Consider the following 49800-nt stretch of genomic DNA (forward strand, 5'->3'; position numbering starts at 1 on the left):
ATTGTAACGCTATTTCAGGACAAGACAATATTTATAAAAAACCCCTCTGCAGACCTTATCTGTAGAGGGGTTTTTATAAATTTTACTTATCAATAAAAGATTAGAACTTATTCTTATTAAGTTCTTCATAGATATTAATTGGTAAGAAGTTATAACGTTGTTCATTATTTGTACCATTAGAGGCAGCATATAATTCCTTAAAAAAGCGCACAGCACCAACCGAATAATTAATTTTATCTATCCATTGATAAAAATACTTTTCTTTCGCATCAGTGTCAGCATATTCGAATACTTTACCCTTAAGCTTTTCTAAGTCCGCATCTGTAAAAATAGGACGTGACGGAAATATTTTAAAATCACCTTCCGAGATTTCTAAGTAGGACTCTATCCATTGTACATCTTTTTGATATTGATCAACTAATTTGTTTTCAAGAGAAAGATGAATCTCTTCTTCTAACAAAATTCGTAACGTACTTCTTTTGGCAATCAAATCATCAATTTTAAAGGTTAGTGTACTATTACTTCCTAAGTGAAACTGACCATCTCCATTACTTTCTTCCATGACCACCGTAAAAGGAATCCCATTAACACTTCGAACATTGAATTCTTCACTATTAGCAGGTTCTATAATGATTTGATCATTTTTTTGCGCTTGTATATGTAGTACAAAGCATAAAGCCAAAACCATTGGTAGTAGCTTTTTTACATTCCATTTTTTAATTATGTACATGATACTAAGATATTTTTATAAGGTTAAATTTATAATTTTGTATGTTTTTAAAATTCGTTTTTAGCGAAAATCATCTGCATTTTAAATTTTGTTCAAAAAGCAAACAAAAAGCTATTCGTCGGCAAAAATAGTATTTAATCGGGATTTTTAGTAATAAATATCATATTTTCTGATTTTTTTTTGGCCTAATTAATCAATTCTATGTTCCGAAAATGAATATTAACAGTAAAAAGAGATAAAATTAAAGACGATACAAATTTTATATCATACAGTTTTTTAAAGTATATGGTATTATAAATAACAAATCTTATGCCGAAATTCTAAGTTATAACATAATTAGATATCTTTTTAATAATTCACTTTGTTTTTTGTTACTGTCTATATTTCAGGTAAATAATGGGTTGAAAGAGGGGCGAATGCCCCCTTTTTATGTGCTAAGAGATCAATACATTTATGTGTCAAATAATAGTTGTACCAATTTTATGCAATAGAACTTCGTAATAAGGCTTGAAAACGCATTAAAGATTTGTGTTTTCTATTGTGTAAAATGAGTTGAATAGTAGGATCACTTTTTTAAATCATAATTACATGAAAAATAAATCAAGTATAGGTATAATACTCCTATCCTTATATCTAATGCTATTAGGATGTGAGTCAGAAATAAAAAATGAGACACGTTGTGGGTTTGATGAGTATGTCGAAAATAAGCTTACCACAAACGAAGATTTTAGAAATAATGTTGCAAAAGTAGAAGAATTAATCCAGCAATATCAGAGTACAATTCTTCAGGGAGCAGATGGATTACGCGGAGGAAGAATTGTTATTCCGGTTGTAGTACATGTTCTTCATAATGGAGAAGATGTAGGGGTTGGGACAAATATTAGTGATGCTCAAATACAGAGTCAGATTGATGTTATGAACCGGGATTTTAGGAAACTTAATGTAGATATTAGTGGTGTTCCTTCGGATTTTTCGGGTATAACAGCCGATTCAAGGATAGAATTTCAATTGGCAAGAAGAGATCCTGATTGTAATCCTACAAACGGAATTACACGCCAGAGAGCAGGGAGAACCTCTTTTTCTTTTGTTGATGATGATGCCAAAACTACCTCAACAGGAGGTCGAGATTCATGGGACACAGAAAAATACCTTAATATGTGGACCGTAGGTTCACTACGTGTTGAGTTGGGTATAGATCCAATAGGATATTCATCTTTTCCTAATGCTCCAGAATTTGTAGATGCAGGTCTGGGAGTAGATGATGATTTACAGGGATTTGTTTGTGAGTCAAATACGTTTGGTAATATAGGATCTGTCCCTTCGACCTCTCCATTTAATGATGGTAGAACCGGTGTACATGAATTTGGACATTTTTTTGGTTTATGGCATATTTGGAGACAGCCAGGTTGTAGTAATTCTGATGAGGTAGATGATACACCCAATCAAGATAATTCTTATAGTGGGACCCCAACACATCCGCAAAACTCTTGTGATAGTGATGATATGTTTATGAATTATATGGACTATGTAAATGATAGTGCTATGCTTGCTTTTACAAAAGATCAAGTAGATAGAATGGTTGGTAGTTTATATACAACAAGAGCAACACTAATAGGGTCTGATGGGCTTTTACCACCTCCTGATGATAGTGCAGGAGCTGATATTTTTATACAAGATACACCAGAAGATGTTGGGAATGAGCCTAATAATGAGTCAGATAAGTTTTATGTTAGTGAAGATATTTGGATACGAAATTCGAGCGGAATTATAAATCAGGAGCACGAAAACCCACTATATTCTAGTACAGGCACATGGTATGTATATGTAAGGGTACGTAACAAAGGTTGTGCTTCTTCGACAGATACCAATGTAGAGTTGTATTGGGCAAAAGCCTCATCAGGGCTTAGCTGGACTAGCCCTTGGGATGGTAGTGTAAGTATTGATGGTGCAGCTATGGGAGGTCAGATAGGAACACAACCAACAGGAGTAATTCAGGGTGGAGGATATACAATATTAGAATACGAATGGACCAATATCCCGAATCCTGATGATTATGTTAGTTTCGGAGCAGATAAAACACATTTTTGCTTATTGGCTCGTGCAGAATCAGGAATCACTTTTCCTGAAACAACTAGTTTGGGAGAAAATGTAAAAAACAATAATAACATAGCCTGGAAAAATATAGATATTGCTGTTCCTGGAGACGGAGGTAGAGAATCTACCATTATGGTTGGTAATTATGAGAGAGATCGTGAGTATGAAATGACCTTGGTTTTTGAAGATGCAAATGAGATTGAAGCATCGGTATTTGAGTATGGGGAAGTTTTTATAGCATTGCATCCAGAATTATTAAAAAAATGGACAGATGGTGGAGAAAAAGGGACTGGAGTTCTCAAAATCAGTGATAGTATTATCAAAATTGATCAACCCGGAGCGCGTCTAGAAGGTATATTACTCGACCCTCTCGATATTTATGCTTGTACCATTATGTTTAAAGAAACGCAACCCATGCCAGGCCCCAAAGTATATTTTATGGATGTAGAACAGTATGAAGGTTCAACTTCTGTCAATAAAAAAATAGGAGGACAGAGAATTTTGGTAAAGGTCTGGAACCAAAAGTAAAGAAATAAGATTACCACATTGTCAACACTTTTAGAAGCCTCTACGCAGTAGTAGGCTTCTTTATTTTATACCCTTAGGTTTTGTTGTTGATTCATATAAGGTGTTCTAAGTACCTTTATAATGCCAGAGAAAACAACAAATCTGAATAAAATCTTCACTTTTTTTGTAACATTTTTCCCTTTCGAGACATACACTAGTATCATAATGTTTACTATCAATTATTATTTTATGAAAAAAAAATGTTTACTAAGTATTTTTACAGCACTCATGTTTATATCTACTCAGGCACAATCAGGAACAGATGAATATATTGACGTATCTATCGGTTTGGGAATAAGTACGCCTTTTGACGATGTCGACATTTATGGAGCTGGTTTCTATATACAAGGAGAATATGTGTTTGGTATATCAAACTGGGTTGATTTGCGGCCATATGCTGGGTTAATGTTAGCAAAAACAGTTGTAAAAGATAACCAAGAAACACTACTAGAATATAAGGCAGATGCTAATGCCTTTTTATTCGGAGGCAAAGCTCGTATTATCGCCCCAATTCCTTGGGTTGCACCATATATGGAAATAGGAATTGGAGGATCTATCGGTACATTCGAAACGTTTACACCCTTTACAGACATAAAAAAGAATGGATTGCTATTGCATATTCCGTTCTCTATTGGAGTAGCATTAGGACGTGATCACAATTTTAATCTTGAGCTTACCTATTACATTCACCCATCTGTTAGACAGCTTTCGGGGGCAACAGCCATTGGCTTATCTATTCCGTTGCGTACTAATAAATAAAACCTATTTTTTAAAGCTGTTCAGAATCATTTAATTTCAAGTTCACAAAGACTAATATTTGTTTAATAATAGAAAAACATGAAGGATACCTACGCAATCTTACCAGACCGAATAAAAGCAGTGATTATCGATGGTATAGTCTTAGTGGCTGCCATGTTTGCAATTACCGAAATATTTTCTTTTTTTGATGAGGTTCCCGATATGATTCGCAGGTAGAGTCCTTTAATTTTTGCACTCTATTCAAATACTAATTGTCATTAAATCAATATCAAAAAGTATTGAATAAGTACAATTAAGATTAAAATATGGAAACATAAAAAACAAAAAAGCTTCATAGGATCTAATCTTATGAAACTTTTTTTATTAAGTGGAGAAGAGCGGATTCGAACCGCCGACCTCTTGACTGCCAGTCAAGCGCTCTAGCCAACTGAGCTACATCCCCAAAATATATTGGACGTCAAAAATACTCTTTTTTCTTAAAGTTTATTTAAAAACATAACAGAATAGTTGTTATCCTGAGTAACTGCCATATAAAGTTAGTACTTTTGGTGTTCTCAAAAACAAATATGATCCGCAAAGCAGTATTCTCTGATCTTGATACGATTCATAAACTAACCAAAGCTTGTGCAAAAGCGATGATCACTAATGGGATTTATCAATGGAATGAGCACTACCCTACCAGAGAGCGATTGTATCTTGATATAGAATTGCAGGAGTTATATGTGTTCGCAGAACACCACCAAATCAGAGGTATGATCGTTTTAACACCTATGATGGATGAAGAGTATATACCTATTCAATGGATAACTCCTAGTGGTAACAACCTTTATGTACATCGGTTAGCAGTACATCCAGAATTTTGGGGACAGGGATATGCTCAGCAACTCATGAGTTTTGCAGAAGAGTGTGGTAGAAAAAGAGCGTTTAATTCATTGAGGTTAGACACATTTAGTCAGAATTCCCGAAATCAAAAATTTTATGAAACCAGAGGATATCAACGTTTGGGAAACATATTTTTTCCAAAACAAAGCGAGCACCCCTTTTATTGTTATGAACTCGCGTTATGAGTAACATAATAGGTTTTAGAAATATAAATCGTCTTGCTGTACCAGCTATTATTGCAGGTATTGCAGAACCTTTATTGTCGATTACAGACACAGCAATTGTTGGTAATATTCCAGAATATGGCACAGAGTCTTTGGCCGCTGTGGGTATTGTGGGCTCCTTTTTATCTGCTTTGATTTGGATTCTTGGTCAAACTCGAAGTGCAATATCAGCTATTATTTCACAATATTTGGGAGCAGGCAAAATAGAAGAAGTAAAAACACTACCAGCACAAGCTATATTTTTTAATGTATGTCTAAGCATCCTCGTATTATTATCTACTGTTTTTTTCGTGGAAGAAATTTTTAAACTCTATAATGCTTCTGGATTAATATTAAAGTATTGTGTCGCGTATTATGATATTAGGGTTTGGGGATTTCCGTTAACCTTATTTACGTTTGCAGTTTTTGGTATTTTTAGGGGACTCCAGAATACCTTTTGGCCTATGATCGTGGCATTGATTGGTGCAGTAAGTAATATTATTTTAGACATTATTCTTGTGTATGGTATTGATGAGTTGATAGATCCGATGGGAATTATCGGAGCGGCATGGGCGAGTTTGATTTCGCAGTTTCTGATGGCAATTATTGTTTTTATACTCCTAATTTCTAAGACAGAGGTTAGTCTCAGACTACGATTTCCGCTAAATAAAGAATTAGGAAGGTTAATTACCATGAGTCTTAATCTTTTTGTACGCTCAATAGCATTAAATACTACCTTGTATTTTGCAACATCATATGCTACAGATTATGGTGATAAGTATATTGCTGCCTATACTATAGCTATGAATATCTGGATGTTTACCGCATTTTTTATTGATGGATATGGAGCGGCAGGTAATATCTTAAGTGGAAAACTTCTGGGAGCCAAGGACTATATCAAGTTATGGACGCTGGGAAAACGTGTAAGTCTGTATGGTATCGGAGTAAGTATTATTCTAGCAATTATAGGATTTGTTTTTTACCAACCCATAGGAACTATATTTACCAGTGAAGAGTTGGTGTTAGAGACTTTCTATAGCACTTTTTTTATCGTCTTATTGGTACAACCGATAAATGGTTTGGCTTTTGTATTTGACGGAATTTTTAAAGGGTTAGGTAAAATGGGGTACTTAAGAAATGTATTATTGGGTGCAACATTTATAGGGTTTCTACCTACACTATATCTTTGCAATTATTTTGATTTGAAATTATACGGAATCTGGATTGGGTTTACCGTTTGGGCATTATTTAGAGGTGTAGCTCTAATAATAAAGTTTAGAAACACTTTTTTGCCTTTGATTCGGGAGTAATAAATAATACCATGTAAACTTTGAGCGTAACTGTAATAAAACACTCTTTTTCATGGTTGCTCAATAGTAAAAGGTGTAGTTGTATTGACTTACAATTTTTCTACTTCAGATACAAAAAAACAACTGACTTTCTTTTTCTGTAAATGCAAGATCAATAGATGTAACTTAGATTATGTGTTGTAGGATAATGATAAGAGAATACTTGTAATATTAGTTTTATCTCGTAACCTAAGATATTCTAAAAAGTAGCCGTCTAAAAAGAGATCCATTTTCGATGCTTTTTAGACGACCTAATTAGTAAGTGCGACGTATTTAATACATGTACTGTAGTGCAATTATATCGTAATTACTAAATTCACCATCTTCATTACCTTCAAAACAGGAAATCATTACAGAATCGTAGTCGAGGCCACTAGCACCATATTGATTAACCGAGGGCGTCCCAGGAACGTATACGGCTCCATATGAAGTAGTTCCTTCATTAGAACCGTCGCATTTTCTGTATGCATAGTCTGTATGTCTAAACCCAAGACAGTGTCCAATCTCATGAGTCATTAAATGTTCATTGATTTGATTATCGTAGTTATTCATACCACCATAAACAGCAACCGTATACCCTGGGTTACCATTGCTAGGAAATTCTGCAACAGCTCCAGCATCAGTACCTCCTGCATTATAGATAATAATATCACCATTAGTAGACGCGGCAAATGTTAGGTTAAACGTTAAGGAAGTGTTTATGTTATTGTAATTATTAATAGCATATTGTAACCCCTGTTGCATAACGGTAGTTAGCGCATATCCATTACCGGTATACCCAATTACATTTATAGTTGTATTTTGATCTACAAGATTTGTGGTTCGGTACTGTTTGGTCCCATCAGGGCTAGATTCGAGGGCATATTCTTCTAGTCGATCCAAACGTAAAAATATATCTGAAGATAGAATTCCTTTTGAGGATGATCCATCTAAATGATTTAGAAGAGTATATTTTGCATTTGTTGTATTAACTCCTGCTTTGATAAGGGCTTCTTTATGTTTGTCAGAAATTTCTGGGGCATCAGTTTCAGTTTGTATTTCTGTAGTTATTTCTTCTTTTTGGCAAGATATTACTGCACTCGCAGTAAGCACACATAGTGCGATTAATTGAATTTTCTTCATTTGTATAAGAGTTGAGTTTGTGTTAATTCGTATTGTGAAACAAAAATGTATAGGCCTTACATAAGTTTGATGCACAATAATCAGTAAAAGCTTAAGCTAATTTGAAATTTCAAATAGAGTTCGAAGATATGGTAATTTTTTACACAAAATGCCATTTGATTGATTTATACTCATTAAATCAGTAAAAACACTGTATTAAATTCAATAAAAATGATAAATTGTTAAATTTATTTGATAATAATTTGGGTAAAAAATTAGTGATTTGTAAAAGAATAAGAAGTGAAAATAGTACCACCTAAAAAAAGAAGTCTTTTTCTTACAAAAAAGGAGGTGGTAATTCCTTGAAGTTAAATAAAAGTTAATCCTATTATTGGCTACTGTATTTATCCGTTTTCGAGATAATTCTACACAACATAAGTTTAGTTACATCTTTCTACTATACTTTTTCAAAGCACAAAAGATGTATTAATAAGTTAAAAGAAAAAAACATACAGTAGTAAAGGTGTATAGATAAGGACTAAAAGAATCCCTAATCTCACTCTGTTTTCCTCAAAAAATCGTTCTATCCTCATACCACATTTCTTTTTGTATTAATATTCTATTTTTTTGATCGAGTTGTATTAGGTATACTATGAATATGCATACACCCGTAATCAATAATAAATTAGCAAAGACAATGCCAGAAGTAGTTCAATACTTCAATTAATTTATAGTTTGTTTTCTTATTTATTGTAGAAATTAATGTCGGATAATATCTTAAGATGTAATTCTTAATACGTTACCCGACATTCCAATTACAATTAACACAATCAATTTTTTCCCATCGAGTTTTGTTCTTTACACAAAAACTATGCATGCATAACGTTAGAATAGTAATTTAATTTTATAAAGGCTATATTTTTATTTAGTGGATCAAGTAAATTTAGGTTGACGATAAATTAAAATACCAGTTCTAATATGAGAAATGGCATTAAACCAAAAGATTATCTATTTTTACTTAAAAAGTAACATTTTATGACAACTACACGATCCAATGGTAGTCTATATACACACATAGAAAATAATATTGCCACAATCGAGTTTGGCCATCCAGCCAGTAATTCATTTCCCTCAGAGTTATTGTCGCGATTGACTAAGGCTTTTGATCAATTATCAAAAGATAAATCGACTCATGTAATTATTCTTAAATCAGAAGGAGATCGCGCCTTTTGTGCAGGAGCATCATTTGATGAGTTAAAATCAATACAAAATTTAGATCAAGGTAAACAGTTTTTTATGGGCTTTGCCAATGTGATCAATGCCATGCGTAAATGTAAGAAACCTATTATTGGTAGGATACATGGTAAAACTGTTGGGGGTGGCGTAGGCTTGGCAGCTGCTTGTGATTATTGTATGGCTTTAGAAGGTGCATCTATTAAATTAAGTGAATTAACTATTGGTATTGGTCCTTTTGTAATTGAGCCATCTGTAACTCGAAAAATCGGTTTGGCAGCTTTCGAATCATTGACATGGGATGCTACACAATGGAAAAATGCATATTGGGCAAAAGACAGGGGTTTATATGCAAAAGTTGTCGAAACAATCGCAGAATTAGATAAAGAAATACAGATTTTTGCAGAAAAATTGGCGAATTATAACCCCGAAGCAACACAGCGAATGAAAGAAATAAATTGGCAGGGAACCGAGCACTGGGAAGAGTTACTTGCCCAAAGAGCAAACATATCTGGTCAATTGGTGTTGTCAGAACATACTAAAAAAGCATTATCTAAGTTTACAAAATAAAAAAACATGGAAATAGTAAACTTTTTGAGCGGTAATGGATTATTCTTGATCCTTGGAATTGTATTGGTTGTTGTTTACTTTATAAATAAACGTAAGAGAAGGTAATCTTCCTTAACTTTGCATAAAATTATATAAAGTACAGGATGAGTAACATTCGGATCACCAAACAATTTTCTTTTGAAACAGGACACGCCTTATACGGATATGATGGCAAATGCAGAAATGTACACGGACATAGCTATAAACTTAGTGTAACCGTAATAGGTACTCCTATAACTGATACTTCTCATGTGAAATTGGGAATGGTAATCGATTTTGGAGATTTAAAAAAAATTGTAAAAGAGGATATTGAAGATGTGTTCGATCATGCAACAGTATTTAATAAAAATACACCTCATATAGAACTCGCCAAAGAATTGAAAGATAGAGGTCACAATGTTATTTTGGTAGATTACCAACCAACTAGTGAAAATATGGTGATTGATTTTGCCAAAAAGATAAAAGGGCGGTTACCAAAAAATATAAAATTACATTCTCTTAAACTGCAAGAGACAGATACATCATTTGCAGAGTGGTATGCCTCTGATAACTTGTAGACAGTATATTTGATATAACACATTTCTTATCTTTACTTTCTAAATTAATACTATGAATCTTCCTGAGGGGAAAAAAATATACTTTGCAAGTGATAATCATTTGGGAGCTCCAACATCAGAAAAGAGTTTTCCCAGAGAACAGAAATTTATAAAATGGCTAGATGAGGTAAAAAAAGATGCCGCAGCTATTTTTTTGTTAGGTGATTTATTTGATTTTTGGTTCGAATATAAGACAGTAGTACCCAAAGGATTTACAAGAACATTAGGAAAATTAGCAGAAATAACTGATGCAGGTATACCAGTGTATTATTTTGTAGGAAATCATGATTTATGGATGAATGGGTATTTTGAAGATGAACTTAATATTCCTGTATATCATAAACCACAAGAATTTACATTTAATAACACTAGTTTTTTTATTGGTCATGGTGATGGTTTGGGACCAGGAGATAAAGGATATAAGCGCATGAAAAAATTGTTTACCAATCCTGTGGCTAAATGGTTTTTTAGGTGGTTGCATCCCGATCTGGGAGTGCAATTAGCACAATATCTTTCTGTTAAAAATAAATTGATTTCTGGAGATGATGATGTTACTTTTTTGGGGGAAGATAATGAGTGGTTAGTGCAGTATTGTAAAAGAAAATTAGAATCAAAACATCGGGATCATTTTATTTTTGGGCATCGACATCTTCCCATGGAAATCCAATTAACTAAAGATTCAAAATATACAAATCTAGGAGACTGGGTGAGTCATTATACCTATGCTGTTTTTGAAGGTAAAGAATTGTCATTAAAGAAGTATTGAAATTTATAGGGACATCTTTTCCCAAATTTTGTAATCGACTCTTCAATAATTAATATATGATATAGATGTACACAACGGTATAAAATCTCTTTTTTTTATAAGATTTAGTATCTTCTAAGATTAAATTAGTGTAAGATATAGTTTTAGAAAAGGTGTAAAAAAAAATATCGAGAGAATGATTCCCTCGATATTTCTGGTGTTGGTTGTAGTGAAAATATATATCAAAAATCAATACATCATTGTATCTATTTTTTGATAAGTTTTAGAGTAGAGATTTTTCCGTCAAGACCTGTAGATTTTGCAAAATACATTCCTTGTGATAATCCACTTACGTCAATAGACTGTAGATCATTTGTTATATTCATTGTCATTACTTTTTTGCCAATACTATTAAAAACTTGTAAAGAATTATCTTTTGCATTTTCGATAGTTATTGTGTTACCAAATGGTACTGGTGTTATTTTTATAGCAGCCAGTTTGTCTAAAAGTGTACTACTTTTGGATGTGCTAGAGAACTGCAACCAGTTGATGTTAAATAAATAACCATTACCTCCTGTATAAACTAAGTACACATCATGTGTTCCTGTTACAGATGTAATGTTGGTGCTGTTGGTTTGCCATGCTTGATTTCCTCCAGTGTTAGAAATAGAAATTGTACCTAATAAGGGTCCAGTCACACTGTCAATTCTAACTTCGATAGTTCCTCCTGTATAGTTACAAGCTATTCTTGTATCGATACTCAGAGCTCCTGTTAGGTCAATGTTGTCATATCGGGTCCAATCTCCATTATTGATCCAACCTACATTATCCGTACCTTCTGTAGATGCTTCAGTTTGTATACCAGACATGCCATCATATTCTTCGGCTTCAATTCTAGAGAACGAAGTACTAGGAGTATCTGTCGATGTACTTATAGTGATATTAGAAATACTATATGTTTCATCACCATAGCTTGTTTTTGCATTAATAATGATTTCTATAGTATCGCCAGTAATACCAGAAACCGAAACTGTTTTTGATGAAAATGCGTTGGTGTTTTCTGAAATTACTTGTTGAGAACCGCCATCTACTTTATAATAGACATTAAGGTAATCAGCAGTTTCCATTGGTCCAACTCCTTCTATGTCCATAGATACAGTAAGGCTGCTTGAAGCGCAAGAAATATCTACAGAATCAGAGCTATAAGTTACCGTCTCTTGAGAAACTGTAAAATCATTATCACTCCAAGGTAGAGAACATGTATTCGTGGTTTCTGATGAGAATGTAAACCAGTTAATATTTAGTAAAGCATTACTGCCACCAGTAAAAACAAGATAAATGTCATTTGTTCCTGTTGTATTTGTTATTGAAGATGTTTCAGTAACCCAATCTTGCCAATCTCCTGTATTACTTACAGCAACTGTTCCTAATAAAGTTCCAGAAGTACTTCCGCTTCTAATTTCTATAGTTCCTCCAGATGTATTACTTGCAACGCGAGCCGAAAATTTATTGGCTCCGCTACCAAATGCAACATCATCAAACTTGATCCAATCACCATTATGAACCCAGCCAACATTTGTACCTTCAGAACCTGTTTGTGTTTGTATTCCAGATTGATCACAGAAATCTTCTGCTTCTATAGTAGAAAATGCCGAAACACTATCACAGGTTGGGGTAACATTACCGAATCTGGTTTCTAACCACTCCCAATCCCATTTAGGGCCAATGACGTTACAACCATCAGGGCCTATATCTGTACGACCTGGGCAACCAGTTTCATCATCTGCATCGTTTGCAGGTCCGTTACCACATTGAATATCATTATAAGGAGCATCACCATTTACATAGGCTCTATAGCTTGGGTGCTTTTCTAATTCTTCACAAAGTGTTTTTATGTTTACCTCAACACCATTAACTGTAACTGATTTATCTATAAGTCCATGATCGTAATTTGTAGAATTACACCAGCAAAAGCCATTAGCCTCAAAGCTATCGGTCCATGAAGGGTGTGAAGGGTTCCAATCTTGAGCAATGGTTTTTTCCGTTGGAAGACAAAAAATAAAAAGGAGTAAGAGTAAAAGTCGAGATTTCATAGTTTAGGGTTTTGGATTTGGAATGTGTTTGTTTTACGAAAAGTATTTGTTTACGTTGTAAATACTTGAGTGTCATTAAGACACAAAGCATACAAAGGTAGTTTTAAGAATATCACGTATGACCTTAAAACTAGTATTCGATAGTGTTCAATTAGTATTAGTTCACTATTTGTACAAAACAGATTTTTTTACTTATCGATCAGAAGGATTATTGGCTAGTAATCTGAAGTCTTGATACTAGTAATTCTTGTGAAACCTCAATACCTATTTCTTCATTTTCTGAAAAAGAATGCATGTTTTCAATAAAAATTATACCATTAGCAAATACAGATTCAATAAGAAAATGACTTCCCTGAAAATAGGATTTTTTTACCCTAGCTCGCACAGTTGAATTTTTGTTGATACGTAATTCGTGAGGATATATAAGTACAGATTCTCCGTTGTTGTATTCTGGAAAAAAGGTTTGCAGTCTTATTTTGTTGACTTCACCAAAAAGTGAGGCAATATAAAAATTGGTGGGGTTTTTATAGAGTTTTAGTGTCTTTTCCTGCGTCAATATAGCGCCTTGTTGGATAACAATCGTTTCATCTGCAAAAGAAAGGATGTCGGTTTTGTCATGCGTGGCGGTGATACTAGTGATTTTATTTCTTTTAAGATACCTAAAAAGGTTTCTGCGAAGTGAGCTACGTCTAAAATTGTCAATATTACCGAATGGCTCATCAAGTAATAGCAGGTCAGGTTTTTTTGCCAATGCTTTTGCTAATGCAACTCTTTGTTTCTGACCTCCACTTAAATGTTCTACTTTAATAGAGGCAAAATCGGTCATTTCTACAATCTCGAGAAGTTCTTTTACTCGGCCTTCTTTTAGTTCGGGATCGAAATTAGAAAGATACTCACCAATATTTTCTGTGACCGTTCTGAAGGATTGAAGCTCAAATTCTTGAGATAGGTATTTCATATTCTCTTCACCTGGAACAAGATTGAAGAGCGGTCCAAGTAATTTTTTTCCATTAAATGATAGGACTCCTTCCTGAGGATGCAGGAGGCCATATATAATTTTTAGCAGGGTACTTTTACCACAGCCACTGGCTCCAACCAGAGCAACATGTTGTCCTTTTTGGATAGTAAAACTTACATTTTTTAGAACCAGAAGTTCATCATAAGCAAAAGATACATTTTTAACGTCAAGCATATTTCAAATATATTGAACTTTGATGAAGTTTTTAACTAAAAATTAGACCTCTTTTTAAGAAAAGAGTTTTTTAATATGGATGAAAATACTGTATTCTTAAGATAATAATAGTTGCCTCTACTCATTAGATGAGTTTTATGTTGCAATTGATTGCTACGTTTCGGGGATGGTACTCTTTTTAAAAAAAAGAGGAATAACATTTTGCATATACAAATAGTTATCCTTTTACCTGGGTATTTACTTTTTCTGGTAATATTTCGAAGCCCATATTATATAACGTAAAGCCATAGATATCTGCAAATTGATCAATTACTTTATTTATAGGTGTTCCTGCTCCATGACCAGCGTTTGTTTCGATTCGTATTAAAGTTGGATGATCACCAGCTTGTTTTGATTGTAATTCTGCTGCAAATTTAAAAGAATGTGCAGGTACTACTCTATCGTCGTGATCCCCTGTAGTAATTAGCGTAGCAGGGTAATTTACTCCTTCTTTAATATTATGTAAGGGAGAATATGCTTTTAGATATTCAAACATTTCTTTATTTTCTTCTGAGGTTCCATAATCATATGCCCAGCCTGCTCCTGCGGTAAAGGTATGATAGCGTAGCATATCCAGAACTCCCACGGCGGGCAATGCTACCTTAATTAAGTCGGGACGCTGCGTCATAGTCGCACCAACAAGTAGTCCTCCATTAGAACCTCCTCGTATTGCAAGATAGTCACTAGAAGTATAGTTATTACTTATTAGATATTCTGCGGCAGCAATGAAGTCATTAAATACATTTTGCTTTTTTAGTTTTGTTCCTGCAATATGCCATTTTTTGCCATATTCGCCCCCACCTCTAAGATTAGGCACTGCATAGATACCACCTTGCTCCATCCATACTACATTCGCAACACTAAATGAAGGAGTAAGGCTAATATTAAAACCGCCATATCCATATAATATAGTAGGATTTTTACCAGTAAGAGCGAGCCCTTTTTTATGAGTAATAATCATTGGGACTTTAGTCCCATCTTTAGAAGTGTAAAATACTTGATTGCTTACATAATCCTCTGGGTCAAAATTAATTTTTGGTTTGCGATATACCTCTGATACTCCTTTAGAAATGGTATATTTATAGATAGTGCTAGGGGTTTTGTAATTAGTAAATGAAAAATAGACGATATCTTCTTTCTTTTTAGCATTAAATCCACTTGTGCTACCGATACCAGGTAATGATATTTCTTTAATAAGATTTCCTTGATAATCATATTGTAGTACTTTAGAAACGGCATCAACCATATATTCTGCAAAGAAATAGCCTCCTCCTTTACTAGGAATAAGCACATTATCTGTCTCAGGAATAACATCTTTCCAATTTTCTGGTACAGGGTTCGAAGCATCAACAGTAACTATTTTTTTGTTTGGAGCTTCTAGATTGGTTACTAGATAGAGCGTAGTTCCTTCGTTATCTATAATGTATGTGTCACTTTTGGTGTCATCGAGAATGGTAGTAAAGGGACTATTAGGATGGGTTAGATCTTTAATAAACAGTTTGTTTCCTGATGTAGAGGTGCTTGCGGTAATAATAAGGTATCGATCGTCCTGTGTAACTCTGGCACCTGTGTATCGATATTTTTGGTCACTTGATCCTCCAAAAATTAAAACATCTTCTTTTTGAGAAGTTCCCAAACGATGATAATATACTTTATGCTGATCAGTTTTTGCCGAAAGCTCACTTCCTTTGGGTTTATCGTAGCTAGAGTAATAAAAACCTTCGTTTCCTTTCCAGGAAGTTCCAGAAAATTTTACATCTACTAGCGTATCTTCTATTACTTCATTAGATTCTATGTTTCTGACAATAATTTTTCGCCAATCACTACCTCCTTCAGAAATTGAATAGGCCACTAGCTTTCCGTTTTTAGAAAACTCGATACCTCCCAAAGAGGTTGTACCGTCTTTACTAAAGGTATTTGGATCCAAAAATACCTCAGGAATATCTCCTTCATTTTTGACACGATACAAAACGTATTGATTTTGTAGTCCGTTATTTTTATAGAAATAGGTGTACTCACCCTCTTTAAAAGGGGCAGTCTCTTTTTCATAGTTCCACAGATCCGATAGGCGTTTTTTTAAATCTTTTCTAAAAGGAATATTGTCAAGATAATCAAATGTTGTTCTATTTTGAGTAGTCACCCAATCCTTGGTCTCTTCACTTTGATCATCCTCAAGCCAACGATAAGGATCTTCTATTTGTGTATCAAAATATGTATCTATAGTTGTGACTTTTTTTGTTTCGGGATAGTTCAAAGCAGCAATATTTTTGGTATTTTTTCTTTTCACTTCATTTATACAAACTATTATGATTGCAATAACAATAATACTAGAGAGTATGAAGATTATTTTTTTCATGATATAATTCATTTGATAATTCGTCAAATCTATCAAAAGAAGTTGGTAAAAATGCTAAATAAAATATAAAAAAGACTGCCCTCAACGCAGGTCGAAGAATGTATGGGGTTTCTTCAATATTGCTTTGGGGTATAGCAATATGTAGGACAAATACGCAAGAGCAGTCAGAATTTTCTGTAAGAAACGATTTTTTTATATGTTTCAAAAATTTTGAAAGCATATAGTGTTCCCACAAAAGTAAAAACCCTTACCATCATAAAATGGTAAGGGTTTGTTAATATTTTAGAAAGATCTAAAAGACTTGTTTGTTAGCCAATTAATTTATTAGCGGCAAGGTATTCTCCTATTTGCACGGCATTGGTAGCGGCTCCTTTTCTCAGGTTGTCTGCTACGATCCACATATTAAGTGCGTTTTCTCTTGAGTGATCTCTTCGAATTCTTCCTACAAAAACATCATTTTTTCCTTCTGCATATATAGGCATAGGATAGGTGTTTGTTTCTGGGTTATCTTGTACTGTAACGCCCGGAGTATCATTAAGAATTTTTCGAACTTCACTTTCATCAAACTCATTTTCGAATTCGAGATTAACACTTTCACTATGTCCACCAACTACAGGGATTCTAATTGCTGTGGCCGTAACGGCAATACTGCGATCATCAAGGATCTTCTGCGTTTCGTTTACTAATTTCATTTCCTCTTTAGTATATCCATTTTCCTGAAAAACATCGCAATGTGGTATTGCATTTCTATGAATTGGATATGGATATGCCATTTCTCCTTTTTCACCAGCATATTCATTCTCTAGCTGTTGTACTGCTTTTACACCCGTTCCTGTAATTGATTGATAGGTAGAGATAATAGCGCGTTTAATTTTGTATTTGTCTTGCAAAGGTGCCAAGGCCATAACTAATTGTATGGTCGAGCAGTTGGGATTTGCTATTATTTTATCATTAGCAGTTAGATCCTTTGCGTTAATTTCTGGAACGACCAATTTTTTTGTGGGATCCATTCTCCAAGCAGATGAATTATCAATAACAGTAATTCCTGCTTCTGCAAATTTTGGCGCCCATTCTAATGATGTGCTACCTCCTGCAGAAAATAAAGCAACATCTGGTTTCATCTCTACTGCACTGGCTAGACCAACTACAGAAAATTCTTGACCTTTATATGAAATTTTCTTACCAATAGATCGTTCTGATGCAACAGGAATTAACTCAGTTATAGGAAAATTCCTTTCTTCTAATACTTTTAACATAACGGTTCCTACCAGTCCGGTAGCGCCGACAACAGCTACTTTCATAAAAATTAAATTTTGTTATTTCGGGTCGTAATGAACAAATCGTTTTTTATGGTTGAATTATTTTTGCTATTAAAAAAACGATACATAACCTTACTACTTTGGCAAAGTTGGGGAATATTTCCTAGATGACAAGTGTTTCCACAAAAAATATAGAAATTCATATATTTTGTTAAATATATAACAAATAATAAAGAAAAACCACCCAATTGGGTGGTTTAGATTAGAATATGTAGTATAGCGGTCGCTATAGATAAATCATGTTCTTATTATTTTTTAAGAAGATCTCTGATTTCTGCAAGTAATTCTTCTTGTGTTGGACCCGCTGGAGCCGGAGCTGCAGCTTCTTCTTTCTTTTTAGAGTTTTCATACGCTTTAAGTACTATAAATATAAAAAGCCCCACAATTATAAAATTGATAATTGCCTGAATCAAGTTACCGTATGTCATAACCGCAGCTCCTGCTTCTTGAGCAGCTGCCAGGCTTGCATATTCTGCTCCATCCAGTGCAATAAACTTTTGAGTAAAATCTGTACCGCCTGTAATAACACCTACGATTGGCATGATAATATCCGCTACAGCAGAACCTACAATTTTATTAAAAGCTCCTCCTATCACAACTGCAGTAGCTAGTGAAACGATATCTCCTTTTAAAAGGAAAGATTTGAAATCTTTAAAAAATCCCATAATTTATTATGTTTAGATGATTAGTATGTGTCGAAATTAACAAAAAATTAATGGACAAATTAGTATAAATACCTTAATAAGCATAATAATCGACAAAAATCAATATTTACCGATAACTTGACGCTTTACTCTCGGAGCTATAGCAGTAAGCAGTTCATATGAGATAGTTCCTGTATATTCAGCTACTTGTGCTGCACTATAATTACCATCAAAAATTATAACTTCATCTCCTTCCTGACAATCAATATCAGTAACATCTACCATTATCATATCCATGCAAACATTTCCTATTATATAGGCTCTTTTATTTTGTATAGTAACAAATCCATTTTTATTACCATATTGTCTGCTGATCCCATCTGCATGGCCAATCGGAATAGTAGCTGTTTTTGTATGTTTAGAGGCAATAAATGCTCTATTATATCCCAAAGAATCTCCCGATGCTAATTCATGAATTTGTGAGATTATTGATTTGAGACTCGCTACTGGTTTTAGGAATTGGTCATAAGAAGTATCGTTGCCATATCCATAGAGTCCTATTCCTGTGCGAACCATATCAAAATGTGCCTCGGGATAGTTAAATATTGCTGAAGTATTCGACTGATGTCGAATGGGCATATATCCTATTTTATCTGCAAGTGTATCTGTGATTTTTTTAAATAGATCAATTTGCTGAACCGTAAATTCTCGTTCTGCGTGATCTTCACTTGCTGCCAAATGAGAAAGAACAGAAGCGACCTTTACCGATTTTGTATGGTTAAGATCATCAGATATTTTTTCTAGATCACTTTTTTCGAAGCCAATTCGATGAAGTCCGGTGTTAAATTTAAGGTGAACAGGATAGTTTGTTTGATTTGTAGAGGTGGCGATATCTATAAAAAGTCTAAGGACTCTAAAACTATAGATGCTAGGCTCTAATGTATATTTTATTAATTCTTGAAAATTGACGGGTTGAGGGTGTAATACCAAAATCGGAATGGTTATTCCTGATTTGCGTAGCGCAATTCCTTCTGAAGCATAAGCCACCGCAAAATAGTCAACACCTATTTTTTGCAGTTGGTTTGCTATAACACTAGCATCACTACCATAACCCGAAGCTTTAACTACGGCCAATAATTTGACTGTAGAACCAATCTTACCTTTTAGATATTTAAAATTATGAGTAAGATGATCAAGGTTAATCTCTAAGACAGTTTCTGCAACATTACTCATCTGTTTTGTTGTCTTTTTTAGAGATTTCATTTGGGTCATTCACCTTTATGTTTTTGACTTTTTCTTTTAGCATTGCTTTATAATATGCTGCACGGCTCAAAGGTTCGTATTCTTCGGTTTCTCCCAATAAGACTAAGTCATTTTTTGTAGATTTTCGATAGCTAAACTGAGCCAGATTTCCGGTTCGAGTGCAAACTGCGTGTACTTTGGTTACATATTCTGCAGTTGCCATAAGTGCAGGCATTGGGCCAAATGGGTTTCCTTTAAAATCCATATCCAGTCCCGCTACGATAACACGAATTCCTTTATTGGCCAAATCATTACAAACAGCTACGATTTCATCATCAAAAAATTGTGCTTCGTCAATTCCTACTACATCACAGGTATCTGCCAGAATTCGAATATTTGCTGCAGCAGGCACAGGGGTAGACCTAATTTCGTTTGCATCATGAGAAACCACCATCTCATCATCATAACGAACATCAATAGCAGGTTTAAAAATTTCTACTTTTTGCTTAGCAAATTGTGCTCGTTTTAGCCTGCGAATCAATTCTTCGGTTTTACCCGAAAACATAGAACCACAAATTACTTCGATCCATCCAAATTGCTCTTTATAATTTACTGTATTTTCGAGAAACATTTTGTATTTTCAACATCAATTAAAGAAATCCCTTCACCTTGATACCAAACAAATTTTATATGAATGATTATAAATACTAATTATCCTTTTTTATCTTAATTTGGTAGTACTCTAAAGATGAGGTAAATTTATTAAAAAACAAAAAGCAGTATTAAAAACACATAAGAAAGTTATGAAGAAGAAATTGGAGGCAGAACTGATAAGTATCGCACATAGAATTTTGCAATTAAAAGATACCACTACCTTGTCTCAATTGCAGGAAGAATCTAGGTTGCTTTATGAGAAGTTAACGATTCTTAATTTCTCAGAATCTCATTTTGCTGGCCCCCAACCAACTATTGGGCAAATAAAAGCTGTTCTGGATACTGCAGAACTTAATACTGTAGAACAAGAAATAGAGAATGAAGTAGCTCCTTTGGCCCCAGAAGTTGTAGAAAATAATATTGAGGGTCCTGCTCCAATTGTAGAGACACAAGAACCTACTCATGTAAAAGAACCTGAGGTGCCAGAAGAGAGATCAGAAATATCAGAAGCACCTATTGTAGAAAATAAACCAGAATTGATTATCGAAGAAATCAATGCTCGAGTAAGTGAAGATCTTTTTATCAGGGCACAACCTCAGGATAATGAAGATCATTCTTTTTCTGAACCAGATACGCTAACACCAGTATCTGATGAAGATGACACAATGGACATACAGGAAGATACTCAAGATGTTTTTGAGCAAGATGAGGTAATGTTAGATCAAAAAAATGAGGAAAAACCAAAATCCTTGAATGACCAACTCAAAAAAGAAATTCATATTGGTCTAAATGATCGATTAGCGTTTATTAAATATCTTTTTGAAGGAAATGCATTGGACTATAATCGTGTTTTATCTCAATTAAATACACTTACTACCAAAAGTGAAGCACAAACATTAATTACAACCATGATTAAACCTGATTATCATAATTGGGAAGGTAAAGAAGAATATGAGGAACGTTTTATGAATGCCATTTTTAGTAAATATGATCAATAAGTATTACCTCCTCTTTTTAGTTTCGTAAGAAAGCGATCGTATATTCAGTTTGCAACAGATTAAGCCCTTTAGGGCATGTTTAAGTCAAGAATGATATAAAAAAAGAAGTGATGTCTACAAAAAACTTTTTTAGCTAAAATCAAATAAATGGTAAACGACTTCAATATGTTTGTCAAAAGAAAGTATTTTTGGCCTGAAGTATACAATTATGTCTAAACTATATCTTGTACCTACACCTATTGGCAATCTTGAGGATATAACTCTAAGAGCCATAAAAATACTCAAAACAGTAGATCTAATATTGGCTGAAGATACTAGAACTAGTGGAAAATTATTAAAACATTTTGAGATTGTGACTACCATGCAGAGTCACCATATGCATAATGAACATAAAACTGTTGACCGTATTATTGATAGACTTAAAGGGGGAGAAACCATCGCTTTAATAAGTGATGCAGGAACTCCAGCAATTAGTGATCCAGGGTTTTTATTGACACGAGCGTGTGTAGAACAAGATATATCAGTAGAATGTTTACCAGGGGCAACAGCCTTTGTTCCTGCTTTGGTCAATAGTGGTTTGCCGAATGATAAATTTATTTTTGAAGGTTTTTTACCAGTAAAAAAGGGAAGGCAAACGAGATTAAAGATTTTGGCAGAAGAAACCCGAACAATGATTTTTTACGAATCACCACACAAATTAGTGAAGACATTAACTCAATTTGCAGAATATTTTGGTAACGAGAGACGAGTTTCTGTCTCAAGAGAGTTGACCAAACTATACGAAGAGACTATTCGAGGAACAGTGCAAGAAGTGATCCAACATTTTGAAAACAAACCACCCAAAGGTGAAATTGTAATCGTTGTTGGTGGTATACATAAATAATCAAGAAATAGATATAAAATTAAGCATGACGATTATAGAATTTATTGAAAAACTCAAAAGCGAACCATCTGCAATTGGTTTTGAAGATACGATGACGGTTATAGATACTAATTATAGCTTTAAACCAACAATGTTTATTAACGGAAACTGCACGAATGAAGCAGGACAAAATTCAGGCTCCTGTAAGTTATTTTCGTTTGCAAAACTTCAAAACCTTGACAAAGAAGAAACATTAAGGTGTTTTGGATCTTATTATAAGGACGTTTTGGATACACCTGATGGAGAAGATCACCAGAATATTCGTAATTTTATGAAAACAGGATGGGATGGGATTTCTTTTGAGCAATCTGCATTAGTTGTTGGTTAAGAAAACACCACTCTGTCTATATAATTATAAGTAAAAATTAAGTTGAAATCTCAAGACGTTTTGATTATACCGTAGTTTTTGTTGCTATTGTAGTTTTTACTCTTTGGCAACTTCCCTATTTTGGTTGGGTTCAGTATCCTTTTTGGCTTTTAGGAACCTGGTTTCATGAAATGGGGCATGGACTTACAGCTTTGTTGGTCGGAGAAAATTTTGAGCGACTCGAAATATACGAAAACGGAGGAGGAGTAGCCTATTCTTCTGTAGGTAATAGTTATTTACCTACCCATATTGCCCGAGCTTTGATTGCTGCAGGAGGGTTGTTGGGACCGGCAGTATCTGGGTCAGTGTTAATTGTATCAGCTAAGAACCCGATACATTCTCGTTTTGTACTCAGAATTTTAATAGCAGTGATTGTCATTTCTTTACTACTATGGATTCGATCTTTATGGGGATTGATCGTAATGGGCGGTTTTGTAGTTGCATTAGTAGGGATTACATTTTTTAGAAGTAGAAAACTCGAGGTAGTGATTTTATTATTTTTGGGATTGCAATGTGCACTTAGTACCTATCTTCAGCTAGATTATTTATTTACAAAACAGTTTGAGCGAGATGGAAAAGTTCAAATATCAGATACGCAATCTATAGCCCAGCATACGTTTGGTACGTACTGGATGTGGGCATTGTTGATTATTATTGTTAGTGCTTTTTTATTATGGAAAAGCTTTAGATTTTATTTTAAAAAATAATACCAGTTCTGAAGCGAATCGACGCAAAAGTAAAATACTACATTTTCCTTTAGACAAGGAAGAAAACCTGATCGGTATTCGGTCATAACCAAGAAAAGGTCATTACGAAGTTCTAATAAAGCGGGTTTAACTATATAATATAAGAGAACTTGTTGAGCCTGTGTCTATATCAAAAGGGTTTATAAATTACTAGCTGTTTTTTATTGCTGAAGTTGCTGGTATATTTTCATCATTTTTTCAGGCTCTTTCTTTGGATCGATTGAGTCAGAAATTTTGAGTTGATCCGTAAGAATATAGAATTTTGAATCTTTATTGGGGTCATCATATTCTCTAACTGCAAATGCGCTTTGTAAGGTTTCTACATGATCATAAAATAACATAATCTCATATGGGATTCCGTCAATTTTATCCAAATATGTTGTCATTTTGAGCTTGCCATTATGGTATGAATATGTATAAGTGATACCATTAATGGTTTTAGTTTTGGGTAGCGCTTTTCCGTCTTCAGTATATTCTAAATCATCTCCAATTTTTTTGCCTTTACTATATTCGGCACTACTAACTACAAGCCCTTCTTTATTGTAAGATTTTTCAGTTCCGTCGCGATACCCATTTTTGTAACTTACTTCTTTGGATAAGTGACCTTGAGGACTAAATGTTTTATGTAACTTATCTAGAAGCCCTCCTTTTACTATAAATTCTTCAGAAACTTTATTATTGTACATTACAAAATAATGTCCCGACATAAAATCTCTGTTTTTATCGACATATACAGAACGATTATATTGGTCAAACTCTACATCATAATCATCATATGTGATTTCTAGTTGTTGGAGTGCTTTTACTTCATTTATCGTTTTTTCAACTTTATGGCACCCTACCAGAACTAAAAACAATAATAAAACCCCAAGATTATTAATTGCGTAAGAGAGGGTGATTCTTGATGTTTTCGTTTGCATATGGTTTGATTTTAAGAACATTATAGTGTTTTTATGGTTGTTTTTTAGACGCTATTGGTTCCTTTTATTCTTAATGTGCATTAGTAATAGTTGTTGGATAACCCAATCATTACACATGTTTTCCTTTTTCCCAACCGTGTTTTCCTAAATATTTATTGCCTGATGCAATTGCACCTTCTTCAACCATAGTTCCCATAGAATCATTCCATCGGTTTAGATATCCAAAAAGGGAAATAACCCCAAGCATTTCGACAATTTCACCTTCGTCCCAGTATAAATATAATTCTTGTTTTATTTTTTCATCTACAGCATTAGGAATTACTGAGGCAGCAAGCGAAAAATCGAGAGCAGCTCGCTCAGCATTACTAAATGCTGGATGTGTTTTATACTCCCAAATATTATCTAATTGTTCCTGTTCTGCACCATAGCGTTCTGCTGCACGAATGGCATGCGCCTGACAATATCGACATCCTGTAGCATTGCTACTGACCCAGGCAATCATTCGTTTTAGGGCAGAAGTTACCCTACCTTCATTAGCCATAACGGCTTTATTAAGATTTATAAATGCTTTAGAAATTGCGGGTCTTCTTTGCATAGTAAGCACTGAATTAGGGCAAAAACCTAGTGTCTCGTTAAAGAATTTTGCTAATTCTTTTGTTTCTGGATCATGATCGGCAGATAATGGTGTAACTAATGCCATGAGCGTGTTTTTTTTGAGTTTGAGTTATTCATTGTTGCGAAGTAAAATACAAAACAATTTCTAAACTAGATATGGTCTATAGGTTTTTCGTATTTTGGTTTCTTATTTCAACCTTGATTTTCTTATATGTGATCAGGTTCAAGAATTTATAACACCAATGAAATGGACACTGCAGGAATCTCCTGATAATGATACTATAGTACAATTAGCAAAAGCCCTTAATGTAGATATGACCATTGCACTATTATTAGTGCAAAGGGGGGTTACGACATTTGATCAGGCAAGAAGTTTTTTTAGACCCTCGATAGAAGAATTACATGACCCTTTTTTGATGAAGGATATGGATATGGCTGTTAGAAGAATCGAGAAAGCAATTTCTTCTAACGAAAATATATTGGTCTATGGTGATTATGATGTAGATGGAACAACGTCTGTTGCGTTAATGTCTTCTTATTTAAAGACGAGATCCTCTCAAATAGCTACTTATATACCTGACCGATATGCAGAAGGATATGGGGTGTCTTATGCCGGTATAGAGTATGCTCATGATAATGATATAACGTTAATAGTTGCATTGGATTGTGGGATTAAGGCTATAGAAAAAGTGGCATATGCCAAATCAAAAGGCATAGATTTTATCATTTGTGACCACCACAGACCTGGTGACTCAATTCCTGATGCAGCGGCTGTTTTAGATCCAAAGCGAGAAGATTGTGCATATCCTTATAAAGAATTATGTGGTTGTGGGGTAGGATTTAAACTCATACAAGCTTTGGCAATAGGTACTGGTCAAACGATTTCTGATTTGTTTCCGTATTTAGATTTGGTCGCCACTGCAATAGGAGCGGATATTGTACCAATAACAGGAGAGAATCGCATATTGGCACATTATGGTTTGCAGGTCATTAACTCTAGTCCGAGGATTGGATTTAAGGCAATGCTATCAGAGGTAAAAAAAGAAATGTTGACAATAACGGATTTAGTATTTATCATAGCGCCCAGAATTAACGCCGCAGGACGGATGAAGCATGGATTACATGCTGTAAATTTGCTTACTGAACAAAATCTAGAAATAGCATTGCAGTATGCATCAGAAATAGAAGCATACAATAGCGATCGTAAAGATGCTGATAAAAGTATTACTGAAGAAGCACTGGATCAGATTTCTAAAAACCAAGAAAAAGATAGGCTTACTACTGTGGTTTATAAAGAGGACTGGCATAAGGGGGTTATTGGTATTGTAGCTTCGAGATTAACTGAAACATACTATCGCCCGACCTTAGTTTTTACTAAAAGCGGAGATATTTTGGCTGCCTCTGCACGATCCGTGAAAGGGTTTGATGTGTATAATGCATTGAATGCTTGTTCAGAACATATTGAACAATTTGGTGGGCACAAATATGCTGCCGGATTAACGCTCAAAGAAGAAAACTACCTGCTATTTAAACAGAAGTTCGAAGAGGTGGTCTCAGAATCAATCGATAAAGAGTTGCTAACTCCCGAAATTACTATTAATACTTCCTTAGAGCTTGCACAAATAACACCTAAATTTTATCGTATTCTTAGGCAGTTTGCACCTTTTGGTCCGGGTAATATGGCGCCTGTTTTTATGACTGAAGAATTACAAGATACCGGTTATGCAAAATGTGTAGGAGCCGATGAAAAACATCTGAAGTGTAAAGTAAAAAAGAAAGAAATTGTAATAGGTGCAATCGGTTTTAATCTAGGAACTAAATATAATCTGATAACGGATCAAAAGTATTTTAAAGCCGCATATACAATTGATGAAAATGTATGGAATGGAGAGACATCCCTGCAATTGAAATTAAAAGATCTTATTTAGCCCTCTGATGATGGGTTTAATTTCTCGAACGTTTATAAAACCAATTGCAAATAGAATGTCTTATTCTATTTAACACTATTTTTATTTAGATTTATTATAAATAATGTTATTTTTGAATCAAATAGGAATATATGAATGCCATAGATAAGATTTACAGTAATGAATTAGGGATATCTTTTTATTGGAAACAGGAAAAGAAGGATAAAATACCGAGAATTCAAGTTGTGTTTAGAGATGTTGGTTTTTTACTTACGCTCAACGAGTTAAAGGATTTTTCTGATGCTTGTCTTGTTACTATAAGAACACAGGGTTGTGGTCAATGTGCTCAATCAAAACATTGTCGTTCTCTTTTATTAAGAACCCCTTCTGATAAAGTAGATATGGCAGTAAGTAGACAGGAACTGGATCAGATTCAGGAACTTATTGTAGGTACTATTTTTAGAATAGAGCTAAACTATTGGGTTAAAAATGTATCATTTAATTAAGAAATCTATGATTTTATAGCTTATTTCGGTTGCTTTTGTTTCTTGCAAGAAGTGTTTTTCATCTACAAAATGGATATCTTCTTGACTTACTTTTAAAGCATTTGCAGCTCTGGTTTGTTGAGGTGGCCACTGCAACATGGTATCATGAATTCCCCAAATAACAGCTACCGGAACGGTTACGTTTTCAAAAACGTCTGAGTAATCAGGTAACTCATTACATGTTTGACTATAAAAATAATACATGGCATTTGTTTTACCCTCGAGAAGTGGTGTTTTATACCCTTCTACATCCAAAGAGTTTAGCGTGTTTTCTTTAAGTCCTTGATTAAAAAGGTTTTTAAGTAGTGTGTTGGTTGTTACTCCGTTTCGATATCCCCACATAGCTGTTTTGGCAAGACCGCCAGGTTTCATGCGTACCGGAGGATAAAATCCAGCTTCATAAATAATGGTATTAAGTACAATCAGATTTTCGATTTTATCCGGAGCCTGCCTCATAAGTTCCCAAGTCCATAAACCTCCTGCATCATGCATTACGTGGGTCCATTTCTCTACTCCCAACGCTTTTAATAATTGCAAAAGACGTTTGGCATGGTTCTCGGCACTATAAATTTCAAAACCCTCTGGGGAGTCACTCGATCCATATCCTAGCATATCAGGAACAATAACGCGATACCCACTAGAAACAAGAGGAGCGATCATTTTTCGGTAAAGCCAACCAGAAGTTGGCACCCCGTGCAATAATACAATTGCAGGTCCTCTTCCTTTATCAATATATTTTATTAGGCCATCATCTGTAGGATATAACCTTTGATCTTCTCTGAAACTTTCGTAGGTGATTTGATTCTTTCTTATTTTGGTATTTTCATAGGGTTTACATGACAGAAGTAATACTCCCATAAGCGCTAATACAAAAAGCTTTTTCATTGATACTGATGATTTATTCCAAAATTATTTTTACTGTCTGTTCCTAGAACGACCCTCTATATTGTTTTATTTTAATGCAAATCATAATAATAATTCTTGTTGCATTTTAGCAATTTACTTAAAATCATTTAAAATGAAGTATATAATTGTGAGCTATAATTGGTATTCAATGCAAAATGCGATTTGAGAATTCCCAAATCGCATTAAAATTATACTTTCAACTAACTAGGGAATACTCCTTTATTTTCTTTTAAAAATTAAGGTTTCACTAATTATAGAATCCCCATCACTATATGTGTCAGAGATTACGAGTTCGCCGTTAATTACTTCGATTTGGGCTCCTTCAAAATATAGTTGCCCTTCAGGATATTCTTCATTGTTTTGAGAGTCAAGAAGATCTTCATACCCAAAATCTACTACTGTAATTGTTTGGTCTTCTTCGTTATACGACCATTTTCCGGAGTATTTGTCATTATAGGTGTACTCGTCATATATAGCACTGCAGTTATTTACAGATTCAAACGAATTTATTGATTTTTCGATTTCATCATATATTTCATAGTAATCACCATTTTCACTTAATACAAAAGTCCATTCATCCTTTACATCGATGTAAAAAGGGACATCCATTAGTGTTTCTCCGTTTGTACATTCAATATCTTCAATGTATTGATCATCGGTTTCTTCTGGATCTGATCTATCATAAATCCACTCACCAACTATTGTATTGTTACCTCCCCAGGCATTTACATCAACACATACTTCTTGTATTTGACTTACATTACCTGCTGCATCATATAAACAAATAACATAGCAAAAACGTCCTACGGGAACTGATGCTTCAAAATCAACATTAATACCAAAATCAGTATCATTTGCTTTTGAGGTAAATCTCTCGTTCTTTTTTCTTTTGTTAAGGGATAGTTTTCCGGTAATCGAATTATCAAATGAAGTTTTAGGAACATCAAAATATCCATCAACATTGTTGCCATCTGTATCTTGCAATTGAATATATGCTCCTGTAATTTCATCAGTTGATGAAAAAGCTATATTGAATCCGCTATTTAAGAAAGCATCTTGCTCATTGGTGCTAATCGAAAAATCTAAATCACTGTTAGGAGAAGGAGGAGTGCCTGATATAAGACTAAGGTCTTCGATAATGACGCCTGTTTTAAGAAGGTCTGTAGAGATACTTGTGTCTTCTTCATCTTCATCAGATACATCTTCTATATCATCTTCCTGTGAATTAGTGTTGTCATCATTTCCGCAGGAAATAAAGAATAGAGTGATTATAAAAATTGTTGCAAATAATGCATTACTTTTTTTCATTTGTTACTTTTTAGGTTAAATTAATGAAGTGAACAGTTTTAATTTTTCCTTTAAAAATTTAAACGCATTCGTTGAGTTTTTGTGTCAGTTTGCAAAATTAGTTTTTTTTCATGAAGTGCTTTACACTTTTTTAGTTTTAGTGGAAAAGAACATTTTTATTACTTTTTATAGAAAAGTTCACACTAATTTCTAATTGCAAGCATGGTGTCTATATTACTTTTTTTCTTTGATTAATCTACAGAATTGATAGTTATTGTATTTCCGTTAAAATTAATTGTGTCCCCAATTGTTTTTCCTATTAATAATTTGCCAATAGGTGAGTTGGCAGCAATTGCGTAGTATGGGGTGTTTTTTGAAATAATCTTTCCTACAGAAATACTTAAGAAATAATTGGCTTGAGATGTTGTAATTAAACTTCCTAGACAAATTTGAGTAGAAGGAGTGATTACTATACGATCAATAATTTCCTGCAATTTTTGCACTTCTGCCAATTGTTTACCTGCTTTTTCTCTTTCTAGTTGTAACATAGCACGTCCGGTCTCGTGTTTGTCACCAGCACTGCTTTTGGTCTCTGAGGTCAATGATTCTTGTATATCTAAAATAATATCCTGAACTCTGTTTCTTCTCTGATCTACATAATTTTGACATTGTTGTAAAAGGTCTTCTTTCGTTTTTTTTGAATTCATAAACTAATTGGGTATTATTTCTTCTCAAAATTTAAGGTACCATAATTGCGCATTTGATTCAGTATCCATACTTTTCTTTTTTGCACATATCCAGTGTTGGTATTTGGTAATAATTTCCTTGGATCGGGTAGGATAGCAGCTATTCCTGCTGCTTCTTGTTTTGTAAGGTTTTTTGCTGAGGTAAAAAACCAAAAATGGGCAGCCGCTTGAGCTCCGTAAATTCCATCCCCCATTTCGATACTATTAAGATAAATTTCTAGTATTCGTTCCTTACTCCAAAAGGTTTCGATTAAGAAAGTAAAATAAACTTCAAGCCCTTTTCTAATCCAACTTCGTTGTGGCCATAAAAAAACATTTTTTGCCGTTTGTTGAGAGATAGTACTTGCACCACGTAATCGTTTTCCTGATTTGTAATCTGATACAGCTTTGTTAATTGCTTTAGTATCAAATCCGCGGTGTTTAATAAAATGCTGATCTTCACTACAAATTACAGCAAGTTGTAAAGTGTTAGAAATATCTGATAGCGGAGTCCATTGATGTTTAATTGTGTGGTTTTTGCTATTCTGTATTTTTCTTATTGCCATAAGAGGCGTATAGGTGACATTAATCCATTTATAAACAATCACCCATAGGATACTTATAAGTACGAATACTATACTACTTTTTGCAATAAACCGAAGATATTTTTGCATTGTTGCTAGGAGCGAATTAAGAGTTTAAAAAGGGTGTGACTAAAATAGTGTTACTAAAGTAAATCTGCTAATTCTTTTCCAACTAAACTGCCTATTGCAATTCCCATTCCTCCTTGTCGTACTCCGCAAAAAATATTTGAAGACAATGGTTTTATGATACTATTTTTTTGATTGCCTACCCCCATGATGCCACTCCAGCGATGTTCGATAGTAACATCAATATCTGGTAAGATAATGTTATGTAGAATTTCTTCTAATTTTTGCTGTATTATTTCGGTTTGTGCTAAGACTGTTGTTTCTTCTCCTATAAAATCTAAATTTCTGCCTCCGCCTAGTAAAATTCGTTGGTCAATATTTCTAAAATAATAATATCCTTGATCAAGATGAAAGGTTCCTCTAATATCTAGATTTCGTATTGGTTTGGTTATTAGAACTTGCGCCCGAGCGGGTTTTACATTTTTAATATCAAATTGCGATGCAAAACCATTGGTTGCTATCAGGACCTTATTACTAGAGAAGGCAAAGTGGTTTGTCTCTATTTCTACAGCGGTGGCAGTATCATGAAGTTCAGTTACTTCGCAATTGTTTAAAATTTTAATTCCTGATGTTTGTGCTTTATGCAGCAGTGCTTGCATCATTTTACCGGTATCGATCTGTCCTTCGAATTGATTGATGATATACTGCGGTTGAATGCTCTTGAAGTTAAATAAATTATTACTGGTTTGAAATACGTTATCGTCAAAAATGGGGTATAATAGTGTGTTGATTTTTTTTAGTTTGTCTAGGCATTTTTTATAAAGAGCAGTGTCATTTTTTGTAAAAAGCTCATATCCTCCTGTGTGAGAATAATTGATTGTTTGGTTTCCCAATTGTTTTTTTAATAATTGTAATCCCTGATACCTTTTTTTAATAAGCTGTATTACTTCATCTTCTGTATGGGATTCTAGATCCGAAAGAATTTCAGAGAGGCTACCGAAACAAGCAAATCCGGCATTTTTGGTACTGGCACCATTAGGGAGGATGCCGCGTTCGAGGACTAGAATATTGGCATTCTGAAATCGTTCTTTCAATCGCAAAGCACAGGTAAGACCGACGATTCCGCTACCGATGATCGTAAAGTCTATATTTGATAACCAGGTCTTATATTCCCAATAACTTAAGTTCATAAAAAAAGCCCCATTGACATTGAATGAGGCTTGATTTTTTATTTGATTATTCTACTGTATCTTTCATGACAAAATCTTCCATAAACTTTGTCGTATAATTTCCAGAAACATAATCTGGATGATCCATTAGTTGTCTATGAAAAGGAACTGTTGTTTTGATTCCTTCTACTACAAACTCATCTAACGCTCTTTTCATTTTATTGATTGCTTCTTCACGCGTTTGTGCAGTAGTAATTAATTTTGCAATCATAGAGTCATAATTCGGTGGGATAATATATCCACTATATACATGAGTATCTATTCTCACACCATGACCACCTGGAAGATGTAAATTTGTTATTTTTCCTGGTGAAGGTCTAAAATCTTTATAAGGGTCTTCTGCATTAATTCTACATTCGATAGAATGTAGTTGTGGGTAATAATTTTTACCAGAAATAGGTACTCCTGCAGCGACTAATATTTGTTCTCTAATAAGGTCATAATCTACTACTTGTTCTGTGATAGGATGTTCTACCTGTATTCTGGTATTCATTTCCATAAAGTAGAAATTACGATGCTTATCAACAAGAAATTCGACCGTCCCAGCACCTTCATACTTTATGTATTCGGCAGCTTTTACGGCAGCTTCTCCCATTTTTTCACGCAATTCGTCTGTCATGAACGGTGAAGGAGTTTCTTCGGTAAGTTTTTGGTGTCGACGTTGAACAGAGCAATCTCTCTCTGATAAGTGACAAGCTCTACCATTACTATCACCAACAACCTGAATCTCTATATGCCTTGGTTCTTCGATAAGTTTTTCCATGTACATATCGTCATTTCCGAAGGCAGCTTTACTTTCTTGTCTGGCAGACTCCCATGCATTTTGTAGGTCTTCTTCTTTCCAAACAGCACGCATACCTTTACCTCCTCCTCCTGCACTGGCTTTAAGCATCACCGGATATCCAGTTTCTTTAGCTACTTTTATGCAAGATTCAAAATCAGGGATTATTCCTTCACTACCAGGTACGCATGGCACACCAGCTTCAATCATAGTTGACTTAGCCGAAGCTTTGTCTCCCATTCTATCTATCATCTCGGCACTTGCGCCGATAAATTTTATTTCGTGTTCTTCACAAATCTTAGAAAACTTTGCATTTTCTGAAAGGAAACCATATCCAGGGTGAATAGCGTCTGCATTTGTGATTTCTGCAGCGGCAATGATGTTAGACATTTTAAGATAGGATTCACTACTTGGTGCAGGACCAATACATACGGCTTCATCTGCAAAGCGCACATGTAGACTTTCTGCATCTGCTGTTGAGTATACAGCAACAGATTTTATACCCATTTCTTTACAGGTTCTGATTACTCGCATCGCAATCTCACCTCTATTTGCAATTAGTATTTTTTTAAACATAACTTTTTAAAATTTAAAAAATCTCAAATTCCAGACTTATCCGTATTAAGACGGCTCCCTCCTCCTGGTAGCAGGATGTTGGGATTTATTTGTCATAGAATTTTAAAATTGGGTTATGATGGGTCTACTAAGAATAGTGGTTGGTCAAATTCTACTGGAGAAGCGTCATCTACTAGTACTTTTACAACTTTACCAGAAATCTCACTTTCGATCTCGTTAAAGAGTTTCATTGCTTCGATAATACAAAGTACATCGCCCTCTTTTATTGTATCGCCTACTTCAACAAAGGTAGGTTTGTCGGGAGATGGTTTTCTGTAAAGTGTACCTATTATAGGTGATTTGATTGTAATGTATTTTGAATTATCTTCTACTGCGGTGTCTGTTGCAGCGTCAGGAGAAGGGGTCGCAGCTGGAGTAGCTTGTACTGGCGCTGCTTGAGAAATTATTGTATTACCTGCTGGTGGCAGTTGTTGTACAATGGTTGTTTCTTTGGTGTCTTCTGATCCTGTTTTGATGGTGATTTTAATGTCATCCATTTCTAACTTGACTTCGCTCGCTCCTGACTTGGCGACGAATTTAATTAAATTCTGAATTTCTTTTAAATCCATAATATGTGGGTATTGTGTGTTTAATTTTTAGGAATTATAAGCCCATTTAAGGTAAATAGAGCCCCATGTAAAGCCTCCTCCAAAAGAAGCAAATACGATATTATCGCCTTTTTTGAATTGTTTTTCAAAATCACTTAATAATAGTGGTAAGGTTGCCGAGGTTGTATTGCCGTAACGCTCAATATTCATAAGAACTTTGTTATGATCAAGTTCCATTCTTTTTGCCGTTGCATCAATAATACGTTTGTTTGCTTGATGGGCTATAAGCCAATTTACATCATTGCCTGTCAGATTATTCCGTTCCATAATTTTAGAACTCGCGTCTGCCATATTAGAAACAGCGTACTTAAATACAGTTTTACCATCTTGCTTTACGAAATGTTGTTTATTGGCAACTGTTTCTTCAGACGCAGGAAGGGTAGAACCTCCTGCCTCAATTTTAAGAAACTCTCGTCCTATACCGTCAGAACGTAAATATTCATCCTGTAACCCTAATCCTTCTGTGTTTGGTTCAAAAAGTACAGCTCCGGCTCCATCACCAAATATGATGCATGTAGTACGATCTGTATAATCTATGATAGAAGACATTTTATCGGCACCTATCAATAATACTTTTTTATATCTACCTGATTCGATATAGCTGGTTGCAGTAGACATTCCATACAGAAAGCTAGAACACGCCGCTTGCAGGTCATATGAAAATGCATTAACTGCACCTATTTGTGATGCAACATACGCTCCTGTTGCAGCCACCATAATATCCGGAGTAGCGGTTGCAAAAATTACCATATCAATCTCTTTAGGATCTATGTTCTTTTTTGCAATTAGATCTTCTGCGGCTTTTATACCTAAGTAAGAAGTTCCTTTGTCCTTGTCTTTTAGTATTCGACGTTCTTTGATACCAGTTCGACTGGTGATCCATTCGTCATTGGTGTCAACCATTGTTGATAATATATCATTAGTTAACACATAGTCTGGCACATATGCGCCTACAGCTGTGATAGCGGCTGTGGTTTTACTCATATCTTAGTTTTAGTTTCACTGACTAGCGCACAAAATATGCCTAAAAAGTCGTCGAAATTACTAAATTATACACAAATATGGCGCAAAATAATGGGATTTTGACACATATTCAACTAAAAACAAAAAAACTCTCACATTATGTGAGAGTTCTTATTATAATTTTATCAGACCTTATGCTACTTCTTCTTCTGTGTTATCAATAACAATCTGACCTCTGTAGTATAACTTACCCTCGTGCCAGTGGGCTCTGTGATACAAATGCGCTTCTCCAGTAGTTGGATCAGTTGCTATTTGAGGAACCGTAGCTTTATAATGAGTTCTTCTTTTATCTCTTCTGGTTTTCGATATTTTTCTCTTAGGATGTGCCATTGCTTAGCTATTATTTATCGTTTAATAAGTTTTTTAATTTATCCCAACGAGGATCTGTTTCCTCATCGTTATTTACTATTGTTTTTTCTTTTGGACTTAGTTCTTCTAGTCTTTCAAGTAAATCTGATTTTAATGTTCCGTTTTCTACACCCGGATGTACTCTCTTTGAGGGAATAGCAAGAACAATAAGTTCATATATATATTGTTGAACATTAACCTCATACTCCCCAAACGGAATTATAAGAAGTTCTTCATTTTCATTATTGTATTCTTCTCCAAACTTAACTACCAAAAAGAATTCATTCTCTATAGGTAGGTCAAAAGGCTCGTTCGTTAGATCACAATTAACGTTTACAGTACCTGTTGCTTTAAATTGAAGTTCTAGAAAAGTTGTTTTCTTTGTGAACTCTAAATCAATCGTTACTGCGGATTCATTAAATTCATCATACTCAAAATGTTCAAAGAACGTATTGTCAATTTGATACTCAAACTGGTGCAATCCCTGCTTTAGTCCAACGAAAGGAATAGTATACTCTTTAAGTTGTATCATTTCATCATCAGTTTCAGGCCACTATCAATTTGATAAAGGCGGGTGCAAAGATAATAAAAATTCGTTATGAAAGTATTTTTGTAATCAAAATTATATCAGTTTGTTACAGATTTTACTTCTTTATAGTCATAAATAGGATCTTTGAACCTGTATAAAACAATATATGTCATCAAAAAATTAACGAACCTCTATGTTTAATTGTGTTTATTTTGCGGTTTACGCGGTTGTTTTTTTAAGGGATTTTTGGTGAGTTCAAGGTATTCGTTTCTGCTTTTAAAAATTTTTAGTGCAGAAAAAACCGCCTCTTTAAAGGAGCTATGATCGGCTTGGTTTTTTCCTGCAATTTCGAATGCCGTACCATGATCTGGAGAGGTGCGCACTCTATTAAGTCCTGCGGTATAATTTACTCCTTTTCCAAAAGAAAGTGTTTTGAAAGGGATTAAACCTTGGTCATGGTAAGATGCTACGATTGCATCAAAAGCTTTATAGGAGTTTGAACCAAAAAAGCTATCTGCTGCATAGGGTCCGTAGACCAATTTACCAGACTCATTGATTTTTTGAATTGTAGGCTTTAGTACATCCTCATCTTCTTTGCCAATAACTCCATTATCACCACTATGCGGGTTAATACCTAATATAGCTATTTTTGGTTTTGAAATCCCAAAGTCTTGTTTTAAGGTTTGGTATATGGTATTTATTTTTTGTTCTATTAAAGTTGGCGTGATTGTTTCTGCAATATCTTTGACTGCTACATGGTCTGTTAGTAGGCCTACTTTAAGATCATCAGTAATCATAAACATAAGGCTATTTCCTTCGAGTTCTTGATTTAGATAATCAGTATGCCCAGGAAAGGTAAACTCATCTGATTGTATACTATGCTTATTAATAGGTGCAGTAACAAGCACGTCAATTTCGTTATTTTTTAGGGCTTCGGTAGCCGCTTTGAGTGATTTAATAGCATAACTTCCAACTTTTTGATCTTCTTGTCCAAAATTAATATCAATGGATTCTTTCCAAACATTAAGAACGTTCACTTTGCCATCGAGAATTTGAGGTGCAGAATCGATCCCATGAAGACTTAATTTATTATTGTATTTCTTTTTAAGAAAAGAGAGTATTTTTACCGAAGCAAAGATTACAGGTGTGCAAAAATCAAGCATGCGAGAATCTTCAAAAGTTTTGAGAATAACCTCACTTCCAATTCCATTAAGATCCCCAATAGATATTCCTAGTCTTATTTTTTCTTCTTTCTTCATTATGTGATCGACTTTATCTGTATTTTTGAAATCTAAAATTGGACTTCAAATTTGAGTTCACAAATTTAACTAAATAATTCGCATTTTATGTTTACTGGAATCATCGAAGAATTAGGAATTGTTACTTCATTACAAAAAGATCATGAAAACCTGAACATTACGGTAAAAGCGAATTTTACATCGGCCTTAAAAATTGATCAAAGTGTGGCTCATAATGGAGTGTGTTTGACAGTTGTTTCTATAGTAGATGATACTTACACAGTTACTGCTATTAAAGAAACGTTAGATAAAACGAATCTGCAAGCATTAGCATTGGGCGCGGTTGTAAACTTAGAACGTGGTATGAAATTGGCAGATCGATTAGATGGGCATATTGTTCAAGGGCATATTGATCAAACCGCAATTTGTACAGCAATAGAAGAAACCGGAGGAAGTTGGTCTTTTACTTTTGAATATGATCCTAATTTATCTAACATTACTATAGAAAAAGGATCTATTACGGTAAATGGTGTAAGTCTTACAGTTGTCAATTCTAAGAAGAATCACTTTAGTGTTGCAATCATTCCTTATACCTATGAGCATACCAATTTTTCTACATTCGAGGTAGGCACTGTTGTAAATCTAGAGTTTGACGTGATCGGTAAATACGTAAAGAGAATTACAGAATTGAATTAATAGAGAAGTAGAACGGTAATCAAACCAATTCTACTTCATTAAATTTGAATAAAGAAACTTTATCTCTTTCAATTTTTAAAAGTACTCCTCCTAAATCACTGACCGTTGCACAGGATTCGAAATCCAATACTTCACCAAAGTATTGGCTCTTGGCATCAATTACTTTATATCGCATAATTTACTTCTTGATTTGATTTGTTTTTCCAATTTTATATGATCGTCTTTTCCCCAAAAAAAGATCATAGATACATCAAAATCTAATTATAAATATAATAGTTACACTAATTTTTTTAAAATAAACTTATCAGGTTTTATTAACAAATATTATTAATAAAACAGAGTACTTGTCTGTTTTCCAATTGTTTGTTACAGTGTTTTTGTTTTTGAATCTGTCGTTTTAGAGTTTTAGTATAGATCAACTTACGCATAAAATTATAAGAATATGGAATAGGCAACTTTACACAGGATTTATTGTATTTAAATAAAATATGTTTTTGGAATAATTCCAAATTTTGTATTTTTGTATTGGAATAATTCCAAAAAATACACAAAAGGGTTATCAAAATTTAGGATTTGATTAAGGATTGTTATGTTATTCTAGCATAGTCTTTGTTTTAATTATTGAGTAAATCTCAAATTAAACTATTATGATACTACCTATACCTACGATAAAAAAGACTTATGTTATGAGTGGTATAAATTATGAAATACAAAACAGAAAACTACAATCGTATAAACATACTTTTGATTATAATTTCTGTAGAAGAAAGTATAATGAGTATGCACATATGCCGCTAGATACCTTTAAGAAGTGTCTTCGGGATTCTCAAAAGTTAGGAGAAATAGGACATTTGTGTTGTTTTATCTTGTGGGTTAAGAATAAGGAAAAACATGAGTATAGAGATACTCTTGGCGACTATGGATTAATACATCTACTATTTCATTGTGTAGAAAATCAACATCACGTAGAATTACATGCTGAATATATACACATGCTTTTTAAGGAAGATATCAAGTTAGTATAGTGTGCTTTATAAATTTTGACATGAAATTTTTTACGAATGAATTTTACTCATATACGTATCAATCACTTTTTTGAATTCATTCAGATTAATTGGTTTTGAAATAACTGCGTCACAACCAGCATCATAGGCATTTTTTATATCCTTATCTGTAGAATAGGCGGTATGCACAATTACTGGTACGTATGGTTTTAGGTTTTTGATTATTCTAGTGGCCTCATATCCATCCATTATTGGCATTCGAATATCCATAAGGATGATACTGATGTCATTATTTTGGTAACACAAAGTAACTGCTTCTTGTCCATTTTCTGCACGTATGATGATAAAATTATAGGCTTCATAGTGCGTAAGAATCGAATTGACCAGCAAAAAGTTTATTTCTTCATCTTCTGCAACCAATATTTTATAGGTACGGTTTTTTATTTCCTCGAGTTGAATTTGGGAAGTCATTTGGTTAACGTCTATTGCAGAAAAAGGAAGGCTTATAGAAAATGTAGTTCCTTTATTTTTTTCAGAAATAAAGGAAATTTCACCATTCATTATTCGAATATTTTCTTTCACTATCGAGAGTCCAATTCCTAATCCATCATTGAGATTTTGTGAGCTTTCATTTTCTATATTAGAAAAGCTTTCAAAAATTAGGTCCTGGACCCTAGATTCAATTCCGATGCCTGTATCTTTAACTTTTATTTCAAGCGTATTTTGATAGGTTAAATAAGAGATGTTTACGGACCCTTGATGTGTGTACTTTACCGCATTAGATATGAGGTTGTTTAACACTTTAATGAGTCGGGATCTGTCAACAATCAGGGTGTCAACTATTTCTTTTGGTGTTTCTAGAACAATATCAATTCCTTTTTTTGATGCTTCAGATTTATACAAGTTTATTGTGGTTTCAAAAATTTTAGTGAGACTGGTACTTTCATTTTTGAGCGAATTGGGTTTAGTCTGTAGATTAGAAATCTCTAATATGTTATCCACGATATGCACTAATTTTTTTCCGCTATGGATTATCGTATCTACAAATTCGGTATGTTCTTTTTGCGTAATATTTTTTTTCCTTAGCAACTCAGAATATCCGAGAATTCCATTCATAGGGGTTCTTATTTCGTGTGATATATTTTGAAGAAATTTGTTTTTTACGTTATTACTTTTTCGAGTTTCTTCTAAAGCTAGTTCTAATTCGATAGTGCGTTTTTTTACTTTCTTTTTCAAACGCCAATTAAAGATCATAATGATGATCATAAATGCTCCCAAAAACGTTAAAACAGAAAACCAAAAGTTAGGCTTATAATAGATAGGCTGGTTCTTTTTTAATAACCACTTATTAAATATCACATTTCGTTCTTTAATAGAAATACTATTGATTGCTTTTGAAATAATATTGTTTAAAATGGGCTTACTTTTCTGTACTGCAAGTTTGGATTGAAATTTAAGAGGAGTTGCTTTACCAACACGTAAATTAGTTAAATTACGGTTTTTGATAAAGTGATAAGCTATCGATTTGGGACCTACAAATACATCACCAATGCCATTATTTAGAGCTGTCAATGCTTCGACTTCGCTTTCGAAAAACGAAATTTTTAAATCAGGAAACTTCTCGAGTAATAAGTCTTTAATTGCATGCCCTTTTGGGAGTAGAATATCTTTTTCCGGCAGTGTATTAAAAGTGATTTCTTCTACATTTTCAACTCTGGTAATAATTACATATTCTGATTCGAAAAGATTATTGTAAAAAGATAAATATGTTAATCGTTCTTTTGTTTCCTGAAAGGCTAATACAACATCAATCTTTTTATTCTTTACATCTTCAAAAAGAGGAGGTAACTCAACGTATTTTACTCTTGTAAATTTGTAATTAATTTTTTTTTCAATGAGCTCAAGGTAGTCAATAAAAACACCTTCGATATCACCTTGATTATTTTCGAATTGATACGTATTAGTGTATCCCAGAACAGATACTTTTAGATCAGGGTTATCTTTTAACCATCTGATTTCTTGATCGGTTAGTAATGCCCTTTCAGAGCAAGAGTAGGTACAAAGAGACAAGAATGAGAGTAAGAGGGTTATTCTGTTGAGCATGTGTGTAATCTCAAGTTGGCTGACTAAATATACAGAAAAATTAGGAATTCAGCATTCAGGCTTACTATACGAGGAATTCTCTGATATTGTTTTTCCTTCCCTATTCATTTGGATTTGTCTCAGATTTTATAAACGTTTATTTTAATCCGTTTTATGCAGTAGAAAATCTATTATAATCCAAAACTACTGAAAACACCAGTGTTTATAGCATTTTTGAGTCTCACTACGAAGTGCTACTGCATAAATTGGGTTAAAAAAATGAATGTATAATTATTCAATATGTATCTCTGCGGGATCTACCAAATTATCAGAAGTCTCGTCATTTGGATTGGTTCTTACATAAAAGCCAAAATCAGCTTCAACCCCATGTGCATTTGGGATATTCATAATAGTACTTTTAAGCAATCTTCCTAATTCCTGAGGGTGTAATCTGTATCCGCTTTCGAGCGTTAGCATTCCTACAGAGGCTCCATGAGCACCAGGTATTTCGAAGGTGTCATGCTCTACAGTTGCAATCTGTTCGCGATTATACCCGGCAAACGCGAGAATACTGTGGGTATAATGGCCATTCATTACCCACGAATCTTGTCCAAAATCCATAAAAGGGATGGCGTCTTCTCCTGATAATCCGCCAACATTACCAATCATTTCCTGAAGCGCTTCTCCTACCTCTTTTCGAAAGGCTCCTCTTACCAAATCCGGCGCTTCTTCGGCTTCACTAATTTTGGGAGCAATTAATGTAGCATCTAATATCCAGCCAATTGGGCCTAAGATAAATAGAAAGGCTCTTAGTAATTTTACATACCATGGGATATCTACATCTACATCGATACCACTTGTGAATACATCAACAAAGCCATCATGCCAGCGTATTGATCCTTTAACATTGTAGAATTTTCTAAAGAATAATAAAAGGATTCCATCCCATTCTATAGTGGCATCTGATTTTTCTGCTTCTCCACTAATTTGTATACCCAAATCATGCATACTCATCTGCATGGCGTTGATTTTAGCTCCTTCTATTTCTTCACCTATTTTTGATTCTGCATTTTTTTGAAGTACCAGGTTCATAGCATCTCTAGAGATAATGACTTGAATCCCTGTATGATTGGGCACAATAGAAGGATTATCTATGATTTGGGCAGATTCTCCAGGGAGTGATAGTGTAGCTATCAATGCTGGGGTAGTAGTTCTCATAGTACTACTATTGACTTGTGGGTTTTGTGGTTGCCCCGGCGGAAAGCCAACCTGTACATGTTCTATTTCTGATATAGCACCTAGATAGAAATCGGTACTCCAGGTTGATCGTTCAGGAATTGCATCTTCATCAAAGGCAGCGCTCTCTATTCCTCCTATCAGTGAATTATAAATGGGGATATCCATATTTTGTAATATATCATTAATCATCCCAATGGCAAATGTACCTACCAGTCCTCCTATATCTTCTGGAGTTGCTTCTTCTACCTCTTCTACAGATAATGACGCTACTGGTGCAGATCCCGAAACTGTTTTTACAAAAGGCTTGAGCTTCATCCAGATATCAAATGGTGTGGCCTCGTCATCCCCATTTTCAAAGGATCCTGTAATGTGCAATCCTAGTCGAGCATCTGTTGCCGGATCTCTGACCTCTATCGATGGTTCATCAATGTGTATCAGAATATTCCCAAATTCGAAGGTTGGAGGGATTACTTCGGTTACATATAAGTGTGTGACAATTCCCTTGATAATGTCAACATTAATGCCAACTGCTATTTTTACTTGTCCTAAGTCCATACTGCTATTTTTTTACCCTTTTTGCTATAGTCTGGCCTAATGGTTGATGTTAATTTTGTTGCATTACCTGATTCAGGGTAGCTGCAGAAAAATGAACATTGGATGCCCTAAAAAACAAAAAAAGCGTGTGATTATTAAGGGATTAAATTACTAGGACTTTGATCATGTATCAAGGGGTAAATGCCTAAAAAAAATAAGCTAATTACCTATTTGTTGATTCGGTAACAAACCCTTTTAGTGATTAAAAAAACAGTTTGTTCGTTGAATAGCGTATCTTAAGAGTATTGTTAAATAGCAAGATTTTTTAGAGATAATCAGCTCTAATGTTTGTTATATTTTGTTATCCGCGACTCAAAAATGTATAGATCTTTATTATCAATTTATTACAAAGATATACTTCGGCATGTTTTGTGAGGAGTAAAACGGGGGTACAAACTGGGAACTAAATAATTTTGCTATTATTTGGTAACATTTTGTTCTGTTATGACATAAACTATATAGCTAGCTTTAATTGAAAAAATGAATTTGATTAACAGAATATTACAAATAAGAAAAAAGAACTTTCAAATATGTTTGTTTTCAGAACAGGCGATTGAAGGTAAGGCTCTGGAGGTATCGAAAAAAAAATACCGAGCTATTAATAGAGAAACTATAGAGTCGAATTGTATGAAGGAGAAAAAAGCAAATGACTTTATAAGACAAGTTGAATTTTTATATTTTGAGGCATCTCTAGAAGTCCCTAAGATTGTAGCGTTTTTCCTAATTCCATCAGAGGAGGCAAAAACTTCTAAAAAGGATAAAACAGAATTACAAAATTATATATCCGAAATTATTCGACATCAGAAAAAAAGAAAGGAGAATTTGCTGTTAGTATAGGTTAATTGTCTACACAAACCCTTGCTTTTATTGTTATTATTTTTTTGCATTTTAGTAAATTATTCTGCCTACCTCAAAATCATTTTTGCATGAAATGCAAGAATTATAAACTTTAAATTACCTAATTTTCTTTTTTCCTAATATAAGAGCTTTATTCTCTATAAAGAGAAATTTAGGGCTAGATTACCCAAAAGAAATCCTGCTATATATGAGCCCATAATTAACAAAATAATCATCCAGTAAATATTTTCAATATTTTTTTCTCTTATTTCGATTTTGTGTTTCATTGGTTTAGTTTTTAGTATAATACCTTAGTTTATACGAGCGTCATTTTTTACATGCGTGCAGTCATTCTACCTAATTCAAAACCCACATATGATAGTGCAGCAGCTAGATATAATGTATAAATAACTATATCTGTATCTTTCATAGTTTTAATCTCTTGTACAATATGATTCTTTATATTTTTTATCATCATTGTTTTGTTTTTAGTTATTACTTGATTGAAACAATTTATGAAGATCTTGCTTCGGGAGTCATTATATAAAATTTGTAATGCTCTTGTATCTATTAGTGTATTATTATTTGAATTTGTTACCAATTTTTTAAAAAATAAGGCTGTTGCAGTGTTCAAAAAATAAAATAAGCAAAATATTTATACGTATCCCTAAACAAATGTGTTATTGTAGGACTTTAGCTATTTGCCTATGTCATCTTTTAAATATAAGTTTAGGGTAATTAGAACAAGACCAGAAAAATACCTTCTACAGTATTAAAAATAATTAAAATTTCTGATGATTATTCTTATCCAATAAAATTAGGTTAGTAAAAATACTTGCGAAGGGATTTATGAGTATATCAAAGATATTGGATTTACGAAATGTTTGAAGTCTCTTATGACTTGTCTGGATGAAATAAAGATAACAGAATTGAATTCGCTAAATAAATAGACAGAAGAACATCTGTTGTTATAATTTTGAGCCTAATATGTGTTATGTTTGCATGTACATTAGGAATGAAAATATACAAAACATTAAATATTGGCGAATTTCATACAAATCATTGTGAAGACTTTTTAATTGAAGAGCAAATCGCAACTAACGAAAAACTGATAGCTGTTTTAGATGGCTGTACAATGGGAACGGAATCAGTTTTTGCTTCCATTCTTTTCGGAAAAATCTTGAGAAATATTGCTAAAAAGAAATTCTATGAGGAGTTTGTTATTAATACCTCTTATGAATTAAAAGATAAATTGAAGGAAGTAGTCAAAGCCTTAATTGATGAAATAAAACTCATCAAGAATCAATTAGGATTAGAGACAAATGAACTACTCTCAACCTTGATAATCGGAATAGTCGACACTCAAAAAAATAAAGCAGAATTTTTGACTATCGGGGATGGATTAATCTGTAAGGATGGAGAACTGATTGAATACGAGCAAAATGATAAACCGGATTATCTGGGGTATCATCTCAATGATAATTTTGAAGATTGGTTCGAAAATCAAGATCAAAAGCTTTCAATTTCTGCCTTCAAAGATTTGTCAATATGCACAGACGGGATCTTTACATTTAAGAATTTAGAAGATCAATCTAAACAGAAATCTGAAAGCGAAATTATTGAATATTTACTAATAGATGCCCATTGGGAAGAGTTTGATACTTTTCTTGACAGAAAAATTAATGAGATAAGGGATCAATGGAATCATGTCGTCACAGACGATTTAGCAATAATTAGAATAAAAAATACAACTGCAAAATAACATAATTTGATATCGTTCTTTTGCGAGTAAAAATTTACCTCTACTTGGGCATTAAAACTATCGTTGTGGATAAAGACTTTTAGATACAAAATCTAATGATTAGACCCTCTAAAAGGCACATTTAAAATTCTCACCCATATACTATTATTTAAATATTTTCGAATATTTTGGTAACATTTTGTTCAGTTGTGACATAAACGTATTAGTATGGCGATTTGTTAAAACAGAAACAAGAGTATTCAATTTTTAAGAAGGGTTTATAAACCAAATATTAAGAAAAAATAATGAATTTGAATCAATAAAGATGGTACAAAAAAACATAAAATTGTCTTCTCAATTTAGAGTACAAACTACAAAAGCAATCATGGCTATTGTGGTTTTTATATTAGTTTATTTGCTAATTTTAACTTTTGCAATTGCTTTAACAGCAGTATGCATTTATTTTGGGGCATTGTTGGTTATTACATATCCACGTTTAATAACAATAGCTTTAGGGATAGGTCTTGCAAGTTTAGGGGTTTTAATACTTTTCTTTTTAATCAAGTTTGTATTTAAATCGAATAAAGTTGACCGTTCACACTTCTATGAAGTAAATAGGAAAGATGAACCAAAGCTATTTACTATGATTGATGAAATTGTAGAAGTTGTAGGAACAAAATTTCCCAAGAGAGTTTACGTATCAAAAGATGTTAATGCATCCGTCTTCTACGATTCAAGTTTTTGGAGTATGTTTTTTCCAGTAAAAAAGAACTTACATATAGGATTAGGATTGGTTAATTCAACGCATAAAGAAGAATTAAAAGCAATTTTGGCCCATGAATTTGGTCATTTTTCTCAAAGGTCTATGAAAGTAGGGAGCTATGTGTATAATGTTAATCAAGTGATTTTTAATATGCTTTATGATAATGAAGCTTATGACAAAACAATTCAGGGGTGGGCAAATGCAAGCGGCTATTTTTCAATTTTTGTTGTGATAGCATTATTAATAATTCAGGCAATTCAAAAAATTCTACAAGTAATGTATGAATTTGTAAATAAGAGTTATCTGGCTTTATCTAGAGAAATGGAATTTCATGCTGACGAAATTGCTGCTAATGTGACTGGTTATGAACCGCTCAAAAATGCTCTTCTTAGAATGAATTTGGCGGATTATTCTTTTAGTACGGTTTTGTCTTATTACGAAGGGAAAATTCCTGAAAATGTAGTTAGTAATAATATTTTTATAGAGCATGAATATTTAATTAATTTTATGGCTAAGGAAGACAATATTCCTGTCCTAAATAACCTTCCGGCAGTCTCTTTAGAAGATTTAAACAAGTTCAATAAGTCTAAATTAGAAATAGAAGACCAATGGACATCTCATCCCAGTACAGAAGACAGAATTAAAAGACTAGAGGCTACCAATAGTATATCTAAGCAAAGCAATAATGGTATCGCTAATGATTTATTTAATAACGTACAAAAAACGCAAGAACGGATTACTAAGGAAACCTTTAAGGACATAAAATATTCTGAAACGCCAACAATAAATTCATTAGAGAATTTTAAAATTGAGTTTAATAAAGAATTTAAAAAAAATACATTCTCAAAAGTATTCAATGGTTACTATGATGCTAAAAACTTGATGCCTTTTGACATAAATGCGAGTAAGTTTTCTGAGTCTAAGAAATCATACGAGGATTTATTCTCTGATCAAAATGTAGATATGATTTACAATATGAACGCATTGGAGCATGATATTGAAAACATTAAACAAATTGCATATAAAACTGTAAAAATTAAAACGTTTGATTATGATGGTGTGAAGTATAAACAAAAAGAGGGTAACAGTTTAATCATAAAACTTAATGAAGAGTTAGCTAGTCTTAAGGAAAAAATTAAACAAAATGATATTGACATCTTTTATTTTTTTGAAGGAATTGAAAGAAACAAAAACAGCACAAATAAAATAAAAGAACTTTATTCTAATTTTTTTGATTTTGAGAAGGAGTATAGTACTAAAATTGAGTTTTATACGAATTTGTCAAACAAACTACAATTTGTCAATTTTGCAATACCATTTGACGAAATTAAATCTAATTTTAGAAAAATTAAACCCTTTGAGAATGAACTAAAAGAAGGCATAAGACAGGTGTTAAATACCTATAAGTTTCCATCAGAAATAACTAAAGAGGCAAGAGAAAATTTTGAATTGTTTTTGTCTAAAGATTGGGAGTATTTTGGTAATGAGAAGTATTTTGATGACCAACTTACAGTATTATTTACTTCTTTGAGTAATTTTGAATATTTGTTATCCAGAGCTTATTTTCTTCATAAAAAGGAATTATTAGATTATAAAGTAGTGTTGCTAAAAGAAACTGTTCCCCACCTCCAAACACTTTAATAATCAAATCGCTATGAAAATAAAAATAGTATTGATCTTAATAGTGTTAGTTTTGGAGTGCAAAGAATCCGTTTTACAAGATGTTGATGGTGTTAAGCACTATACAATAGAGAGTGTTAAAAGGAGTGGTGGACAATTCTCATCTATTCGCAAAGAAAAGTTAGATGAATTATTAAATTCTTTTTATGAAACAATGTCTAGTAGTCTAAAATTTGAAAGAAAAAGGATAATATTATTTGATGTGTTTAAGAATAACACAAACTATATTTGGTATGCCGGTGATAGAGAAAGAGGTGGTTTTTTTCGGTTTATATCGGATACAGAAATTGAAAAAATTGAATATCAAAAAATCCAAAAATCAACTATAAAAAACGAGTTGCAGTTACTAAGGAACCAGTAAAAAAGAGTGCTCTGTCCCAAAACTATAACTTAATTGCTTTCTAACCCTTACTACTAAAACTAATCATAATGAAGAAGTTAGTCGTTTTCATAAAAAGAATGAGCATCGTAGGAATACTTCTTTTTACGATACTCTTATTGTACACCAAATACTGTTGGAAGAGTGTTGTTAGTAAGAAAGAAGTAGCGGTATTGGTTTCTGAGATTCGGGAGGCTGATGCTTTGCCAGAAACGTTTTATGAACTTTATGAAGCGGATAACCCGAAGTCACTAACGAATGATCTGAACATGCAAATTCTCAACTCATTATTTTATTCTGACACAAAAAATACGCCTTGTTCTAAAGCTGTAGTCTTTTCAGAATTGGTTTGGAGAAAAAAGAGTATGTTCAATAGATTTAAATTACGAGAAATATCGCTAAGCTGGAAAATTGAAGGAGAAACTACTCAAAAAGAATGCTTAAACTGGGTAGCTCAAAAATATGATTTTTTAAATCAAGGAGTGGGTATAAAACAAGCAGCTCAAAAATATTTTGGTAAAGGGATATCTGACTTGAGTGAAAAAGAATTCGCTACTTTGGTGGTAATGATGAGAAATCCTAGCTTGTATAACCCCTCTAGAAGAAAGGAGTTGGTAGATCAAAATGTATATGAATTAATAAAGAAAATGGAGTAACCAAGGGACCTGTGTATAAAATGTATGCTATACTTGAGGTAAGTCGAAGTACAATGATATAAAACGGGTTGTTTAACTTTAATAATCAAACAAATAAACCCAAGAAAAAAAGAATTTTCTTGGGTTTACAGTTCCATTTTTTTTGAGAGGTTTATAAAGGTGTAGTTCCACCACCGTTTCCTGGATCGCAATTCGTTGGGATATATTTTGTATACCAGGGAGTGTATCCACAACTGTTTTTGCCACGAACTTTTATCGTAAATCCATAATTAGAATCTATAGGATCAAATAAAATAGCACTACTTGTACCAGTGTATGAAGTCCCATTGACTGGAGAAGTAATTCGACCACCTGTAACACTCCATTGGTACTCTGTAGCACCTCGAGAAAAAGTTTCTATTTCTCCTTGAGTACAGCCAAAAGTACTCACATGAAATAATCTAGTAATAGAACTAGGAACTCCTACAGAAATAGTTTTACGAATGGTTTGACCATCTACCTGGGCCTCTATGGTAGAAGTGCCTGTAACAGAACTGCTAGTTCGACGAACCGTTATATTATTATTCGATGAAGATAAGATTTGAAGGCCAGAAGTTACCGACCAATTTACATTACTATTCACTACATTCCCTTGTAGAGTATATGTTGTAGAAGAAGTATTACATATTGCAGAAGCTCCGCTAAGACTAAAATTACCGCAACTATATAAAGTATTAGCGGCAACAACATCAAAATGACACTATCCCGCAAAGTGTGTAATTAA

At 33.6% G+C, this 49800-nt stretch carries 48 protein-coding genes and 1 tRNA gene; 21 read left to right on the forward strand and 28 right to left on the reverse strand.

What is annotated here, in order from left to right; translation table 11 throughout:
• Positions 1-100: 100 nt before the first annotated feature.
• Positions 101-730, reverse strand: a complete 630-nt coding sequence (locus tag DZ60_RS0119195; protein ID WP_025743640.1) for a hypothetical protein — start codon at positions 728-730, stop codon at positions 101-103.
• A gap of 588 nt (positions 731-1318) precedes the next feature.
• Here DZ60_RS0119195 and DZ60_RS24465 point away from each other — a divergent pair.
• The 3 genes from DZ60_RS24465 (at position 1319) to DZ60_RS25325 (ending at position 4366) form a co-directional block, all read left to right on the forward strand.
• The gene (locus DZ60_RS24465; RefSeq protein ID WP_051477688.1) at positions 1319-3352 is read left to right on the forward strand and encodes a M43 family zinc metalloprotease; all 2034 of its coding nucleotides are present in this window, start codon (positions 1319-1321) and stop codon (positions 3350-3352) included.
• A gap of 228 nt (positions 3353-3580) precedes the next feature.
• Positions 3581-4150, forward strand: a complete 570-nt coding sequence (locus DZ60_RS0119205) for an outer membrane beta-barrel protein (protein WP_241448762.1) — start codon at positions 3581-3583, stop codon at positions 4148-4150.
• Between the two features lie 78 nt (positions 4151-4228).
• On the forward strand, positions 4229-4366 hold the full coding sequence (locus DZ60_RS25325) for a hypothetical protein (protein ID WP_161634442.1): 138 nt from the start codon (positions 4229-4231) through the stop codon (positions 4364-4366).
• Between the two features lie 152 nt (positions 4367-4518).
• On the opposite strand, the gene DZ60_RS0119215 is transcribed toward DZ60_RS25325, so the two are convergent.
• Positions 4519-4592, reverse strand: a tRNA-Ala gene (locus tag DZ60_RS0119215).
• Between the two features lie 124 nt (positions 4593-4716).
• Between DZ60_RS0119215 and DZ60_RS0119220 the strand changes: the two genes are divergently transcribed.
• The gene (locus tag DZ60_RS0119220) at positions 4717-5217 is read left to right on the forward strand and encodes a GNAT family N-acetyltransferase (RefSeq protein ID WP_025743643.1); all 501 of its coding nucleotides are present in this window, start codon (positions 4717-4719) and stop codon (positions 5215-5217) included.
• Positions 5214-6545, forward strand: a complete 1332-nt coding sequence (locus DZ60_RS0119225; protein WP_025743644.1) for an MATE family efflux transporter — start codon at positions 5214-5216, stop codon at positions 6543-6545. The genes DZ60_RS0119220 and DZ60_RS0119225 overlap by 4 nt, the downstream gene beginning before the upstream one ends.
• Before the next feature lie 312 nt (positions 6546-6857).
• Here DZ60_RS0119225 and DZ60_RS0119230 read toward each other — a convergent pair whose 3' ends face one another.
• Positions 6858-7706, reverse strand: coding sequence for a M57 family metalloprotease (locus tag DZ60_RS0119230; RefSeq protein ID WP_025743645.1), 849 nt, complete (start codon positions 7704-7706; stop codon positions 6858-6860).
• Positions 7707-8720: 1014 nt separating this feature from the next.
• On the opposite strand from DZ60_RS0119230, the gene DZ60_RS0119235 reads away from it, so the two are divergent.
• The 3 genes from DZ60_RS0119235 to DZ60_RS0119245 all read left to right on the forward strand — a co-directional run bounded on the left by DZ60_RS0119235 (position 8721) and on the right by DZ60_RS0119245 (position 10889).
• Positions 8721-9488 (forward strand): enoyl-CoA hydratase/isomerase family protein, encoded by a 768-nt coding sequence (locus tag DZ60_RS0119235; RefSeq protein WP_025743646.1) that lies wholly within the window; start codon positions 8721-8723, stop codon positions 9486-9488.
• A gap of 143 nt (positions 9489-9631) precedes the next feature.
• Positions 9632-10084, forward strand: a complete 453-nt coding sequence (locus DZ60_RS0119240) for a 6-pyruvoyl trahydropterin synthase family protein (protein ID WP_025743647.1) — start codon at positions 9632-9634, stop codon at positions 10082-10084.
• A gap of 52 nt (positions 10085-10136) precedes the next feature.
• On the forward strand, positions 10137-10889 hold the full coding sequence (locus DZ60_RS0119245) for a UDP-2,3-diacylglucosamine diphosphatase (protein WP_025743648.1): 753 nt from the start codon (positions 10137-10139) through the stop codon (positions 10887-10889).
• Positions 10890-11134: 245 nt separating this feature from the next.
• Here DZ60_RS0119245 and DZ60_RS24470 read toward each other — a convergent pair whose 3' ends face one another.
• From DZ60_RS24470 to DZ60_RS0119285, 7 genes are all read right to left on the reverse strand, one after another.
• The gene (locus DZ60_RS24470; protein ID WP_025743649.1) at positions 11135-12961 is read right to left on the reverse strand and encodes a carbohydrate-binding protein; all 1827 of its coding nucleotides are present in this window, start codon (positions 12959-12961) and stop codon (positions 11135-11137) included.
• A 208-nt stretch (positions 12962-13169) separates the two neighbouring features.
• A complete protein-coding gene (locus DZ60_RS0119255; protein ID WP_025743650.1) occupies positions 13170-14153 on the reverse strand; it encodes an ABC transporter ATP-binding protein in 984 nt (327 codons plus the stop codon).
• A 217-nt stretch (positions 14154-14370) separates the two neighbouring features.
• Positions 14371-16548, reverse strand: a complete 2178-nt coding sequence (locus DZ60_RS0119260; protein WP_025743651.1) for a prolyl oligopeptidase family serine peptidase — start codon at positions 16546-16548, stop codon at positions 14371-14373.
• A 308-nt stretch (positions 16549-16856) separates the two neighbouring features.
• Positions 16857-17849 (reverse strand): aspartate-semialdehyde dehydrogenase, encoded by a 993-nt coding sequence (locus DZ60_RS0119270; protein ID WP_025743653.1) that lies wholly within the window; start codon positions 17847-17849, stop codon positions 16857-16859.
• Positions 17850-18115: 266 nt separating this feature from the next.
• Positions 18116-18532, reverse strand: coding sequence for a large conductance mechanosensitive channel protein MscL (gene mscL, locus DZ60_RS0119275; protein WP_025743654.1), 417 nt, complete (start codon positions 18530-18532; stop codon positions 18116-18118).
• 99 nt (positions 18533-18631) lie between these two features.
• On the reverse strand, positions 18632-19774 hold the full coding sequence (alr, locus tag DZ60_RS0119280; RefSeq protein ID WP_241448763.1) for an alanine racemase: 1143 nt from the start codon (positions 19772-19774) through the stop codon (positions 18632-18634).
• Complete coding sequence (locus DZ60_RS0119285; protein ID WP_025743657.1) at positions 19737-20384, reverse strand: thymidine kinase; 648 nt, start codon at positions 20382-20384, stop codon at positions 19737-19739. The genes alr and DZ60_RS0119285 overlap by 38 nt, the downstream gene beginning before the upstream one ends.
• A 172-nt stretch (positions 20385-20556) precedes the next feature.
• Between DZ60_RS0119285 and DZ60_RS0119290 the strand changes: the two genes are divergently transcribed.
• The 4 genes from DZ60_RS0119290 to DZ60_RS0119305 all read left to right on the forward strand — a co-directional run bounded on the left by DZ60_RS0119290 (position 20557) and on the right by DZ60_RS0119305 (position 23401).
• Positions 20557-21405, forward strand: coding sequence for a hypothetical protein (locus tag DZ60_RS0119290; RefSeq protein WP_025743658.1), 849 nt, complete (start codon positions 20557-20559; stop codon positions 21403-21405).
• 208 nt (positions 21406-21613) lie between these two features.
• Positions 21614-22288, forward strand: a complete 675-nt coding sequence (rsmI, locus tag DZ60_RS0119295) for a 16S rRNA (cytidine(1402)-2'-O)-methyltransferase (RefSeq protein ID WP_025743659.1) — start codon at positions 21614-21616, stop codon at positions 22286-22288.
• Positions 22289-22313: 25 nt separating this feature from the next.
• Positions 22314-22655: a HopJ type III effector protein gene (locus DZ60_RS0119300; protein ID WP_025743660.1), complete on the forward strand. Its 342-nt coding sequence runs from the start codon at positions 22314-22316 to the stop codon at positions 22653-22655.
• Positions 22656-22741: 86 nt separating this feature from the next.
• The gene (locus tag DZ60_RS0119305) at positions 22742-23401 is read left to right on the forward strand and encodes a M50 family metallopeptidase (RefSeq protein ID WP_241448764.1); all 660 of its coding nucleotides are present in this window, start codon (positions 22742-22744) and stop codon (positions 23399-23401) included.
• Positions 23402-23601: 200 nt separating this feature from the next.
• On the opposite strand, the gene DZ60_RS0119310 is transcribed toward DZ60_RS0119305, so the two are convergent.
• Positions 23602-24360 carry a toxin-antitoxin system YwqK family antitoxin gene (locus tag DZ60_RS0119310; protein ID WP_025743662.1) on the reverse strand — a complete coding sequence of 253 codons (759 nt, stop codon included), beginning with the start codon at positions 24358-24360 and terminating at the stop codon, positions 23602-23604.
• A 109-nt stretch (positions 24361-24469) separates the two neighbouring features.
• On the reverse strand, positions 24470-25060 hold the full coding sequence (locus DZ60_RS0119315; RefSeq protein WP_025743663.1) for a carboxymuconolactone decarboxylase family protein: 591 nt from the start codon (positions 25058-25060) through the stop codon (positions 24470-24472).
• Between the two features lie 157 nt (positions 25061-25217).
• Between DZ60_RS0119315 and recJ the strand changes: the two genes are divergently transcribed.
• Together recJ and DZ60_RS0119325 are read left to right on the forward strand one after the other, a co-directional pair.
• The gene (gene recJ, locus DZ60_RS0119320; RefSeq protein WP_025743664.1) at positions 25218-26903 is read left to right on the forward strand and encodes a single-stranded-DNA-specific exonuclease RecJ; all 1686 of its coding nucleotides are present in this window, start codon (positions 25218-25220) and stop codon (positions 26901-26903) included.
• Positions 26904-27034: 131 nt separating this feature from the next.
• Positions 27035-27388, forward strand: coding sequence for a hypothetical protein (locus tag DZ60_RS0119325; RefSeq protein WP_025743665.1), 354 nt, complete (start codon positions 27035-27037; stop codon positions 27386-27388).
• Here the strand turns inward: DZ60_RS0119325 and DZ60_RS0119330 are convergent.
• The 11 genes from DZ60_RS0119330 to pdxA form a co-directional block, all read right to left on the reverse strand.
• Positions 27377-28312 (reverse strand): alpha/beta fold hydrolase, encoded by a 936-nt coding sequence (locus DZ60_RS0119330; RefSeq protein ID WP_025743666.1) that lies wholly within the window; start codon positions 28310-28312, stop codon positions 27377-27379. The genes DZ60_RS0119325 and DZ60_RS0119330 overlap by 12 nt on opposite strands.
• A 240-nt stretch (positions 28313-28552) precedes the next feature.
• Positions 28553-29641: a hypothetical protein gene (locus DZ60_RS0119335; protein ID WP_025743667.1), complete on the reverse strand. Its 1089-nt coding sequence runs from the start codon at positions 29639-29641 to the stop codon at positions 28553-28555.
• A gap of 230 nt (positions 29642-29871) precedes the next feature.
• The gene (locus DZ60_RS0119340) at positions 29872-30327 is read right to left on the reverse strand and encodes a GreA/GreB family elongation factor (protein WP_025743668.1); all 456 of its coding nucleotides are present in this window, start codon (positions 30325-30327) and stop codon (positions 29872-29874) included.
• A gap of 14 nt (positions 30328-30341) precedes the next feature.
• A complete protein-coding gene (mtgA, locus tag DZ60_RS0119345; RefSeq protein WP_025743669.1) occupies positions 30342-31019 on the reverse strand; it encodes a monofunctional biosynthetic peptidoglycan transglycosylase in 678 nt (225 codons plus the stop codon).
• Positions 31020-31072: 53 nt separating this feature from the next.
• Positions 31073-32185 (reverse strand): NAD(P)/FAD-dependent oxidoreductase, encoded by a 1113-nt coding sequence (locus DZ60_RS0119350; protein WP_025743670.1) that lies wholly within the window; start codon positions 32183-32185, stop codon positions 31073-31075.
• Positions 32186-32231: 46 nt separating this feature from the next.
• The gene (gene accC / locus DZ60_RS0119355; RefSeq protein WP_025743671.1) at positions 32232-33581 is read right to left on the reverse strand and encodes an acetyl-CoA carboxylase biotin carboxylase subunit; all 1350 of its coding nucleotides are present in this window, start codon (positions 33579-33581) and stop codon (positions 32232-32234) included.
• Between the two features lie 113 nt (positions 33582-33694).
• A complete protein-coding gene (gene accB / locus DZ60_RS0119360) occupies positions 33695-34189 on the reverse strand; it encodes an acetyl-CoA carboxylase biotin carboxyl carrier protein (RefSeq protein WP_025743672.1) in 495 nt (164 codons plus the stop codon).
• 27 nt (positions 34190-34216) lie between these two features.
• A complete protein-coding gene (locus tag DZ60_RS0119365) occupies positions 34217-35212 on the reverse strand; it encodes a beta-ketoacyl-ACP synthase III (protein ID WP_025743673.1) in 996 nt (331 codons plus the stop codon).
• Between the two features lie 171 nt (positions 35213-35383).
• Positions 35384-35581: a 50S ribosomal protein L32 gene (rpmF, locus tag DZ60_RS0119370; RefSeq protein WP_025743674.1), complete on the reverse strand. Its 198-nt coding sequence runs from the start codon at positions 35579-35581 to the stop codon at positions 35384-35386.
• Positions 35582-35591: 10 nt separating this feature from the next.
• Entirely contained in the window at positions 35592-36131 is a 540-nt protein-coding gene (locus DZ60_RS0119375) for a YceD family protein (protein WP_025743675.1), read from the reverse strand.
• A gap of 194 nt (positions 36132-36325) precedes the next feature.
• Entirely contained in the window at positions 36326-37387 is a 1062-nt protein-coding gene (gene pdxA / locus DZ60_RS0119380; RefSeq protein ID WP_025743676.1) for a 4-hydroxythreonine-4-phosphate dehydrogenase PdxA, read from the reverse strand.
• Positions 37388-37474: 87 nt separating this feature from the next.
• On the opposite strand from pdxA, the gene DZ60_RS0119385 reads away from it, so the two are divergent.
• Entirely contained in the window at positions 37475-38062 is a 588-nt protein-coding gene (locus DZ60_RS0119385; RefSeq protein WP_025743677.1) for a riboflavin synthase, read from the forward strand.
• A 19-nt stretch (positions 38063-38081) separates the two neighbouring features.
• Here DZ60_RS0119385 and DZ60_RS25330 read toward each other — a convergent pair whose 3' ends face one another.
• The gene (locus tag DZ60_RS25330; protein WP_161634443.1) at positions 38082-38237 is read right to left on the reverse strand and encodes a hypothetical protein; all 156 of its coding nucleotides are present in this window, start codon (positions 38235-38237) and stop codon (positions 38082-38084) included.
• 511 nt (positions 38238-38748) lie between these two features.
• Between DZ60_RS25330 and DZ60_RS0119395 the strand changes: the two genes are divergently transcribed.
• A complete protein-coding gene (locus DZ60_RS0119395) occupies positions 38749-39087 on the forward strand; it encodes a hypothetical protein (protein ID WP_025743678.1) in 339 nt (112 codons plus the stop codon).
• 30 nt (positions 39088-39117) lie between these two features.
• Here the strand turns inward: DZ60_RS0119395 and DZ60_RS0119400 are convergent, their stop codons facing one another.
• Entirely contained in the window at positions 39118-41169 is a 2052-nt protein-coding gene (locus DZ60_RS0119400) for a hybrid sensor histidine kinase/response regulator (RefSeq protein ID WP_051477689.1), read from the reverse strand.
• Positions 41170-41439: 270 nt separating this feature from the next.
• Complete coding sequence (locus tag DZ60_RS0119405) at positions 41440-42942, reverse strand: hypothetical protein (protein WP_025743680.1); 1503 nt, start codon at positions 42940-42942, stop codon at positions 41440-41442.
• A 519-nt stretch (positions 42943-43461) separates the two neighbouring features.
• Here DZ60_RS0119405 and DZ60_RS0119410 point away from each other — a divergent pair.
• Entirely contained in the window at positions 43462-43818 is a 357-nt protein-coding gene (locus DZ60_RS0119410) for a hypothetical protein (protein WP_025743681.1), read from the forward strand.
• A 158-nt stretch (positions 43819-43976) separates the two neighbouring features.
• On the opposite strand, the gene DZ60_RS25700 is transcribed toward DZ60_RS0119410, so the two are convergent.
• Complete coding sequence (locus DZ60_RS25700) at positions 43977-44105, reverse strand: hypothetical protein (protein ID WP_262482394.1); 129 nt, start codon at positions 44103-44105, stop codon at positions 43977-43979.
• A gap of 728 nt (positions 44106-44833) precedes the next feature.
• Here DZ60_RS25700 and DZ60_RS0119425 point away from each other — a divergent pair.
• The 4 genes from DZ60_RS0119425 to DZ60_RS0119440 all read left to right on the forward strand — a co-directional run bounded on the left by DZ60_RS0119425 (position 44834) and on the right by DZ60_RS0119440 (position 49037).
• Positions 44834-45580, forward strand: coding sequence for a protein phosphatase 2C domain-containing protein (locus DZ60_RS0119425; RefSeq protein WP_025743682.1), 747 nt, complete (start codon positions 44834-44836; stop codon positions 45578-45580).
• A 304-nt stretch (positions 45581-45884) separates the two neighbouring features.
• Complete coding sequence (locus tag DZ60_RS0119430) at positions 45885-47963, forward strand: M48 family metalloprotease (RefSeq protein WP_025743683.1); 2079 nt, start codon at positions 45885-45887, stop codon at positions 47961-47963.
• 13 nt (positions 47964-47976) lie between these two features.
• On the forward strand, positions 47977-48363 hold the full coding sequence (locus tag DZ60_RS0119435) for a hypothetical protein (RefSeq protein WP_025743684.1): 387 nt from the start codon (positions 47977-47979) through the stop codon (positions 48361-48363).
• Between the two features lie 68 nt (positions 48364-48431).
• Positions 48432-49037 (forward strand): transglycosylase domain-containing protein, encoded by a 606-nt coding sequence (locus tag DZ60_RS0119440; RefSeq protein ID WP_025743685.1) that lies wholly within the window; start codon positions 48432-48434, stop codon positions 49035-49037.
• A 151-nt stretch (positions 49038-49188) separates the two neighbouring features.
• On the opposite strand, the gene DZ60_RS0119445 is transcribed toward DZ60_RS0119440, so the two are convergent.
• Positions 49189-49659, reverse strand: coding sequence for a hypothetical protein (locus tag DZ60_RS0119445; protein WP_025743686.1), 471 nt, complete (start codon positions 49657-49659; stop codon positions 49189-49191).
• Positions 49660-49800 lie beyond the last annotated feature (141 nt).

Source organism: Aquimarina pacifica (assembly GCF_000520955.1).
Lineage (GTDB): Bacteria > Bacteroidota > Bacteroidia > Flavobacteriales > Flavobacteriaceae > Aquimarina > Aquimarina pacifica.

What these genes read in the sequence shown, in the direction of transcription:
- DZ60_RS0119220 (WP_025743643.1), top strand. Translation starts at nt 4,717, where the DNA reads ATGATCCGCAAAGCAGTATTCTCTGATCTTGATACGATTCATAAACTA.
- DZ60_RS25325 (WP_161634442.1), top strand. Translation starts at nt 4,229, where the DNA reads ATGAAGGATACCTACGCAATCTTACCAGACCGAATAAAAGCAGTGATT.
- DZ60_RS0119240 (WP_025743647.1), top strand. Translation starts at nt 9,632, where the DNA reads ATGAGTAACATTCGGATCACCAAACAATTTTCTTTTGAAACAGGACAC.
- DZ60_RS0119195 (WP_025743640.1), bottom strand. Translation starts at nt 730, where the DNA reads ATGTACATAATTAAAAAATGGAATGTAAAAAAGCTACTACCAATGGTT.
- DZ60_RS0119375 (WP_025743675.1), bottom strand. Translation starts at nt 36,131, where the DNA reads ATGATACAACTTAAAGAGTATACTATTCCTTTCGTTGGACTAAAGCAG.
- DZ60_RS0119335 (WP_025743667.1), bottom strand. Translation starts at nt 29,641, where the DNA reads ATGAAAAAAAGTAATGCATTATTTGCAACAATTTTTATAATCACTCTA.
- DZ60_RS0119425 (WP_025743682.1), top strand. Translation starts at nt 44,834, where the DNA reads ATGAAAATATACAAAACATTAAATATTGGCGAATTTCATACAAATCAT.
- DZ60_RS0119260 (WP_025743651.1), bottom strand. Translation starts at nt 16,548, where the DNA reads ATGAAAAAAATAATCTTCATACTCTCTAGTATTATTGTTATTGCAATC.
- DZ60_RS0119365 (WP_025743673.1), bottom strand. Translation starts at nt 35,212, where the DNA reads ATGAGTAAAACCACAGCCGCTATCACAGCTGTAGGCGCATATGTGCCA.
- DZ60_RS0119395 (WP_025743678.1), top strand. Translation starts at nt 38,749, where the DNA reads ATGAGTGGTATAAATTATGAAATACAAAACAGAAAACTACAATCGTAT.
- DZ60_RS0119225 (WP_025743644.1), top strand. Translation starts at nt 5,214, where the DNA reads ATGAGTAACATAATAGGTTTTAGAAATATAAATCGTCTTGCTGTACCA.
- DZ60_RS0119255 (WP_025743650.1), bottom strand. Translation starts at nt 14,153, where the DNA reads ATGCTTGACGTTAAAAATGTATCTTTTGCTTATGATGAACTTCTGGTT.
- DZ60_RS0119430 (WP_025743683.1), top strand. Translation starts at nt 45,885, where the DNA reads ATGGTACAAAAAAACATAAAATTGTCTTCTCAATTTAGAGTACAAACT.
- DZ60_RS0119245 (WP_025743648.1), top strand. Translation starts at nt 10,137, where the DNA reads ATGAATCTTCCTGAGGGGAAAAAAATATACTTTGCAAGTGATAATCAT.
- DZ60_RS25330 (WP_161634443.1), bottom strand. Translation starts at nt 38,237, where the DNA reads ATGCGATATAAAGTAATTGATGCCAAGAGCCAATACTTTGGTGAAGTA.
- DZ60_RS0119300 (WP_025743660.1), top strand. Translation starts at nt 22,314, where the DNA reads ATGACGATTATAGAATTTATTGAAAAACTCAAAAGCGAACCATCTGCA.
- DZ60_RS0119315 (WP_025743663.1), bottom strand. Translation starts at nt 25,060, where the DNA reads ATGGCATTAGTTACACCATTATCTGCCGATCATGATCCAGAAACAAAA.
- DZ60_RS0119330 (WP_025743666.1), bottom strand. Translation starts at nt 28,312, where the DNA reads ATGAAAAAGCTTTTTGTATTAGCGCTTATGGGAGTATTACTTCTGTCA.
- DZ60_RS0119350 (WP_025743670.1), bottom strand. Translation starts at nt 32,185, where the DNA reads ATGAACTTAAGTTATTGGGAATATAAGACCTGGTTATCAAATATAGAC.
- DZ60_RS0119340 (WP_025743668.1), bottom strand. Translation starts at nt 30,327, where the DNA reads ATGAATTCAAAAAAAACGAAAGAAGACCTTTTACAACAATGTCAAAAT.
- DZ60_RS0119310 (WP_025743662.1), bottom strand. Translation starts at nt 24,360, where the DNA reads ATGCAAACGAAAACATCAAGAATCACCCTCTCTTACGCAATTAATAAT.
- DZ60_RS0119410 (WP_025743681.1), top strand. Translation starts at nt 43,462, where the DNA reads ATGAATTTGATTAACAGAATATTACAAATAAGAAAAAAGAACTTTCAA.
- recJ (WP_025743664.1), top strand. Translation starts at nt 25,218, where the DNA reads ATGAAATGGACACTGCAGGAATCTCCTGATAATGATACTATAGTACAA.
- DZ60_RS0119325 (WP_025743665.1), top strand. Translation starts at nt 27,035, where the DNA reads ATGAATGCCATAGATAAGATTTACAGTAATGAATTAGGGATATCTTTT.
- DZ60_RS24470 (WP_025743649.1), bottom strand. Translation starts at nt 12,961, where the DNA reads ATGAAATCTCGACTTTTACTCTTACTCCTTTTTATTTTTTGTCTTCCA.
- alr (WP_241448763.1), bottom strand. Translation starts at nt 19,774, where the DNA reads ATGAAATCTCTAAAAAAGACAACAAAACAGATGAGTAATGTTGCAGAA.
- DZ60_RS25700 (WP_262482394.1), bottom strand. Translation starts at nt 44,105, where the DNA reads ATGAAACACAAAATCGAAATAAGAGAAAAAAATATTGAAAATATTTAC.
- accC (WP_025743671.1), bottom strand. Translation starts at nt 33,581, where the DNA reads ATGTTTAAAAAAATACTAATTGCAAATAGAGGTGAGATTGCGATGCGA.
- DZ60_RS0119385 (WP_025743677.1), top strand. Translation starts at nt 37,475, where the DNA reads ATGTTTACTGGAATCATCGAAGAATTAGGAATTGTTACTTCATTACAA.
- DZ60_RS0119435 (WP_025743684.1), top strand. Translation starts at nt 47,977, where the DNA reads ATGAAAATAAAAATAGTATTGATCTTAATAGTGTTAGTTTTGGAGTGC.
- DZ60_RS0119440 (WP_025743685.1), top strand. Translation starts at nt 48,432, where the DNA reads ATGAAGAAGTTAGTCGTTTTCATAAAAAGAATGAGCATCGTAGGAATA.
- DZ60_RS24465 (WP_051477688.1), top strand. Translation starts at nt 1,319, where the DNA reads ATGAAAAATAAATCAAGTATAGGTATAATACTCCTATCCTTATATCTA.
- pdxA (WP_025743676.1), bottom strand. Translation starts at nt 37,387, where the DNA reads ATGAAGAAAGAAGAAAAAATAAGACTAGGAATATCTATTGGGGATCTT.
- accB (WP_025743672.1), bottom strand. Translation starts at nt 34,189, where the DNA reads ATGGATTTAAAAGAAATTCAGAATTTAATTAAATTCGTCGCCAAGTCA.
- rpmF (WP_025743674.1), bottom strand. Translation starts at nt 35,581, where the DNA reads ATGGCACATCCTAAGAGAAAAATATCGAAAACCAGAAGAGATAAAAGA.
- DZ60_RS0119235 (WP_025743646.1), top strand. Translation starts at nt 8,721, where the DNA reads ATGACAACTACACGATCCAATGGTAGTCTATATACACACATAGAAAAT.
- DZ60_RS0119205 (WP_241448762.1), top strand. Translation starts at nt 3,581, where the DNA reads ATGAAAAAAAAATGTTTACTAAGTATTTTTACAGCACTCATGTTTATA.
- rsmI (WP_025743659.1), top strand. Translation starts at nt 21,614, where the DNA reads ATGTCTAAACTATATCTTGTACCTACACCTATTGGCAATCTTGAGGAT.
- DZ60_RS0119285 (WP_025743657.1), bottom strand. Translation starts at nt 20,384, where the DNA reads ATGTTTCTCGAAAATACAGTAAATTATAAAGAGCAATTTGGATGGATC.
- DZ60_RS0119270 (WP_025743653.1), bottom strand. Translation starts at nt 17,849, where the DNA reads ATGAAAGTAGCTGTTGTCGGCGCTACCGGACTGGTAGGAACCGTTATG.
- DZ60_RS0119230 (WP_025743645.1), bottom strand. Translation starts at nt 7,706, where the DNA reads ATGAAGAAAATTCAATTAATCGCACTATGTGTGCTTACTGCGAGTGCA.
- DZ60_RS0119400 (WP_051477689.1), bottom strand. Translation starts at nt 41,169, where the DNA reads ATGCTCAACAGAATAACCCTCTTACTCTCATTCTTGTCTCTTTGTACC.
- DZ60_RS0119290 (WP_025743658.1), top strand. Translation starts at nt 20,557, where the DNA reads ATGAAGAAGAAATTGGAGGCAGAACTGATAAGTATCGCACATAGAATT.
- DZ60_RS0119405 (WP_025743680.1), bottom strand. Translation starts at nt 42,942, where the DNA reads ATGGACTTAGGACAAGTAAAAATAGCAGTTGGCATTAATGTTGACATT.
- mscL (WP_025743654.1), bottom strand. Translation starts at nt 18,532, where the DNA reads ATGGGATTTTTTAAAGATTTCAAATCTTTCCTTTTAAAAGGAGATATC.
- mtgA (WP_025743669.1), bottom strand. Translation starts at nt 31,019, where the DNA reads ATGCAAAAATATCTTCGGTTTATTGCAAAAAGTAGTATAGTATTCGTA.